The sequence below is a fragment of the Streptomyces sp. NPDC001100 genome (assembly GCF_053598575.1).
In genome coordinates, this window is sequence record NZ_JBSFKO010000023.1 from 1 (window position 1) to 54,916 (window position 54,916).

Consider the following 54,916-nt stretch of genomic DNA (forward strand, 5'->3'; position numbering starts at 1 on the left):
ACACCGACGTCCTCGGGCCCGGCGGACAGCGTGTTGTTCGGACCCTTGCGGAAGGCCGTTCCGATGGGGTGGATCGGCGGGAGATACACCACGTCGAAGCCCATCGCCGCGATCGCGTCGAGTCGCCGCGCGGCTGTGCGGAACGTGCCGTGGGGTTCGGCAGCCGTGCCCTCGGAGCGGGGGAAGAATTCGTACCAGGCGCCGTACAGCGCCCGTTCCCGCTCCACCAACAGCGCACGAGGCTCCGAAGCCGTCACCAACTCCCGCAGCGGATACCGCTCCAGCGCTCCCTCCACCTCCGGCGTCAACGCGGCAACGAACCGCGTCCCCACCGGCAGTGAGTCGTCGCGGAGCCTCTCCACCGCGGCGAGCACCGCGGCCCGTGCCGGTCCCTCGGGCACTCCGGTGGCGGCGCGCGCGTGCAGTTCCGCGCCCTCCTCCAGCATCAGGCCGACGTCGATGCCGGCCGGGATCTTGATGCGGGCGGCCCGGCGCCAGGTGGCGACCGGGTCGCCCCAGGCCTCGACGACGTAGGACCAGCGGCCCGGCGCGTCCGGGGTGACCTCGGCGCCCCAGCGGTCGCTGCCGGGGGCGAGTTCGCGCATCGGGGTCCAAGGGCCGGGGCGGCCTTCGGGGTCGTGGAGGACGACGTTCGCGCCGATCGTGTCGTGGCCCTCGCGGAACACGGTGGCGGTGACCTCGAACGTCTCGCCGACCACTGCCTTCGCCGGGCGCGCGCCGCTCTCCACGGCCGGGCGTACGTCACGTACCGGAATGCGGCCGATCGGTGCCTGGGTCGCGTTCATGGGTCTCACCTCCGCCGTGCTCGTGGGCCGGGCTGTTCACCCGGTGGGGGGCCAAGCTGCGCCGGAAGGGGGACTACCTTCCCGCCGGGGAACGCTGGTCGACGGCGACGACGACCGGTGGCCCGCGGTGTACGACAGCCGTCGTACGGGGGCGTCCGTTCTGCTCCTGGAGGTACGAGCCCACGCTGCTGCGCAGATAGCGTTCGGCGGCTTCCGCGGCCTCGCGCGCGCAGCGCTTCCCCATCAGCACGCACAGGGTGTAGCCCGAGTCCTCGAAGGTGGCCCGTACCGTCCGGTCGCCCGGCGACGCGAGCATCACGCGTTCCCACGCCCGGTAGCGCCGCAGTTGGCGGGCCACTTCGGCTTTGGCGGGTAGCAGCATGGCGCTGTTCACCTTCCGCCTCGGCGGACCGCGTTTCCCGACCATCGGGTGGCGGCCGTGCGCGGAGCGGCATGGCTCCGGCACGGCAGTCGAGGCTTTCACTCATGGTGCACAGGTGATGACCAAGCGTCTTGTTGGAACTTCAACTACCCCACCGGTCGCTCGTGTTGCACGAATGGCCTAGCGCTCGCACTCTGGAGCTGACTCAGAAGCGATCAGTGCTCACGCTTCGTGTTCGGGGCCTCGGCCCCGCAGGGCGAGGGGAAGCGCGAGCTTCGCCGGTAGGGAGCCAACGAAGATGAAGACCGCAGTGCCCTGCTACTACCACCTCGACGTGGAAGTCAGTCCGGAACGGGTCGGGCAGGTCGGACGCATCCTGGCCGCCCATCTCCGCCTCTGGGACCTGGAGGTTCTCGTGAATCCCGTCTGTCGCGGCGCCGAGCTGCTGCTGCGGGCCATCGACGAGCACGCCACGGACAAGGACACGTCGATCGAGCTCTGGTGGAACGGGCAGCACCTGATCACCGCCATCGGCGACAACGACCGCGATCTGCGGCCGCACCAGGATCTGCGCGCCTGTCTCGCCCGGATCGCCGCGATGAGCGACGGCTGGGGCTGCTGCGCCACCGACACCGGAAGCAAGGTCATCTGGTTCTCGCAGCGCGCCCCCAGCGGTGAACGCGTCCCGCGCGTGCCCACGACCCCCGCGCCGCGCCTGCGGGAGACGCTCCAGCTGCCCCGCGCGGTACCGCCCGCGCTGCCGGCCCGCCCGGCGCACGGCGTCCTGGAGGACGCCCGGTGACCGCGAGCCCGCGCCGGAAAGGGGTGTCCGTGTGGAGCGGGCACCCCTATCCATTGGGTGCCTCCTACGACGGGAAGGGCACCAACTTCGCGCTGTTCAGCGAGGTCGCCGAGCGCGTCGACCTCGTCCTCGTCGGGGACGACGGCAGCCACCGGAACGTCCGGCTGTCCGAGGCCGACGGCTTCGTGTGGCACTGCTATCTGCCGGGCGTCGAGCCGGGGCAGCGCTACGGCTACCGGGTGCACGGCCCGTGGGCCCCGGCCGCCGGACACCGCTGCAACCCGGCGAAGCTGCTCCTCGACCCGTACGCCCGCGCGGTGGACGGCCAGATCGACAACGACCCCTCGCTGTACGAGCGTTCGGCGGGCCCCGCTTCCGGCGACAGCGCCGGGCACGGCATGCTCGGTGTGGTCACCGACCCGTCCTTCGACTGGGGCGACGACCGCCCGCCGCGGCGCCCGTACGCCGACACGGTGATCTACGAGGCCCATGTGAAGGGGCTGACCCGCACCCACCCGGAGGTCCCGGAAGAACTCCGGGGCACCTACGCGGGACTCGCGCACCCGGCCGTCGTCGACCATCTCGTCTCGCTCGGGGTGACCGCCGTCGAGCTGATGCCGGTGCACCAGTTCGTACAGGACGGGGTGCTCCAGGACCGCGGGCTGTCCAACTACTGGGGCTACAACACGATCGGCTTCTTCGCGCCCCACAACGCCTACGCAGCGCACCGCGAACGCGGCGGACAGGTGACCGAGTTCAAGTCGATGGTGAAGGCGCTGCACGCCGCCGGACTCGAAGTGATCCTCGACGTCGTCTACAACCACACCGCCGAGGGCAACGAGAAGGGCCCCACCCTCTCCTTCCGGGGCATCGACAACGCCTCCTACTACCGCTTGGTGGACGGCGATTGGGGCCACTACTACGACACGACGGGCACCGGGAACAGCCTGCTGATGCGGCACCCGTACGTCCTCCAGCTCATCATGGACTCGCTGCGTCACTGGGTCACCGAGATGCACGTCGACGGCTTCCGCTTCGACCTCGCGGCCACGCTGGCCCGGCAGTTCCACGAGGTGGACCGGCTGTCTGCGTTCTTCGACCTGATCCAGCAGGACCCGGTGATCAGCCGCGTCAAGCTCATCGCCGAACCGTGGGACGTGGGGGAGGGCGGCTACCAGGTCGGCAACTTCCCGCCGCTGTGGTCGGAGTGGAACGGCAAGTACCGCGACGCCGTACGGGACTTCTGGCGCGGCGGTGAGCACACGCTCGGCGAGTTCGCGTCCCGGCTCACCGGCTCCTCCGACCTGTACCAGCACAGCCGGCGCCGACCGCGCGCCAGCGTCAACTTCGTCACCGCGCACGACGGGTTCACCCTGCGCGACCTGGTCTCGTACAACGACAAGCACAACGAGGCCAACGGGGAAGGGAACCGGGACGGCGAGTCCACCAACCGGTCCTGGAACTGCGGGGCCGAGGGGGAGACGGACAACCCTGCCGTACTGGAACTGCGCGCCCGTCAGCAGCGCAACTTCCTTGCCACGCTGCTCCTTTCGCAGGGCATCCCGATGCTGGGCCACGGCGACGAACTGGGGCGCAGTCAGCGCGGCAACAACAACGCCTACTGCCAGGACAACGAAGTCTCCTGGATCGACTGGGAGTTGACCGACGAGCAGCGCGAACTCGCCGCGTTCACCCGGTACGTCATCGGGCTGCGCGCCGCCCATCCCGTGCTGCGCCGACGTCGCTTCTTCCGCGGCGAGACCGTCGTGCATCCCGGGCAGCCGCTGCCGGACCTGGTGTGGCTGCTGCCCGACGCCCGCGAGATGACCGACCGGGACTGGCAGCGCTCCGACGCGCACTCGGTGGGTGTCTTCCTCAACGGTGACGCCATCGCCGAACGCGATCCGCACGGCGGGCCCGTCGTCGACGACTCCTTCCTGCTCCTGCTGAACAGCTACTGGGAGCCCGTCGACTTCCGTCTCCCGGATGCCACCTACGGCGAGCGCTGGACGACCCTGATCGACACCGCCGAGCCGCAGGGCACCCCGGACGAGACGGAGCACAAGGCCGACACGGAGATGGTGGTCGAGGCCCGGAGTCTCGTGCTGCTCTCGCGGCCCGCCCGGCGCTGAACGTCAGATGGCCCGGGTTGTGTCCGCGAAGTCCCTCCCCCGGAGGGAGTACCCCCAGCCCCGCGACGCTCGGCCCGGCACGGCAGGCTCCCCCATGGAGGTGCCCCCACTCGCCGCACCGGGCGACAACCCAAGCGCGTCCGGCGCGAGGGCTTCCGCCCGGCAACTCTCCGGCCTTCGGCCGGGAGAGCCCCGGAGCACGCACCGGACGCCTTGGGGTCCGCCCGGCGGGCCGCACCGGGCGACAACCCGAGCGCGTCTGGTGCGAGGGCTTTCGCCCGCCGATTCTTCGGCCTTCGGCCGGGAGAGCCCCGGAGCACGCACCGGACGTCGCGGGGCCCGCCCGGCGCCGAGCGTCAAGGGGTCTCGCGCGAGGTCACCGTGAACTGGGCGCCGTCCGGGTCGCGCAGCACGGCCTCGTGGTCGTTCTCGCGCAGCACGCTCCCGCCGTGCGAGGCCACGACCCGGGCGCACGAGCGGATGTCCGAGACCGCGAAGTGGACCTGCCAGTGCGGGCGGACGGTCGGGTCGGGAGCCGCCTCCAGCGCGCCCGACTCGATCCGCGCCACGACATTGCCGCCGCTGCGCAGGACGACCTCGCCGCCCTCGTAGCGGACCTCGCAGCTCGCCGGGTCCGCCGACGCCCAGTCGAGGACCTCGCCGTAGAAGATCGCCGCGTCGAAGGCGTCCCGGGTGTGCAGCCGGACGAAGGCCGGGGCCGAGCGGCGCCAGGTCTCCCAGCCGCCCATGAGGTCGCCCTCCCAGATGCCGAAGGTCGCGCCGTCCCGGTCGCCGAGCAGGGCCGCGCGGCCGGGCGGGAAGGAGAGCGGGCCCACGGCGACCGTCGCGCCGCGCTCGCGGACCCTGGCCGCGGCCACATCGGCGTCGGGTACCGCGAAGTACGGCGTCCAGGCCACCGCGACCTGCCACATGGAGGCCACCGCGGCCAGACCGGCCACCGGGATGTCGTTCGCCGTGGCGATCCGGAAGCGGTCGCCGAGCCGGGCCGAGCGCCACTTCCAGCCGAACACGGCCTCGTAGAACGCCTCGGTGGTATCCACGTCGCGGCTGGTGAGACTCACCCAGCAGGGGGCGCCGAACATCGAACGGGTGGAGACGGCGTCCGGCGCGCCGAGGGACGGATTTCTGTCGTGGCTCATGGCAGTCGCGTTCCCATCTCCTGGACCGGCGGCCACCGGTCTCCCTCCTCAGTGTCCGACCGGAATCGGTCCCGCTGCCTCCCGAGCGGGGGTCTTGACCATCCTTTTGGGTTAGTTACCTCTGCTAAAGAGGTAACCTCCGGGTGTGGAGACGGAGAAATTCCCGGAAGAGCTGGCCGACGCGCTCGTCGGGGTCCAGCGGCTGATCCGCAGGCGGCTGCGGAGCGAGATGACCATGCCGCGACTGCGCGGTGCCGAGGTGGAGCTGCTGCGCCTGGTCGAGGTCCGGCCCGGTATCGGCATCTCGGAGGCGGCCAAGGAGCTGTTCCTCGCGAGCAACTCGGTGTCGACGCTCGTCAACCAGCTCGCCCGGGACGGCTTCCTGATCCGCGAGACGGACCCCGCCGACCGGCGCGCCGCCCGCCTCCAGCTCACCGAGACGGCCAAGACCCGCCTCGGCGACTGGCACGCGCGGCGCGCGGCCCTCGTACGGGCGCAGGTCGACCGTCTCGACCGGGCGGACCGGGACGCGCTGCGCGCGGCGATCCCGGCTCTGCACCAGCTGGCCGTCAATCTGCACGAGGAGGCCGAGTACTCATGACGCAGGACACCGCCACCGAGCGGTCCGCAGCCGTCAGCTGCACCCGGCTCGCCTACTCCTTCGGCGAGACCACCGCGGTGGACGGGCTCGACCTGTCCGTGGAGGAGGGCGAGGTCTTCGGACTGCTCGGCCCCAACGGCGCCGGGAAGACCACGGCCATCCGCTGTATCACCACCCTCCTGCCGGTACCGGCGGGCATGGTGCACGTCTTCGGCCACGACACGGCCAAGGAACAGATGTCGGTGCGCCGCATGCTCGGCTACGTCCCGCAGCAGCTGTCCGCCGACAGCGGGCTCACGGGCCGAGAGAACGTCGCTCTCTTCGCCCGTGTCTTCGACGTCCCGCGCCGGGAACGCGCTGCCCGTGTCGCCCAGGCGCTGCGGGCCGTCGACCTCACCGACGCGGCCGACCGGCTCGCGAACACCTACTCCGGCGGCATGGTCCGCCGCCTCGAACTCGCGCAGGCCCTGGTCAGCGCGCCCCGGCTGCTCATCCTCGACGAGCCCACCATCGGCCTCGACCCGATCGCCCGCACGAGTGTGTGGGAGCACATCAACGCCGTGCGCGAGGCCACCGGCATGACCGTCCTGGTCACCACCCACTACATGGACGAGGCCGACCAGTACTGCGACCGCGTCGGCCTGATGCACCGCGGTCGCATCCGCGCCCTGGGCACCCCGGTCCAGCTCCGCGAAGGTCTGGGCGAACGCCGCCGCGCCGAGGGCGCTCCCGCCACCGATCCGCTGCCCACCCTTGAGGACGTCTTCCGGGACATCGCCGGCAGCGGTCTCGAAGACCAGTCAGGAGGTTTCCGCGATGTCCGAAGCACCCGCCGCACCGCGAACCGCGTCGGCTGACCAGACCCCCGAGTACGACCTGAACCTGCTGCTCACCCCGCCCCAACCCCGGTCCGGGTGGCGCCTGTTGCCCGCCCGCGTCATCGCCATGTGCGCGGTCGAACTCCAGAAACTCCGCCACGACCGCACCGAGTTGTACACCAGGGCCGTCCAACCGGCGCTCTGGCTGCTGATCTTCGGCCAGACCTTCACCCGCATCAAGGCGATCCCCACCGGCGGCATCCCCTACATCGACTACCTCGCCCCGGGCATCATCGCCCAGTCCGCGATGTTCATCGCCATCTTCTACGGGATCCAGATCATCTGGGAACGCGACGCCGGCATCCTCAACAAGCTCCTCGTCACTCCCACCCCGCGTTCGGCGCTGATCACCGGCAAGGCCTTCGCGGCCGGGGTGAAGTCGCTGATCCAGGCCGTCGTCGTGGTCGTCATCGCCGCGATCCTCGGAGTCGCGCTGACCTGGAACCCGCTGAAGCTGATCGGTGTCGGGGCGATCGTGATCCTCGGCTCGGCCTTCTTCTCCTGCCTCTCGATGACCATCGCCGGCATCGTGCTCAGCAGGGACCGGCTGATGGGTTTCGGACAGGCCATCACCATGCCGCTGTTCTTCGGTTCCAACGCCCTCTACCCCGTGGCGATCATGCCCGGCTGGCTGCAGGCGGTGAGCAAGGCGAACCCGCTCAGCTACGAAGTGGACGCCCTGCGCGGGCTGCTGCTCGGCACCCCGTCGCACGTGGGCACCGACTTCGCCGTCCTGCTGGTGGCCGCCGCGCTCGGCATCGCCGCCGCCTCCTCCCTGCTCGGACGGCTCGCCCGCTGATCTTGCCGGGGACGTGATGTGCGGCACGCCCCCGACCGCGGTTCGATGGCCGGAAACCGGATTCTTCCTGCGCACGGCTTGATCAGTGATCAAGCGGGCGAAAACGCTGGCCACAGCGCATTCTGCTCATTTGACAGTGCGCTGAGCACACAGATAGGAAGCAGCTCTCTGAGGTCGAGAGGGTGCATTGTGTACGAGCCGAACGTGGTCGGGGACTGGCACGAGTACGACGAACATGCCGGTCTGCGTGTCCGCGTCCACAGCCTGGCGGCAGCCGAGCCGCCGCGCGGACGCGACGACGCCGCCGAAGGGCTGACGTACTTCACTCTCCGTGTCACCGTCGAGAACCGCGGAGCCCGGCACCTCGGCATCCACCTGGAGGACGGCCAGATCGACATCAGGGTCGGCCCGGACGGTGAGAGCGCCTTCATCGACTGGCGCAGCTCGCAGTTCATCGAGGGCTTCGACGTCTATCCGCTGCGCCGTGCCACCGCCGTCCTCTACGCGGCGGGCCCGGAGGCCTCCCTGACGCAGGTGGACGTACAGGTGCAGCTGCGGGTCGAGGAGGAGTGGACCGAACGGCGCCTGTGGGCGGGCGGCATCGGGCTGTGCGAGGAGGCCGTCGCGGCCGGTGCCGGGCGGGACGGCCTGGCGCACCAGGTGAGCAACTTCCTTCGTGACCAGGCGGAGCCCGGCACCCCCTGAGACCTGCGGGGCCGGGCCCTTCCGGTCAGTGCGGGATGCCGTCGATGATCTCGCGGGCGCCCTGCCGCAGCAGCGCCACCGCCACCGAGGTGCCGAGCGTCGCCGGGTCCAGCCGCCCCGCCCACTCGTGGGCGTTCAGCCGGGTCTTGCCGTCCGGGGTGAACACACAGGCGCGCAGCGAGAGTTCACCGCTCCGGTCGACCTGGGCGTACCCGGCGATCGGGCTGTTGCAGTGCCCCTGGAGGACATGCAGGAACATGCGCTCCGCCGTCGCCTCACGATGCGTCTCGGGGTGACCGAGACCGCTGATCGCGTCGATGACGTCGGTGTCGCCCTCACGGCACTGCAGGGCGAGGATGCCCGCGCCGATCGGCGGCATCATCGCCTCGGCGGACAGCACCTCGGTGGCCACGTCCAGCCGGTCGATGCGCTCCAGGCCCGACATCGCGACCAGCAGCGCGTCCGCCTCGCCCGCCGCGAGCTTCTCCAGCCGCCGGTTGACGTTGCCGCGGAACGGCACGCACTCCAACTCCGGGTGCGTGGCGGCGAGTTGCGCGACCCGGCGGACCGAGGAGGTGCCGACGCGGGTACCGGCGGGCAGCTCGTCGAGGGTCAGCCCGCCCGGGTGGATCAGGGCGTCGCGGATGTCGTCCCGCTTCAGGAACGCGGCAAAGGTCGTACCGGCGGGCAGCGGCCGGTCGGCGGGCACGTCCTTCATGCAGTGCACCGCGAGATCCGCCTCGCCCGCGAGCAACGCGGCGTCCACCTCCTTGGTGAACGCCCCCTTGCCCTCAACGGCGGACAGGTCACCCATCCACTTGTCGCCGGTCGTCTTCACCGGTACGACCTCGGTGCGCACCTGCGGATGAAGGACGGCCAACTCGGCGCGGACACGCTCCACTTGGGCCAGCGCCATGGGCGAGTCGCGGGAGACGATTCGGATCAGTTCGGGCACGGACATGCGGACACGATAGACCTTCCGGAACCCCGCCGTGGACCGGACCCGGTCACCTGGCGACTGTGACGTACGCGTCACACCGTGTCGGTGAGGACCACATGCAGGGTGCGGTGACCGGTCCCGTCTGCGGCTACGACCGGTTCCCCCGGCTGCCCGTCGACCGTGCACGACCGCACCCGGCTCCCGCCGCCGCTCAGCGTCACGTCGAGGGTCGTGCCGCGGTACCGCAGCCCGCGCAGACCCACCGCGCCCCAGGCCGGGGGCAGACAGGGGCGCAGCCGCAGCGAGCCGTCCGTGAACGTCAGGCCGAACAGGCCGTCGTGGATCAGCCGCAGATACGCCGTCGCCGACCAGGTCTGGTCGGGCTGCGACACGAAGTGGTTCGCGTGGCCACTGGCACCGCCCTGCCAGCCGCCGTCCACGGCACCGGTCACCGAGTTGTACAGCTCGTAGAAGCCGCCGCTCGTGGCGGTCAGGCCGGCGAGGGTGTCGACGGCGAGGGCGAACGGCTCGGTGCGGCCCGCGTCGGCGGCGGCCTGGCCGTACAGCCCGTGGACCATCGGCCACACCATCACGTTGTGCCGCCCCGGACGCCGGTCGTCGAAGCGCGGGAAGTGCGGCCAGACGTTGACGATGCCGTACGGCTGCCAGTGCGTGGTGTCGAGGATCCGGCCGGCGCGTTCGCCGTCGGCGACGCCGAGGAGGACGGCGAGGGCCAGTCCCGCGCCCTCCTGCGAGGTGTCGAGATGTCCGGCGAGGGGGCCCTCGCCGTGGACGAGGTAGCCGTAGGTGCCGGCGTCCGGGCGCCACAGGTGCCGGTCGATCGCCGTGCGCAGCTGCTCGGCGTCCGAGCGCAGCGAGGCGGCCTGTACGGGGCGGCCGAGGGCCTCGGACATGGCGGCGAGGGCGAGATGGGCGCCGTAGTAGAGGCAGTTGGTCGACAGGCACATCAGCTTCTTGGCGTGCGGGTGGTCCAGGACGAAGGACGAGTGGACGGACGGCGAGGCGGGTGGGCTGGGGTAGCCGGAGATGCCGTCGTTCATGAAGCCCGGGCCCTCGAAGAGGCCGAGCGAGGGGTTGAGGTGCTGGGCGCGGCGGGCCGCGAGGGTGCGCGCGGACGTGTCGTGGGCCCGGGCGAGGAAGTCGCGGTCGCCGGTGACCAGGTAGTGGTGGTGGGCGGCCAGGACCCACACGATCTGGTCCCACCACTGGTTGTCCTGCTGGACGACGAGCCCGTCCCGCGCACGGTCGACCACGGACCACAGGGTGTTGCGGGCGACCTCGGGCGCCAGCAGGCTGACCCCGCTCCACGCGTTGACGGCCGCGTCCCGCGTCCAGCGCTGGGGTGCGGGATAGCCGCCGCCGGCCCGGACGACCGTGCCGGGCGGATAGCTGAGCAGACCGGCCTTGTCGTACACCGAGCGGTCCGCGCCGATGGTGTTGGCGCCGGACACGGACCTGAGCGCGGACGAGTACAGGGCGCCGAGCCGGCGCTGGGTGGCCGGGTCGTCGAAGGCTAGCGTGGGCATGGTGTATCCGTTCCCGGGGTCCGGGCCCTGCGCACCCGCGGGGATGGCCGTCGCTCCGGCGATGCCCAGCGCGATCAGGAGAGCCCGCCGCGAGACCCTGCGTTCAGCTGCCACGTTCCGTCCTCTCGGCCTCCCGGGGTCGAGATGGTCCCGGGAGCCCTGAGAACGATGGTGCCCTGTGGACGGTACCGTCAGGCGGCGGGGTCGAACGTGATTCCGGAAGGCTTCGCCGAGGTGAGGTGGGCCACGAAGGTGGCGTCCTTGAGCCCGAAGTTCGCGTTCATTCGTCTTCCGGCAGATCGGCGGCCGACTCCTCCGGTGCCAGGTCGGGGCGCAGCCGCAGCCAGGACGGTTGCCGCAGCATTCCGGCCCGGGTGCGGGTGCTGTAGCGGACCTCGCCGACCAGCCGGGGCACCACCCAGCGCGCCCCGGCCACCGCCGGCACCGGATCGAAGGGGCAGCTGTCGGTCCCGGCGGCCCGCAACAGCGCGGCCAGTTCGGCACGTTCGGTCTCGCTCCAGCCCGTACCCACATTGCCGACGTACCGCAGCCGCCCGGCCGCGCGCTGCCCCACCAGCACCGCGCCCGGCAACCCCGACAGCCGCCCCTTGCCCGGCACCCACCCGCCGACCAGCACGTCCTCGCTGCGCAGATTGCGGATCTTGATCCAGGCCCGGGAGCGCACCCCGGGCTCGTACAGCGAGTCCAGCCGTTTGCAGACCAGGCCCTCCAAGCCGTGTTCGCGGGTGGCTCGCAGCGCCTCGGCGCCATGTCCGGTGAGCGCGGCCGGAGTTGACCAGTACGGACCGTGCAGCCCCAGTCGCTCCAGCTCGGCGCGGCGGTCGGTGTAAGGGAGGCCGAGGAGCGGCCCGTTGAGGTGGGGGACGTCGAACAGGACCAGATGGACAGGGGTGTTCGCGGCTCGGTGCGCGGCCAGGGCGGGCGAGCCGGCCAGGCCCATCCGGTTCTGCAGCAACTGGAAGTCGGCGCGGCCCTGTTCGTCCAGGGCCAGCACCTCGCCGTCCAGGATCGCCGGCGTGCTGCCCAACGCGCTTCCCAGCGGCAGGAGTTCGGGATAGGCGCCGGTGATGTCCGTACCGGAGCGGGCGCGCAGGAGGACACTGCCGTCGCCGGGGAGGTACACCAGGACGCGCTGGCCGTCCTGCTTGGTCTCGTAGGCCCAGCCGGCGTCCTGCCCGGCGGGCGGGAGGGTGCCGGGGGTGGCGAGCATGGGTGCGATGCGGGGGAGGGGCACGCCACAGGTGTCGACGGCGAGCGGGGGCGGCACGCCTTTTCGGCGGGGGGTTCGCCTGAACGGGCGCTCCGTCAGAGTGCGGGGTCGGACGGCGGCGGTGCCTGCACGAGCCCCGACTGGTAGGCCATCACGACGAGTTGGGCCCGGTCGCGGGCGTTCAGCTTCGTCATGGCGCGGTGCACATGGGTGCGGACGGTCAGCGGGCTGACGTAGAGCCGCTCGGCGATCTCGTCGTTCGAGTGGCCCTCGGCCGCCATGGCCATGATCTCGCGTTCCCGTGCGGTGAGGACGCCGAGCCGGCCGGGTGTCGCCAGCCGGGCGCTCGGCGCGGGCGTGGCCAGGAAACGGCTGATCAGGGTGCGGGTGGCGAGCGGCGAGAGCAGGGATTCGCCGGACGCGACCGTGCGGATGCCCGCGAGCAGCGCCTCGGCGGTGACGTCCTTGCCGAGGAAACCGCTTGCGCCCGCCCGCAGCGCCTGGGCCACGTACTCGTCGACCTCGAAGGTGGTGAGGATGAGGACGCGGGTGCCGGACAGGGCCGGGTCGGCGCAGATGGCGGTGGTGGCGGTGAGGCCGTCGGTGCCGGGCATGCGGATGTCCATCAGGACGAGATCGGGGCGGTGTTCACCGGCCAGCGCGATCGCCTCCGCGCCGTCGGCGGCCTCGCCGACCACCTCCATGTCCTCGCAGGTGTCGATCAGGATCCGGAAGGTGGCCCGCAGCAGGGCCTGGTCGTCGGCGAGCAGCACGCGGATGGTCATGGGGTTCTTTCTTCCGGTTCCGGGGCGCTGGGATACAGCGGCAGTTCGGTGGTGACCTCGAAGCCGCCCCCGACCCGGTGCCCGGCCCGCACGGCACCGCCGACCGAGCGGGCGCGCTCCCGCATCCCGATCAGTCCGAAGCCCTGGCCCGCGGGCGGCGCCGGGTCGGTGCTCGCGCCCGCTCCGTCGTCGGACACGATGACGGTCAGGCGGTCGTGGGAGTAGCGCAGGCGCACCTGTGCCGCCCCGGTCGTGGCGTGCTTGCTGACGTTGGTGAGCGCCTCCTGCACGATCCGGTACGCCGTCAGGTCCACCCCGGCCGACAGCGGGCGCCGCTCGCCCTCCGTGGTGACGGTGACCGTGAGTCCCGCGGTGGCGAACGCGCCGGTCAGCTCGGCGAGTTGGGCCAGCCCCGGGCTCGGCGCCAGTGGCGCGCCGGGATCGTCGGCCCGGCGCAGCAGTCCCACCGTGCCCTTCATCTCGCGCAGCGCGGAGGACGTCGTACCGGCGAGCTCGGTCAGGATCTTCTGCACATGGTCGGGGTGGGTGCGCGCCAGGTGGGCGGCGGTACCGGCCTGGGCGTGGGCCAGGGCCAGATGGTGGGCGACGACGTCGTGCAACTCCCTCGCGATGCGCATCCGTTCCTCGGCCACCCGGTGCCGGGCCTCCTCCTCCCGGCTGCGCTCGGCGTACTCGGCGCGCGCCTGCACCGCCTCCAGATAGGCGTCCCGCAGCCGGAGCGCGTTCCCGGCGACCACCGGCAGCAGCAGCCAGGCGGCCGGGCCGACCGTCCTGAACGGCCAGGGGTGATGCACCGGGTCCACCAGCGTCGCCGCGGTCACCACCAGCACGACCGTCGCCAGGAAGTAGCGGCGGGCCGTCCCGCGACCGGTGAGGACGGCCAGCCGGTACAGGGCCAGCATCAGCGGCCCCAGCATCAGCGGGGTGAGGAGGCAGCCCAGCGCGGCGGCCCCGGCGGCGGCGACCGCCGTGACGGCGACGACCGCACGGGGCCGGCTGCGCTGCCAGAACAGGGCCGCGCAGGAGACCGTGGCCAGCGCGATCGTGGGGGCCACCGCGTCGGGCCCGGGACCGCGCGGCAGGTTCAGCTCGCTGCCGAAGAGGAACATGGCGAACAGCAGCACCGCCGACATGGTGTCGACGGTGCGGATGTGCTCGTCCGCGTAACGCTGCCAGGTGTGCTGCATCGGTGTCTCCGGTGGGTCTCCAGCGACCGTGGTCGGCGATGCCCGGTCCTGACCTGCGGCCGGGCGCCGCAGGTGGGGCCCGGGGACAGGGGCCGGGGCTGCTCGCGTCATGCGCTGCGGGCGGCCCGCCGGGGGAGGGGCGAAGTCAGGCACGGGGACCGGTACCGGTTCGGGACGGGCGGAGGCCGCGGGCTCCCTGCGGGGGAGTGCCTCGCCCTCGACGTCCACGTTCGGCAACAGCCGGTCCGGCGGGCGCGGCAGCCACCGGGCGGGCCGGCCCAGCGGTGCCGGTACGGCGGCCACGATCCCCGTCCGGACGGCGAGGGCGTCGAGCAGCACTGCCGCCGCGAGCCCGAAGCCGATCCCGGAACAGGGTGACCGACCAGCGCCGCCGGAAGGCGAGTCGGCCCGGTCGACGGAGAAGAATGGCCACGGGAGGGAGTGCTCCACATCTGCTTTCGGGGATCGGCCCAGACTCGCGGGTGGACCCCCGTCCCGTCGTCGTGCGGCTGCCGACAATCGCGGCTACTGAGAACGCAGTACGCGCCGCCGGCCGTGTCATCCCCTGGCACGACCGGCTGCGCGCATGTCACACGTTCTGCAGATAGGCCAGCACCGCCAGCACCCGTCGGTGCCCGCTGTCGCTCGGCGGCAGGCTCAGCTTCAGGAACACGTTGCCGATGTGCTTGCTGACCGCGCGTTCCGTGACGACCAGGGTCTTGGCGATCGTCGTGTTGTCGTGGCCCTCCGCCATCAGCTTCAGCACCTCGCGCTCGCGCGGGGTCAGCGAGTCCAGAGGTGAATTGCGGCGCCGGGTGAGCAGTTCGGTCACCACCTCGGGGTCGAGCGCAGTGCCGCCGGCCGCCACCCGGTCCAGCGCGTCGAGGAACTCGTCCACCCGGCCGATCCGGTCCTTGAGGAGATAGCCGACCCCGCTCGCGCCGACGCCCAACAGCTCGGCGGCGTACGACTCCTCGACGTACTGCGAGAGCACCAGCACCGGCAGCCCAGGGATCTTCTCCCGTGCCTCCAGCGCGGCCCGCAGCCCCTCGTCGCGGAAGCCGGGCGGCATCCGCACGTCCAGCACGGCCACGTCCGGCCGGTGTTCGAGCAGCGCGGGCAGCACCTCGGGCCCGCTGCCCGCGACGGCCACCACCTCGTGCCCCGCCGATGTCAGCAGGAGGACCAGGCCCTCCCTGAGCAGGGCGTTGTCCTCGGCGATCACGACTCTCATGACAGTCCCGCCCCAACCACGCTCACCAGACGCACGGCAGCTCCACTTCGATCACGGTAGGTCCCCCCACGGGGCTGGTCACAGTCGCACTGCCGTCGAGCGCGGCGACCCGGCGCTGCATACCCAGCAGCCCCGAACCCCCTGCCTCGTCGGCGCCGCCCCGGCCCTCGTCGCGCACCCGGACGCGCAGTCCGGTGCGGGCGCGGGCGAGACGGACCTCGGCGCGGTCGGCGCCGCTGTACTTGGCCGTGTTGGTCAGCGACTCGGCGATCACGAAGTACGCCGCCGCCTCCACCGCCGCCGGGGCGCGCGGCCCGTCGTGCCCGTCGGTCAGTCCGTCCACGGTCACGGTGACGGTGAGCGCGCTGCTGGCGGCCAGCGCGCGCACCGCGCCGACCAGGCCGCGGTCGGTGAGGATCGGCGGATGGATGGCGCGGACGACGTGCCGCAGATCCGTCAGCGCGTCCTCGGCCAGCGTCTGCGCCTCGTCGAGCATCCGGCGGGCCGCGGCCGGGTCCTGGTCGTAGGCCCGTTTGGCGAGTCCGATCCGCATCGACAGCGACACCAGCCGGGCCTGCGTCCCGTCGTGCAGGTCCCGCTCGATCCGGCGCAGTTCGGCCCCGTGCGCGGCGATCGCGCCCGCCCGGGTCTGCACCAACTCCTCGACCCGTACGGCCAGTTGGGCCTTCGGTGAGGGCTTCAGCAGGGCGGTCGACCACTCGGCGTCCAGGTCCGCGAGCCGGCTGACCAACGGCAGCACGACGGCCTCGCGGCGCAGCAGCCCGCACCACACCCCGTCGACGACCAGTCCCAGCGGCCACAACGGCAGCATCAGCACGGGCAGCGCGGCGCCGTAGGCGTAGTAGGCGACCATCCAGCGGAAGTCGGTCAGCGTGCTCGGATCGCGGACCGCCGTGCGCACCCGCTCCCGGACCGTGCCGTTCAGCGGCTGGTACGCCTCGGGGATCTTCCGCCCGGTCCAGGCGCCCGCCTGCTGCCGCTTGGCCCCGGCGATCCGCCGTATCAGCAGCACGGTCTCGGGCAGCATGAACGCGCCGACCACCGCGGCCGTGAGGATCGCGGTGATCAGGAGCACGGTCACGAAGATGTACGACCCGAAGGCCATCGCGGCGGAGACGACCAGCTGGAGTGTCGCCCGGCCCGCCTGCCGCAGGGTTGCCCGCATGGAGATCAGGTTAGGCGCAGCGGGCCGGGCACGCGGGCCGCGCGGCACGGGTGCAGCCCGCTCCACCACGGGTCCGGGAGACCGTTCCACCGAGGGTTCGGGAGATCGCTCCCTCGTGTCGGCGGGTGGACGACGGAATCGTTGAAGCACCACGTCAACCAAGATCCAAGTCTGCTCGATCCGGAGGAAACCATTCATGAAGCCGCTGCTCGCGTCGAGACCCGCGCTGTGGTTCCTGTTCCTGTTCAACCTGGCCATCGCCACCGCCGCGCCCTTCGTGACCGACGGCCCGCAGGCCGTACTGACCGGCGTCGGTATGGGCGCGGTCTCGCTGGGGGCGGGCATCAGCCTGTTCCGGACCCGCCGGAAGCCGGTCTGACGACCTGCCTGCCCACGCGTCGAACGCGACCTGGGTGTGTCCACGGACCCGGCGCCGATCTGGGGGAGTGGCCGGCGACCGGGTCCGGGACAGCGCCGACCCCCGTCCCCACGGGTTCGGCGCGGGAGCCGCCTTCCGCTCAAGGCGGCCCCGGCTCTGGTGAACGAGGGCTCAGTTGTGCTCCTGCTTTCCACGGCCCTTCCCTGCGGTCGGGCTTCCTTGAGTGAGGCAAACATACGTGACTTACTTGAGTCAAGCAATCGAATGGATATTGCTTGAGTCAGGCAAGCAGGACGGTAGGCTGAGTGCATGCCCACGTACGGCAGCATCAGTGAGACACGATCACTTGCCCGCGGCGGCGGGCAACACCTGCTCGTCGCCGTGGACGAACCGGACAACGCCGAACTCCTGTCCACGACACTGGAGTTGGCCGGCTATCGGATCGGAACGGCCGGCAGCGGCACCGAGGTGGTGTCGCGGCTGGCCGAGCAGCGGTTCGAACTGGTCGTCATCGACGCGGAGTTGCCCGAGATGGACGCCCTTGAACAGGGCGGCCGGCTCGTCGCGCACCGCCCACCCGTCCTGCTGCTCACCGCCTGGGACGCCCTGGACGGGCCGCTGCCCGAACTCGGCGCGGGGGAGCGGGACTACGTCGCCAAGCCCTTCCGGATCGCCGAAGTGCTGGCCCGTATCCAGGTGTTGCTCCGTGCCAGGGGTGGCGGCCGCGACGGCGCGCTGCACTACGCCGACCTGGTCCTGGACGACACCACCTGCCAGGCGCGACGCGGCCGGCGCACACTCGATCTCACACCGGCGGAGTACCGGCTGCTGCGACACCTCATGATCAACGCGCACAAAGTGCTGCCCAAGGAGCAGATCAGCCGGTACGTCTGGGGCGACTTCCGCGGCGACAACGCGATGGAGCAGCTGGTCTCCCGCCTCCGGCGCAAGGTGGACCAGGAGGGCGCGGCGCTGATCCATACGCGGCGGGGCTTCGGGTACTGGCTCGGGCGGGCGGCCGGTGAGCGGTGAGCACTCCCTGCCGGGGAGTCGCAAGGGATTCGCGAAGCGAATACGGCCCCTTTGTGAAGCGAGGCGTCGGGCGGTGTCACGGTGACGTGGCGCCGCCCGTTTCTCGTGGCGTTCGCGTGTCGGTGCCCTGATGTCCTCACCTGTTGAGTCGCCGCCAAATCAACGAAGTTCACCTTCTCCGGCATCTCTCTCCGGTTCATGGCAACCGTGCCGACAGGTGATCCGGGTCGCGTCAGATCGGTGTCAGGCAACTGGGGACCGGAACCCGTCAGCCCGCTCTGTTTGCATGTGGACCTTGCTGGAACCGGCGTCCGTCCCTCTGGCGCACGCGGTCGGCGAGCAGTTCGGCCAGGTGCTGGCCCAGGCCCACGTGGACCACGGCGTGAACCTGCGCACCGGGGTCTCCGTCACCGAGGTGACCGACGAGGGCGTACGACTCGGGGACGGCGAGGAGGTCGAGGCCGACGAGGTGCTCGTCGCGATCGGCTCGCTGCCCGACACCGCGTGGCTCGCCGACAGCGGCCTCCCGGTCGGTGACGGAGTGGTGTGCGACGAGTACTGCGAGGCCGCCCGGAACGTCTACGCGGCGGGCGATGTCGCCCGCTGGTACAACCCGCTGTTCGGCACGTCGATGCGGATCGAGCACCGCACCAACGCGGGCGAGCAGGGCATGGCGGCGGCTCGCAACCTGCTCAACTCCCGGGCGCGCAAGGCGTACGCGCCCGTTCCGCACTTCTGGTCCGACCAGTACGACATGAAGATCCAGGCCCACGGCCATCTGCGCGGCCACGACGAAGTCGCCGTGGTGGAAGGGGACTTGGGGGAGCGGCGGTTCGTGGCCGCCTACCGCACCGGCGACCGGCTGCGCGGCGCCCGCATCAACACCGTCAGCCCAGGCGTGATCTCCACCGCGATGTCGAAGGCGGAGGCCGAGTCGCCACACGGCGGACACATGCTGAGGATGCTGGACGACTGCGGAGCGGGACGCACCGGCACGCCCGGCGGGATCGCCGACGCGGTGGCCCTCCTCACCGGCCCGCAGGTCCAGTTCGTCACCGGCACCGATCTGCTGGTCGACGGCGGGCAGGCCGCGTGGGTGCGCAGGCGCATGCGGCACTGACGGCGGAAGGCGGGCCTCCGTCGGACTGAACCGGCGGAAGGGCGGGCCTCGGCCGGTTCAGTCCCGTGACGTGAGAATGCTCAGCGCGTTCGCCGCCACGACGGCGCCGATGCCCGCCCACTCCGCCCAGCCCAGCCGCTGACCGAGGCCGATCCACCCGACCACGGCGGCGAGCACCGGGTTGACGCTCATGAACAGCCCGAAGGCCGGAGCCGGCACCCGGCGGAGCGTGAACAGATCGGCCAGATACGGTACCGCCGACGAGAGCACCCCGGCCGCCACCGCACACCCGGCCGCCGTGAGCGTCGGCGGATGGTGGACCGCGACGACGATCCCGACCGGCAGGAACATCAGCGCGGAGACCCCGGCCGCGGCCGCCGAACCCTGCGCCCCGGGGATGCGGCTGCCGACGGTCCGGTTGAGCAGGATGTACGACGCCCAGCACGTGGCGGCGAGCAGTCCGAGCCCCATGCCCAGGTAGTCGGCCGAAGGGCGAGGGCGCATCAGCGTCACCACACCCGCCGCCGCGATGAGCGCCCAGCAGACGTCCACCCGCCGCCGGGTCGCCGCGAGCGCTATGGACAGCGGTCCCAGGAACTCCAACGTCACCGCCAGGCCGAGGCCGACCCGGTCGATCGCGGTGTACAGGGACAGGTTCATCGTTCCGAACACCACCGCCAGCAGCAGGACCGGCCACCACTGCCACCAGGCGAACTCCCGCAGCCGCGGCCTGCCCACGGCGAACAGCACGGCCGCGGCGACGTACTGGCGCACCGCGACGACCCCCACCGGCCCGATCACGGGGAAGGCGAGGGAGCCGAGCGCGGCACCGGTCTGGTTGGACAGCCCGCTGCCGGCCATGGTGGCCACCCCGGCGAGGCCCACCCGGGAAGACGGCCGCGGGATGCCATGTGACGTTCCGGTCAACGGAGTTGTCGCTGCGGAGGCTCCAGGCATGCTCCGATCGTGCGCCTCACCCACACTTGCGCAAAATGCAACAGCCGGCCGATCTATACGCTGAGGTCATGGATCTGGAGCTGAGGCAGTTGCGGTGTCTCGTCGCGATCGTCGACGAAGGCACCTTCACGGACGCGGCCTCCGCGCTCGGCGTCTCCCAGGCCGCCGTCTCCCGCACCCTCGCCTCCCTCGAACAAGCCCTGGGAGTAAGGCTGTTGAGACGCACCTCCCGATCGGTGACCCCGACGAGCACCGGACTGCGAGTGGTCGCGCACGCCCGGCGGGTCCTCGCCGAGATCGACGACCTGGTCCTGGACGCCACCTCGGGCCACGCCCATCTCCGCATCGGCTACGCCTGGTCGGCGCTCGGCCGGCACACGCTCCCGTTCCAGCGCCGCTGGAGCCGGGCGTATCCGGAGACCGACCTGCACCTGGTCCGCGTCAACTCGGCCACCTCGGGCCTCGGTGAAGGCGCCTGCGACCTGGCTGTGGTTCGCCGCCCCCTCGACGACCGGCGGTTCGAGTCGGTCATCGTCGGGCTGGAGCGGCGGCTGTGCGCCATGGCCTCCGACGACTCCCTCGCGCGGCGCCGCTCGGTCCGGCTGGCCGACCTCGCCGGGCGCACCCTCCTCGTCGACCGCCGTACCGGCACCACCACCGCCGACCTGTGGCCGCCCGACTCCCGCCCGGTCACCGAGGACATCCACGACGTGGACGACTGGCTCACGGTGATCGCCACCGGCCGCAGTGTCGGCACGACCGCGGAATCGACCGCCAACCAGTACCCGCGGCCCGGAGTGGTCTACCGCCCGGTGCGCGACGGTGAGCCCATCGCCGTACGCCTCGCCTGGTGGAAGGACGATCCGCATCCCGCCACCCAGGCCGTGCTGGAACTGCTCACCGCGCTCTACCGCGAGCCGTAGCGGAAGGCGGTTCACCGGCCGCCCACGGCCGGTCCGTGGGCGGGTGGGGGCATGTCTGGGGTAAGTATGGGCGGAAGCATGCCTGCAATACGGCGGACAAAATTGTTGACAATCTTGTTTGGCTAGATTTAGGTTCGACAGGCACTCACTCAGGGAGGGCAGCGATGCCGAAAGAAGCCCGTCCGAGCACCGGGGAGCAGGCCAAGCAGCATGCGCTCACGCAGTTGCGGCAGGCGATCCTGCACGGCGACATGGCACCGGCACAGCGGCTGGTGGAGAACGAGCTCGCCGAGCAACTCGATGTGACACGGGCCAGCATCCGCGCGGCGTTGATCGATCTGGCGGCCGAAGGACTGGTCGAGCGGATCCGCAACCGGGGCTCCCGGGTGCGGGTGGTGACCGTGGAGGAAGCGGTCGCCATCACGGAGTGCCGCATGGTCCTGGAGGGACTGTGCGCGGCCAAGGCGGCCGTCGCGGCCAGCGACGAGCAGCTGACCGAACTGGCGGACCTGGGCCGGGCCATGACCAAGGCCGTGGCCGACGGCGAGCCGGTGACGTACTCCGAGCTCAACCACGAACTGCACGACAAGGTCCGGGAGTTCTCCGGCCAGCAGACGGCCTTGGCCCTGCTGGAGCGGCTCAATGCCCAACTGGTGCGTCACCGCTTCCAGTTGGCGCTGCGGCCAGGGCGTCCGCAGCAGTCCCTGAACGAGCATCTGGCCATGATCGAGGCGATCACGGCCAGGGACCCGCAGGCGGCCGAGGCGGCCGTCCGCGCCCATCTCACCAGTGTGATCGAGGCGTTGCGCGACTGAGGCGCGGCGGCTCGGCACGCCTGGGGCGGGCGCACACCTGTCCACCAAGGAGATTGACGCAATGACGCACGGCAACGCGCCCGCCTCCCCCACGCCCGACGACGCTCGCGCGGGGGGACCCCCATCACGATCGACACTCGTCGTCACGGCGCACGCCGGGGACTTCGTGTGGCGGGCGGGCGGAGCCATCGCCCTGGCTGCCGCCCGTGGCGAGAAGGTCACCATTGCCTGTCTGACCTTCGGCGAGCGCGGCGAGTCCGCCAAGGCATGGCGCGAGGGCAAGCAGCTGGACGAGATCAAGGCGATACGGAGGGACGAGGCCGAGCGAGCGGCGGCCACCCTCGGCGCCGAGGTCCGTTTCTTCGACGCCGGCGACTACCCCCTGGTCGCCACCGCCGAGCTGACCGACGAACTCGTCGCCGTCTACCGCGCCACGCAGCCGGACGTCGTGCTCACCCACCCCTCCGAGGACCCGTACAACGGCGACCACCCGGCCGCCAACCGGATGGCGCTGGAGGCCCGCGTCCTGGCGCAGGCCATCGGCTACCCCGGCGAGGGCGAGATCATCGGCGCCCCGCCGGTCTTCTACTTCGAGCCGCACCAGCCCGAGATGAGCGGCTTCAGGCCCCAGGTCCTCCTCGACATCACCGAGGTCTGGGACACCAAGCGCAAGGCGATGGAGTGCCTCGGCGCGCAGCAGCACCTGTGGGACTACTACACCGACCTCGCCGTCCGCCGCGGGGTCCAGCTCAAGCGGAACGCCGGCCCGAACCTGGGCCTGGCCCACAAGACGATGGCCGAGGCGTACATGCGTCCGTACCCGCAGATCGCGAAGGAGCTGGCATAGCCATGGGCGGTGTGATCGTCACCAACCCGCCGAAGGCGGACGCGAAGGACGTCGAGGCGCTGGCCGCCTTCGGTGTGGCCACCGTCAGCGAGGCCATGGGTCGTACGGGCCTGCTCGGCCCCTCAATTCGCCCTGTCCAGCAGGGAGTTCGGGTCGCCGGCACCGCCGTCACCGTGCTCAGCTGGCCGGGCGACAACCTCATGATCCATGCGGCTGTGGAGCAGTGCGGCGAGGGGGACATCCTCGTCGTCACCACCACCTCCCCGTGCACCGACGGCCTGTTCGGTGAACTGTTCGCCACCGCGCTGCAGCAGCGCGGGGTGCGCGGAGTCGTCCTCAACACCGGCATCCGCGACACCCAGGAACTGCGCGACATGGGCTTCGCCGCCTGGTCCCGCGCCGTCTCCTCGCAGGGCACCGTCAAGGCCACCGGCGGCTCGGTCAACGTGCCCGTCGCCATCGACGGCCAGGTCGTCCGCCCCGGCGACGTGATCGTCGCCGACGACGACGGCGTGGTGGTCGTCCCGCGCGAGAAGGCCCGCGAGACCGCCGAGAGGTCCGCGGCACGCGAGGCCAAGGAAGCGGCCACCCGCGCCGCGTTCCTGGAGGGCCAACTCGGCCTGGACCGCTACGGGCTGCGCGACACCCTCAAGCAACTCGGCGTCGAGTACCGGTCGTACGAGGAGTACACCGGAGCCGGGTCGTGACCGGGCCCGCGGAGGTGCGCTGCATGCTGATGCGCGGCGGCACCTCCAAGGGCGCCTACTTCCTGGCCGAGGACCTCCCCGCCGACCCCGCCGTGCGCGACGACCTGCTGCTGCGCGTCATGGGCAGCCCCGACCCGCGCCAGATCGACGGCCTGGGCGGCGCCCACCCGCTCACCAGCAAGGTCGGCGTGGTCTCCGTCTCGGCCGCCCCCGAGGCCGACGTCGACTACCTGTTCCTCCAGGTCGCCGTCGACCGCCCCGAGGTCACCGACCGGCAGAACTGCGGCAACATCCTCGCCGGAATAGGGCCGTTCGCCGTGGAGCGGGGGCTCGTGGCCCCCGGTGACGGCGAGACGTCCGTCCGTATCCGCATGCTCAACACCGGGGAACTGGCCATTGCCACCTTCTCCACTCCCGGCGGGCGGGTGGACTACACCGGCACCGCCGAGATCTCCGGCGTGCCCGGCACCGCGGCCCCAGTGGTGATCGAATTCCCGCAGGGCACAAGCCCGTTGCTGCCGACGGGACGGATCCGGGACGTCATCGCCGGCACCGAGGTGACGTGCGTCGACAACGGCATGCCGGTCGTCCTGATCGAGGCCGCCGCACTGGACGTCACCGGCTACGAGAGCCCCAAGGACCTGGAGGAGAACCTCACTCTCGCCGACCGCCTCCGGGAGATCCGTCTGGAGGCGGGCAAGCTGATGGGCCTCGGCGACGTCGAGAACACGACGGTTCCCAAGCTCAGCCTGCTGGCGCCGCCCCGGGACGGCGGAGCCGTCATGACCCGCACCTTCATCCCCGTGCGCTGCCACACCTCGATCGGCGTCCTCGGCGCCGCGAGCGTGGCGGCGGGACTGCTCCTGCCCGGCGGGGTGGGGGAGGGCATCGCGGACGTCACGGAACAAAGTGACCGAATTCGCATCGAGCATCCCAGCGGATTCCTGGACATCGAAACTGGCGTCGAGCTCGGATCCGCAGGGTCCGCTCCCGTGGTCCGCAGAACCGCGGTCGTACGCACCGCCCGAAAGATCTTCGACGGCACGGTCTTCCCCCGGCCCGCCGCTCCGACTCCCGCACCCGCACACCCCCTTGGAGGCAACGATGGCTCCGCCGCTCGGTGACATCGCCCATATCGGCCACGCCCAGCTCTTCACCCCGGACCTGGACGCGAGTGTCGCCTTCTTCACCGACTACCTCGGGCTGACCGTCAACGGGCAGGACGGCGACACCGTCTACCTCCGGACCTACGACGACTACGAGCACCACAGCCTGGTCCTCACCGCCCGCGCACAGCCCGGCCTCGGCCGCCTCGCCCTGCGCACCTCCAGCGAGGAGGCCCTCCAGCGCCGTGTCACGGCGATCGAGGACGCGGGCGGCACCGGGCGATGGGTCGAGGACGAACCCGGCCTCGGCAAGCTCTACGTCACCACCGACCCGGACGGCCACGAGCACGCCCTGTACTGGGAGAGCGAGCACTACCGGGCCCCCGACGAGCTGAAACCGGCCCTGAAGAACCAGCCGCAGGCCAAACCCAACCGGGGCGTCGGGGTCCGCCGCCTCGACCACATCAACTTCCTTGCCGCGGACGTGCTTTCGAGTGCCGAGTTCCAGCAACACGTGCTGGGCGCAAGGCCGACGGAGCAGATCCGGCTCAACAGCGGGCGGATCGCGGCGCGTTGGCTGACGTACACCAACAAGTCCTACGACGTCGTCTACACCGAGGACTGGACCGGTTCGACCGGGCGGCTGCACCACATCGCCTTCGCGACCGACACCCGTGAGGACATCCTGCGCGCGGCCGATCTCGCCATCGACACAGGCGTGTTCATCGAGACGGGGCCGCACAAGCACGCCATCCAGCAGACGTTCTTCCTCTACGTCTACGAACCCGGCGGCAACCGCATCGAGTTGTGCAACCCGCTGACCCGACTCGTCCTGGCGCCCGACTGGCCGCTGATCACCTGGACCGAGGACGAGCGGAAGAAGGGGCAGGCCTGGGGCCTGAAGACCATCGAGTCCTTCCACACGCACGGGACTCCGCCGGTCGGCTGAGCGACGCGCGGAAGCCGCCCGGAGCCACCCCACACGATTGTCGATGAGATTGTTGACAAAAACGTTGACTATCGCGGGGGTGACTCCTTAGCGTCTGGCGCACCAAGCACGAGAGGTAACCAACGATGTCTTCCTCCCCCTCCCCGTCCCCCGCTCTGTCCGCCCGCGGCAGCCGACTGGCCCTCCTGGTCATCGGCCTGTGCTGGCTGGCCGTCCTCTTCGACGGCCTCGACATGTTCATCTACGGCTCGGTGCTCCCGCACCTGCTGGAGACGAAGACCTTCGGTCTCACCGCGGACCAGGCCGGCGACCTCGGCAGCTACGCCACCTTCGGCATGCTGGTGGGCGCCCTGACCGCGGGCACGGTCGCGGACCGGATCGGCCGCAAGCAGCTGATGATCGCCTGCGTGACGCTGTTCTCGCTGGCCTCCGGCATCTGCGCGGTCTCCGGCAGCGTCGAGGTCTTCGGCCTCGGCCGCACCCTCGCCGGCGTCGGCCTCGGCGGACTGCTGCCCACCGCGATCAGCATGGTCTCCGACTACGCCCCGCGCGGCCGGACCGCCCTCACCATCGGCATGCTGATGACCGCCCACCACGCCGGCGGCATCCTCTCCGCCTACGTGGCCAAGTGGCTGGTGGACCCGGTCGGCTGGCGCGCCGCCTTCTGGGTCTGCGTCCTCCCGCTGCTCTTCGTCCCGGTCCTGCTGAAGTTCCTGCCCGAGTCGCTGAGCTTCCTGGTCGCCAAGGGCCGTACCGGCGAGGCCACCGCCCTCGCCGAGCGCTTCGAGGTCGAACTCCCCGCCGCCACCGGCAAGAAGACCGCGGCCGACCGCTGGGACGCCCTGCTCAACCTCTTCCGCGGCGGCGAATGGCTCCAGACCCTGCTGTACTGGTTCGCCTCCTTCGGTGGCCTGCTCCTCGTCTACGGCGTCGCCACCTGGCTGCCCACCCTGATGCGCTCCGAGGGCTACGCGCTCGCCGACGCCCTCACCTTCGTCGTCGTCTTCAACCTCGGCGGCATCGTGGGCATGCTCGCGGCGGGTCGCGCGGCCGACCGCTTCGGTGCCCCGCGCATCTCGTCGATCTGGTTCGCGCTCACCGCAGTGGGTGTCTTCCTGCTCGGTGTCCACATGGACCAGGCCGTCACGATGCTGGTCGTCTTCCTCACCGGCGTCTTCCTCAACAGCGCCCAGACGATGATCTACGCGACGGTCTCCATCCGCTCCGCCCCCGACAACCGCGCCACCGCCGTCGGCTGGACCTCCGGCATGGGCCGCTTCGGCGCCGTCTTCGGCCCGTGGCTCGGCGGCCAGCTGCTCGCCTCCGGCAACGGCGACTGGGGCTTCACGTCCTTCGCCATCGCCGGTCTGTCGTCCATGGTGTTCATCGGTATCGCGGCCCTGCGCAGCTCCAAGCAGGCGGAACGAACCGGCGTGGAGCAGGAGTTGGTCTCCGCCCACTGAGGTGAAACACGGAGGCGCCCGCGTCGAAGGACGCGGGCGCCTCCGTGTGCGGCGGGTCAGTCCTTGCCCATCTGGTCCTCCGCGGACAGGTGTTCCACCGTCTTGCCGGTCTCCGTGAACGTCCGGGTCACGTACCCCGACGAGTACACCCACAGGATGCGCAGCGGGGTGTCGCCCACGTTCCGGAACAGATGCGGGATGGGTGAGGGGACGTACGTCGTGTCGTACTGCTCCAGGCGCGTCACCTCGCCGTCGACCCACACCTCCGCCTCGCCCTCCAGGACCGTCACGTGCTCGTCGCAGTTGTGCGAGTGCAATGGCGCGCCGGAGCCGACCGGATAGACGCTCATGCCACTGGTGATCAGGTTCTCCCCGCCCGCCGACGGCGTCGTGATGAGGGGGGTCGAGGCGACGGCTCCGCCCCGGTCGAGCACGGGCACGGACGCGACCTTGATGATCGTGGTCATCCGGAGTTCCTTTCCGCTTACACACTTCTGCGTCGAACGACGTTAGGCCTCGCGCGGGGGAATGGGTGCCCTCTGGCGTGCAGCTTTACCTTGCATTTCCAGGGGGGTGAGCTTTCCGGACCCGGCTGTAGCGTCGGCTCGCATCGCACGGCTCCACGAACCGTGCACGTAACGCGCCGGAATGAAAAGGCAGGTATCGGCCCATGAGGCTCCCCGTTCTCACCGAAGAGGAAATGGACCCGCGCCAGCAGGAACTGGCCGCCCGCATCGCCGGCCGGCGCGGCGCGGTCCGCGGACCCTTCCGGGTCTGGCTGCACAGCCCGGAGATGTGCGAACGGGCCGAATCCCTCGGTGCGTTCGCCCGCTTCGACAGCAGCCTCCCCAAGCACCTCAGCGAACTCACCCTGCTGATGGCCGCCCGCAACTGGGACGCGCAGTACTCCTGGAACGCCCATGTGCACCAGGCGATCGAGGCCGGCATCCCGGAGGCCGCCGTCAAGGCGATCGCCGAGAAGCGCGAGGCGGTCTTCGACAACGAAGCGGACCAGGCCTTCTACCAGTTCTGCCGCGAGATCCTCGACGACCACTTCGTCACCGACGACACCTTCGCCGCCGCACTGGAGCACTTCGGCTCCAAGGGCCTCGTCGACACCATCGGCGCGCTCGGCAACTTCACCATGCTCGGTATGTGCCTCAACACCTTCCAGGTGGACCTCCAGGCCGACAAGGAACCCCCGTTCCCGGACATCCGTGGCTACGCCCGTGTTGCCCCGGACGGCCCCGACGGCACCGAGCCACGCCCGTGACAACCCCGGGGGGAGACGCGGTACTTCGCGGTGGCCCGCGAGGTCCGCCGCGGGGGCCGCATCCTGATCCTCGACGAACCGACCGCCTGTCTCAGCGCCGAAGCAGCCCACCAGATACGGGAGTTGGCCCGCACCCTGCGCGACGAGGGCGTGGCCGTCGTCTACATCCCGCACTACATCGACGAGGTGCTGGCCGTCGCCGACCTGGGGAAGCTCGGCGCCCTGGACGCCGGCTGGATCGCGCAGGACGCGGGCGGCAAGAACGTCCGGGTCGGCGTGATCGCGGGGGCGCCCGGCGCGGCCTCCGACCTGATGGTGGGCGGCTTCACGAAGGCGCTGCCGAGCACCGCGAAGGTGGTCGCGAACCAGCCGGGTATGTTCAATCCGGTGAAGGCGCAGGACATGGCCGAGAACATGATCCAGGCACACCCCGGCCTGCAGTACGCGTTCGTCGCCTCGGAGGACATGGCGCTGGCCGCCCGGAAGGCGTTCGACGCGGCAGGCAAGAAGGACGTGAAGATCGTGATCGCCAACGGCACGGACGAGGACCTGGCCGCCGTCAAGGACGGACGGCTCTCCGCCACCGTCGCGAACCATGTCGATCGGGCAGACCGCGGTCAAGAACGCCGTCGGACTCCTGGCCAAGAAGAAGGTTGACAAGATTGCCAACATTCCTCTTTTGTTGGTCACCAAGGACAACCTGAACAAGGCACCCCAGTACTGCCCCAAGTAGCGCAGCCGCGTGGGCAGCGATGCCTGTCCCCGCCCTGTCCCGAGCCGCCCGTCCGGCACGCCGCCGGAATGTCCTGACAGAGCCGCTGCAAGGACGTTCCGGATCCCGCCGGACCCCTACGTACGACCGGCACCGCCGCCGGGGCCCACCCCTGGCACACCTGGGCCTCCGGAGGAATCATGGACCGGCTGCTCCTCATGCACAGCTTCGTCACCGTCGCACAGACCGGCAGCTTCAGCGGCGCCGCCAAGAAGCTCGGCTCGTCGGGCTCCCTCGTCTCGCGCCATGTCGCCGAGCTGGAGCGACAGGTGGGCGTCCGCCTCGTCAACCGCACCGCCCGCTCGGTGAGCCTCACCGAGCCGGGGCTCCGGTACGCCGAGTTCGCCTCCCGCATCCTCGACGAGATCGAGGCCGAGGACGCCGTCATCTCACACCTCCACGACCGCGCCGAGGGCACCCTGAGCATCATCTGCCCCAAGTGGATAGGCAGCCTGGACCTCGGAGACGCGATCGCCGCGTTCTCCGCCGCCCACCCCAAGATCCACGTCCGCTTCGAACTGGGCGGCATGTCGGACCGCACGTACGACTTCCTGGACAGCGGCTTCGACGTCGCCTTCCACACCAGGGATCTACGGGACTCCAGCGTCCGGCTGAAGAAGATCGCCTCCCTGCCCTTCGTGCTCTGCGCCTCCGAGAAGTACCTGGAGCGCTGCGGCCCGCTCACCGAGCCCAACGGCCTCGCCCACCACGAGTGCCTCGTCCACGTCAACGACCCGGTCTGGCGCATCGGCCACGGACACACCAGCACCCTGCACAAGATCCGCAACGTGGCGTTCTCCTCCAACTCCTACCTCGCGCTCCAGAAGGCCGCCGTACACGGCCGCGGCATCGCCCTGCTCCCACAGCGCCCGGCCTACGACGACCTCCTCTCCGGCGCCCTCAAGGTCCTGCTGCCGGAGCTCGCCGTACCCGACCGCCCGCTCTTCGCGATCTACGGCCCCGGCCAGGCCACCCCGCGCAAGGTCAGCGTCTTCCTGGACTTCCTCGCCGAATGGTTCTCGCAGAACCCCATTCCGGCCATCCGCGCGTAGCCGCAAGAAACGATTGCGAATTCAGTCGAGCTCGGACCATTGAGGCCTTCACGCCCTGAAATCTAGGCTCGCCGGGCGACCCGCGAAACGAGGCATCCATGGGAATCCAGAGAATCGAATCGGTCACCTACGGCATCGACGACGTAGACGAATGTGTCCGTTTCTTCGGCGACTTCGGGCTGTTCCTGCTGGAGCGCACCGAGGAGCACGCGGTGTTCGAGACCCTCGCCGGACAGACCCTCCACCTGGACACCGTGCCGGGCCCGCTGCTGCCGCCGCCGGTGGAGGCCGGGCCGACGATCCGTGAGGTCGTCTGGGGCGTCGACACCTCCGAGGAACTGGCCCGGCTGGTCGCCGCGGCCGGCCGGGACCGCAAGGTCCACGAGAGCGCCGACGGGGTCTTCCACACCGTGGACGAGAGCGGCTTCGGCGTCGGACTCACCCTGGCCCGCCCGAAGAACGCGGACGTCACGCCCCGCCCCGCCAACGCGCTGGGCAGCGTCGACCGCTGGAACACCGCGCTGGAACCGCTCACCCGGGCCTTCCCGCTGCGCATGTGCCATGTCGCGCTGAACATCGTCAAGGAGGGACGCGAGGAGGCCGTCGCGTTCTACACCGAGCGGCTCGGCTTCCGGCCCACCGACGTCGTCGATCCGATGGGCGTCTTCATGCAGGCACCGGGCGACGACGACCAGCACACCATGCTGCTGTGCCACCGCCCCGACCGCGCCGGCGTCAACCACATCGCCTACGAGGTCCCCGGCTTCGACGACGTCATCGAGGGCGGCAACCACATGATCGAGCGCGGCTGGCGGGAGGCCCGCAGACTCGGCCGACACACCGTCGGCTCGAACGTGTTCCGGTTCATCCACGCCCCGTGCGGAGGCCGCGTCGAGTACGCGGCGGACATGGACCGCGTCGACGACACCTACGAGACCCGCGTCCACGAGACCACCCCGCCGCACCACATCTGGGCACTGCGCTCCAACCGCGACCAGGACGCCCCCGCCACCTGACTCTCCTCCCGCCTTTCCAGCCTGAGAGGGCACCCACTCATGACCTCCGACCACGGCTACCCCGCCGTCCGCATGTACATCGCGGGCGAGTGGTGCCAGGGCGGCACCGGACGGACCGCCCCGATCGTGAACCCGGCCACCGAGAAGGTGATCGGCGACGTACCCCTCGCCACCACCGCCGACCTCGACCGCGCCCTCGACGCGGCCACCGAGGGCTTCCGCATCTGGCGCGCCACCCCGATAGCCAAGCGCTCCGCGATCCTGCACGCCGCCGCCGACCTGATCACCGAACGCGCCCCCGAGATCGGCCGGATCATGGCCCAGGAGCAGGGCAAGCCGCTCCGCGAGGGCACCACCGAGGCCCTGCGCACCGCCGACACCCTGCGCTGGCACATCGAGGACGCCCGCCGCGCCTACGGCCGGATCATCCCGTCCGCCCCCGGCACCGTCCTCACCGTCCGCCGCGAACCCGTCGGCCCCGTGGCCGCGTTCGTGCCGTGGAACTTCCCCGTCGGCGGCCCCAACCGCAAGCTCTCCTCCGCCCTCTCCGCCGGCTGCTCGATGATCATCAAGGCCTCCGAAGAGACCCCGGGCACGGCCGCCGCCCTGGTCGCCTGCTACGCCGACGCCGGACTCCCGGCCGGTGTCCTCAACCTCGTCTTCGGTGAACCGGCCGAGGTCTCCGCCCACTTGATCCCCTCGCCGCGGATCCGCCTGGTCGCCTTCACCGGCTCGGTCCCGGTCGGCAAGCTCCTCGCGGCGCAGGCGGGCGAGGCCATGAAGCCCACCCTGATGGAACTCGGCGGCCACGCCCCGGTCATCGTCTGCGCCGACGCCGACCCGGTGAAGTCCGCCCGCAAGGCGGCCCGGGCGAAGTTCTTCAACGCGGGCCAGGTGTGCACCTCGCCGAGCCGCTTCTTCGTCCACGCGAGCATCGTCGACTCGTTCACCGCCGAGTTCGTGAAGGCCGCCCAATCGGTCACTGTAGGAGACGGTCTCGACGCGGACACCACCATGGGCCCGCTGGCCAACGAGCGCCGACTGCAGGCCATGGAGAGCCTGGTCACGGATGCCGTGGAGCGAGGCGCAAAGGTACTGACCGGCGGCCAACGCCTCGCGCGCGACGGCTACTTCTACGCCCCGACCGTCCTCACCGACGTACCGGCCGACGCGAGGCTGATGCACGAGGAGCCCTTCGGCCCGCTCGCGCCGATCGTCCCGTTCACCGACCTGGACGAGACGCTGGCCCTTGCCAACGCCCTGCCTTACGGCCTTGCCGCCTACGGGTTCACCGAGTCCGCCGCCACCGCCGAGAAGCTCTCGGACACGCTGGAGGCCGGCATCCTCTCCATCAACCACTGCGGCGGTTCCGTCGCCGAGGCCCCCTCCGGCGGCGTGAAGGAGAGCGGCTACGGCAGGGAGGGTGGCCCGGAGGCCCTCGACGCCTATCTGATCACCAAGCGCGTCTCCCACCTGCTGGCGGGCTGAACGGCCATGAGGTACACGCGAGTTGCGGTCGGCGGCCGGGCGGTCTGGGGCCGCGTGGGGGAGGAGGACATCGAGCTGCTGTCCGAGTCTCCTCTCGACGGCGACCCGACCGTCATCGGTACGGTGTCGGTCGCCGACGCCCAGTGGCTGCCGGTCGTGGTTCCGCCCGTGTTCTACGCGGTCGGCATGAACTACCCGCGCCACATCGCGCACGCCGGCGCCGAGACCCCGACCCGCCCCGAGGTCGGTTACCGCGCCAACAACGCGCTCACCGGCCACCGTTCACCCATCGTCAAGCCGGCCGGGGTCGAGGGCCGCTTCGAGGCCGAGCCCGAACTCGTCGCCGTCATCGGTCGCACGCTCCGGCACGCCACTTACGACGAGGCCCGCAAGTCGGTCTTCGGCTGGACCATCGGCAACGACGTCAGCGCCCGCACCTGGCAGCACCAGGACCGCTCCTTCTGGCGCAGCAAGAACAGCGACACGTTCAAGCCCATGGGGCCGTGGATGGAGACCGACGTCGACGCGCTCGCGCAGACCACGACACTCCGTGTGAACGGGGAGGTCCGCGCCTCGTTCGCCACCGGAGACATGGTCTTCGACCCGTTCGACCACATCGTCGAACTCACCAAGCACATCACCATGCATCCGGGGGACGTGCTGTGGATGGGCGCCGAGTCCACCTGCCAACTCGAACCCGGGGACACCGTGGACATCGAGATCAGCGGCATCGGTGTCCTGTCCAACCCCGTACACAGTGAAGGGAACCCGTCATGAGCAGCGCACCCCGCTACATCCACCACGTCAACTTCCCCACCACCGATCCCGACCGGACCGCCGAGTGGTACACGAAGGTCTTCGGGATGAAGCGCATCATGCCCAAGTCCAACTCCCGCGTGGTGCTGATGACCCGCGGCAACTTCGACCTCCACTTCACCCCGGTCGAGGAGATGGAGCGCATGGCGCCCTATCACTTCGCCGTCGAGGTCGACGACTGGGACGAGTTCCTCGCCCACATCACGGACCTCGGTATCCGGCACACCCGACCGATCGAACGGCCCGAGAACCAGTCGAAGTTCTGCTACATCCACGACCCCGACCACACCATGATCGAGCTCGTCTTCCACGGCCGCCGCCCCAACTGATCCCGCGCGTACAGGAGTTCACCCCATGCCCATCGCCGACTCCGACGGCACCTCCATCTACTACGAGCGCCATGGCAGCGGTCCGGCGATCCTGTTCGTGCACGGCAGCGGCGGCCACCACGCCGCCTGGTGGCAGCAAGTGGCCGCGCTGCGCGAGGAGTTCACGGTCGTCACCGTGGACCTGCGCGGCTTCGGCAAGTCCGACTCCTCCATGCCCGAGTTCGACGGCCAGGACTTCCCCGGTGACGTCGTCGCCGTCCTCGACCAGGAGGACCTGACCGACGCCATGCTGGTCGGCCAGTCCATCGGCTCCGTCGCCGCCCTGCGCGCCGGACTGCTGCGGCCCGAGCGGGTCGGCTCCGTCGTGCTCGGCCACTCGCTGGGCGGCATCAGCCACCCCGAGCTGAAGGAACTGGCCGCCGCCGACCGCGCCGAGGCCGTCAAACTCCCGGTCATCGACCGCCTGTTGACGAAGCGCTTCCAGCAGGAACGGGCCGACCTCACCTTCCTCTTCCAGCAGATGGGCACGTTCAACGTGGCCAAGATGCAGGACCTGCGGAACCTCGACACCAACGGCCCGGCCCTGGACGACATCCAGGCCTCGGGCGTCAAGGTCGCCTTCCTCGCCGGCGAGAAGGACGCGGTGCTCAGCGTGAAGACCGTGACCCGCGCCCACGAACTGCTGCCCGGCTCGCACCTGGAGATCGTCCCGGACGCCCCGCACTCCATGTACTGGGAGACGCCCGCCGAGTACAACGCCGCCGTCGCCCACCTGCGCCGCACCCTCACCGCACCGAAGGAAGCAGCATGAGCAGCCTCACCCTGGACGCCGCCGAGGAGATCATCGACGCCGCCCACAAACGCGCCCAGGCCCTCGGGAAGGCGGTGAGCGTCGCCGTCGTGGACGCCGGCGGCTTCCCGATCGCCATCCGCCGCCCGGACGGCGCCCGCCCGCTCACCCCGGACATCGCCCGCGCCAAGGCGTACACGGCGGCCATCATGCAGCGGCCCGGCAAGATGCTGAAGAAGTGGCAGGAGAGCCAGCCGGTCTTCTTCTCCCAGCTCTCCCAACTCCCCGGCGCCTCAATGCCGATCATGGCCACCGAGGGCAGCCTCACCATCAAGAAGGACGGCGAGATCATCGGCGGCCTCGGTATCGCCGGCGGCACCGCCGACGAGGACCAGCAGATCGCCGAGGAGGTCCTCGCCTCGCTCGGCTACGAACTGGAGTTCGCCGCCTGGGGAGTCGTGGGCAGGCCCGCCCCGTCCTCGCCCGGAAAGGACGCATGAGTCATGGCGGATACGTTCAACTACCGCATCGACCACCAGGGCAGTCTGGTCCGCCCCGCCGAGCTGACCGCCGCACGCGCGGCCGGTGACCCCGAAGCGCTGAAGGAGGCGGAACTTCAGGCGGTCAAGGAGGCCGTCGTCTTCCAGCGCAAGCTGCGCTCCACCGTCGTCACCGACGGTGACTTCCCCCGAGAGGACTTCCGCAGCGCGGTCTTTGACGGAGTGTCAGGCTTCCGGCGTACGGACGAGACCGACGCCGACGGCCTGGTGCGCTGGGTCGCGGAGTCGCTCCCGAAGGCCAACGGCCCGCTGCTCGCGGACTGGGCGACGCGGCTCGCCGAACTGACGGTGATCGCCCCGAAGGCCTCGCTGCCCTCGCCCGCGTACCTCGCCGCCACCACCTTCCAGCCCGGTCTCGGCCCGTCCTCCGCAAGGGAGTTGGGGGAGGCGCTCGCGGAGATCGTCCTCGCCGAGATAGAGCTGCTGGTCTCCAAAGGCGTGCGCCTGATCCAGCTCAACAATCCCCTTCTGCTGGGGCAGTTGGCCACGGAACAGGCCGACCCCGGCGTGCTCTCCTTCGAGGACGCACTCGCCGTCGACGCTCTGGCGGTACGCCTGGACGAGCCCCCCGAGGGCGTACGGATCGGCGTGGCCCCCGGCCCGGTCGCCCCGGCAGCGGTCGACCTGTCCCGCGCCGAGAAGCTCTACGGCACGATCGGCGCGGACCGCTGGATCCTGCCCTTCGACCAGGGCACCCCGGCCGAACTCGCCCTGGTCGAGGCCCTGCCCGAGGACCGTGACTTCTGCCTGGGTGTCGTCGACGCTACCGTGCCCGCGCTGGAGGACATCGACACGGTGATGGCGAGGATCGACGCGGTCGGCGAGTTCAAGGACCTGGAGGACGGGGCCGTAGCGCCGTCCCGGGGCTTCGCCGACGTGGCGAGCCGGCCGCTGCTGAGCATCGAGGAACAGCGCCGGAAGATCGAGCTGGTGGAGACGATCGCCCGGTATGTCTGGGGCAACGAGTTCTGACGGGGACGGGCGAGCCGGGAAGCGCTGCGACGCGCTTCCCGGCGGGATCCGTCAGAGAACCTCGGCGAAGGTCACCCTGCGGTCGGTGAGCAGCGGCCAGATCGTCCGCACGATCAGCTCGTCGAAGTGGCCGGCCGCCTTGTGCGCCTCGAAACCGGCCCGGTCGGCGTACTGCTCGTACAGCACGAAACTCCCGGGCACCTCCGCCTCGGCGTGCACCTCGTACGCCAGGTTCCCCGGCTCGGCACGGGTCTGCTCGCGCACCTTCAGCAACGCGGCGCGCACCGTGGCCTCGTCGGCGGGCTCGCAGAAGTAGCGGGCGATGACTGCGTAGGCCATGTCGTGTCTCTCCTCATCGAATCCTCGGTCGATCCGCGGCGGATCCTCGGCTCCCGGCGGCGTGGCACATGCCGTCCGGCCTGCCGATTCCAGCACGGATCAACCCTCCGCCGACCTGCGCGCGGCGCAAGCAATGCCTGCCTCCGCGGGACTGGTGGCACCGCCCTGACATGGTGTGTTGTCGCATTCGGCCCACTGCGGCCGCCGACTGTGCAGACCGCGGACCCGCACCGCGGCGGACGAAGGAAGTGATCTTCATGCGAAGCCTGGAAACCCTCTCCGGTGGAGAGTGGGTGACGACCGGCGAGTGGATCGAGGTACAGAACCCCGCCGATGTCCGCACTCCCCTCGCGCGCATCCCCGCCCTCGCCGCCAAGGACGTCACCCGCGCCTACGACCAGGCCGAGCGCGGCTTCGCCGTATGGAAGCGCACCAGCCCCTTCGAGCGGGCCAGGATCTTCACGGATGCGGCCAGGCTGATCCGTGAGCGGGTCGACGAGATCGCGGCCGACGTCACCGCCGAGAACGGCAAGACCGGCGCCGAGGCCCGCGGCGAGACCCTCAAGGCCGCCGACTTCCTCGACTACTACGCGGGCCTGGCCCGCCAGGGCTACGGCACCCTCCTGCACGACTCCCGCCCCGACACCCGCGTGCACACCCAGCGCGAGCCGATCGGGGTGATCCTCGTGATCAGCCCCTGGAACGACCCGCTGATCACCCCGGCCCGCAAGCTCGCCCCGCTGCTCGCCACCGGCAACGCGGCCGTGTTCAAGCCGGCCACCGAGACACCGTTGTCGGGACTGCACTTCGCCCGCGCCCTGCACGACGCCGGACTGCCGGCCGGAGTTCTGAACGTGGTCACAGGCCGTACGGCCGAGATCGAGGAGGCACTCCTCGACGACCCGCGCATCGTCGGCATCACCTTCACCGGCTCGAACGAGGTCGGAGGCCGCATCCGCCGCCGCCTCGCCGACCGCAACGTCCGCTTCCAGGGCGAACTCGGCGGCAAGAACGCCTCGGTGGTCCTGGCGGACGCCGACCTGCCGTTCGCCGCGAAGACCGTCGTGGCCGCCTCCTTCGGCCAGGCCGGGCAGCGCTGCACCGCCACCAGCCGCGTGATCGTCGAGCGGCCGGTGTACGAGGAGTTCACCCGGCTGCTGGTCGCCGAGGTCGAGGCGCTGAAGGTCGGCCCGGGGAGCGACCCGGCGACCACGTTGTGCCCGCTGTCCAGCCCGAAGCAGCGCGACAGTGTCCTCGCCCATCTCAAGGGGGCCGTCGAGCAGGGCGCCACCGTCCTCACCGGAGGCGCGGCGGACACCGAGGGCGAGCACGCGCACGGCTGCTTCGTGCAGCCGACCGTGCTCGCCGATGTCACCGCGGAGACGGCGATCTGGCGCGAGGAGGTCTTCGGCCCGGTCCTCGCCGTCCGTGCCGTGGACGACTTCGCGCAGGCCGTGGACGCGGTGAACGACTCCCCATTCGGCCTGGCCGCCGCCGTGTTCACCCGTGACCTCGCCTCCGCGTACCGCTTCGCCGACGACGCCGAGTGCGGGCAGGTCGCAGTCAACGCGACGACCCCTGGCTGGGACGTGCACCTGCCCTTCGGCGGCTTCCACGACTCCGGCACCGGCTACAAGGAGCAGGGCGACGAGGTCCTGCGCTTTTCCACCCGGGTCAAGACCGTCGCCGTCCACATCGGCGCATGAGCGGGCGAGCAGCACGGAGAGAGGAGGATGCCGATGGCTGACGAGACGATCGGCATCGTCGGCGCGGGCATCGTGGGCCTGGCCACCGCCCGCGAGATCGCCCTGCGCCGCCCCGGCACCCGGGTCGTGGTACTGGAGAAGGAACACGAGGTCGCCGTCCACCAGACCGGCCACAACTCCGGTGTCGTGCACGCCGGCATCTACTACGCGCCGGGCAGCCTCAAGGCCGACCTGTGCGTCCGGGGCGTGTCGATCCTGCGCGAGTACTGCCAGGACCGGGGGCTGCCGTACGAGGAGATCGGCAAGCTCGTCGTGGCCGTACGGCCGGACGAACTGGGCCGGATGGAGAACCTGTACGAGCGGGCCCGCAACAACCACGTGCCCGAGCTCCGCAAGATCTCCCGGGCGGAGATCAAGGAGCTGGAGCCGCATGTGGGAGGTATCGCGGCCCTGCACTCCCCGCGCACCGCGACCACCGACTACCCGGCGATCGCGCGGGAGTTCGCCAAGGACATCGAGGCCTCCGGGGGAGAGGTGCGGCTCGGTTTCCCGGTCACGTCCATCGCCACTGTGCCGGGCGGTGTCGAGGTCGCGTCGGGCGAGGAGCACGTGCGGGTCGACCGGCTGATCCTCTGCGCGGGGCTGCACTCCGACGCCGTGGCGAAGCTCGCGCAGGACAAGAAGGCGCCGAAGATCATCCCGTTCCGGGGCGAGTACATGCTCCTCAAGCCGGACCGCACCCACCTGGTGCGCGGGCTCGTCTACCCGGTGCCGGACCCCCGTTACCCCTTCCTGGGCGTGCACTTCACCCCGCGGGTCGACGGCAGCGTCGAGGTCGGCCCGAACGCCGTCCTCGCCCTGGCCAGGGAGGGCTACAAGCTCGGCCGCATCTCCCTGAAGGACCTCGCCGGACTCGCCGCCTACCCCGGCTCCTGGCGGATGGCCGCCCAGCACTGGCGGACCGGCATCAAGGAGTACCGCGGTTCGCTGTCCGCGGCGGCCTTCATGAAGGACGCGAAGCTCTACGTCCCCGGTGTCGGCGTCTCCGACGTCGTACGCGGCGGGGCGGGCGTCCGGGCTCAGGCACTGGATCCCGACGGCACGCTCGTGGACGACTTCCGCATCCATCGGGTCGGCCGGATCACCGCCGTCCGCAACGCGCCCTCGCCGGCCGCCACGGCCTCCATGGCGATCGCCGAGCACATCGTCGGGGCCGTGTTCGACACCACGTCCGCAAACTGAGAATGCCCTGCGTACAGCGGTGTTTCGCGCAACTACTGCTTGCACTCCCAGAGCTCGGCAAGGGTCCGTCGCCCGCCTAGCGTTCCTTCCGTAAAGACCTTCGAGAGAAAGAGTTCCGGACATGTTCGTTGTCGACACGCAGATCCACATCTGGAAGGAAGAGAGCCCGGACCGCCCCTGGGTCCCGGGAGCGCGGGAGCGCATCCGCCTCAACGGACACCGCGAGGATCCCTTCTCCTACGAGGAGGCCCTGGAGCTGATGGACGAGGCCGGCGTCAACCGGGCCCTGATCCTGCCGCCGTCCTGGGAGGGCGACCGTATCGACTACGCCCTGGAGGCCTGCGGGGCACACCCCGACCGCTTCGGCATCATGGCGCGCATCCCGCAGAACAAGCCCGAAGAGGGCAAGGCGATGCTGAAGGACTTCGCGCAGAACCCGCACGTGAAGGGCACCCGCCTCACCTTCCACCGGCCACAGGACCGCAACTGGATGATCGACGGCACCAACGACTGGTACTGGCCGATCGCCGAGGAGCTGCGTATCCCCACGATGGTCCACGCGCCCATCTGGAAGCGGGAGTTGGGCGAGATCGCCGCCAAGCACCCCGAGCTGAAGATCATCATCGACCACATGGGCATCATGGCCCGCTGCGTCGACGACGCGATCGGATACTGGGTCTCGGAGACCGCCGACCTGGCCGCGCACCCGAACATCTACGTGAAGGTCTCGGCGCTCCCCGGCTACTCCACGCAGCCCTTCCCGAACAACAACATCCAGAAGTACGTGCGCGAGATGGTCGACAAGATGGGCCCGCAGCGCTGCTTCTACGGCACCGACATCACGAGGCTGCTCGGGCACGGCATCACCTACACCGACACGATCGAGCAGTTCACCAAGCACTGGGACTTCACGCCCGAGGAGCTTGAATGGATCATGGGCCGCGGTATCTCCGAGGTCCTGAACTGGCCGATCGAGGGCTGAGGAAGCACGAGAGATGACCGACACCACCAACACTCCGGGTGCCGACGGCGGCGATGCTCTCGTTACCGCCTTCAACGCCGTCGGCGCCGACTACATCTTCTGTTCGTCGGGCTCCGAGTGGGCCCCGGTCTGGGAGTCCCTGGCCCGCCGCCACCGTGACGGACTGCCCTGCCCGCAGTACCTGGACCTGACCCACGAGACCGTCGCCGTCGGCATGGCCACCGGCTACGGCCTCATCAGGCGCCGGCCGCAGGGCGTGCTCCTGCACGCGGCCCCCGGTCTGCTCCAGGGCTCGATGGCCGTGCACGGGGCGCTGCTCGCGGGCGTCCCGATGGTGGTCAGCTCCTCGGAGTCCACCACGTACGGCGACGGCCCCGGCCAGGACCCGGGCGGCCAGTGGTACCGCAACCTGTCCGTCGTGGGCGGCCCGCACCAGATCGCCCAGCCCTTCACCAAGTGGTCCAACGAGGCCGCCAGCGTCCACACCCTTCCTACGATGGTGACGCGCGCGGCGGAACTGGCCTGGCGTGCCCCGGCGGGACCGGCGTACCTCAACGTCCCGCTGGAGATCCTCCTGGAGGAGTGGGACGGCCGTGAGGCCAAGCCGATCGTGCCGCCCGGCTCCACGCACAGTTCGCCCGAAGAGGTCGACCCGGTAGCCCAGTTGATCCGTGAGGCTTCGAATCCCGTCATCGTCACGGAGACGGCGGGGCGCGAGGCGGGCGGCTTCGAGGCGCTCCTCGCCTTCGCCGAGGCGTGGAACATCCCCGTCGTCGAGCCCGACTCGGCGGTGTGCGGCAACTTCCCGCGCACCCACCCGCTGCACGCCGGCAGCGACATCGGCCCGTGGATGGACGAGGCGGACCTGATCCTTCTCGTCAACTGCCGCGCCCCCTTCTATCCGCCCTCGCGCCGTCCCTCGAAGGCGACGATCGTCGTCATCGACGAGGTGCCCCAGCGCCCGCACGTCGTCTACCAAGTCCTTTTCGCCGACAAGTACTTGGAAGGCAACGTCGCCAACACCCTGCGCCAGTTGGCCAAGCGGGCGAAGGATCTCGACGAGGCCGCCGTGGCGGAGCGCAGGGCCGCACAGGAGGCCCGCTTCGCGGCCGAGCAGACGGCGATCACCCAGGCCGAGACGGAGGCCGCCGGCGCCGAGGGCATCGACCCGGTGCTCGTCGCCGCGACCCTGCGCAAGCTGTTGGAGGGCAGGGACGGGATCGTCGTCGACGAGACCATCACCCACAGCCGCGTGGTCAAGCGCCATGTCCAAACCGCCGACCCCGACGCGTACTTCTACGTCCAGGGCGGCCTCGGCCAGGGCATCGCGGTCGCGCTGGGCGTCAAACTCGCCGCCCAGGAACGCCCGGTGGTGCTCACCATCGGCGACGGCGCGTTCACCTACAACCCGGTCATCCAGTCGTACGACGCCTCGAACGCCTACGAACTCCCGCTGCTGATCGTGGTGTTCAACAACCGCGTCTACAAGTCGATGAACCTCAACCACCGCAGGTTCTACCCCAAGGGCGCCGCCGCCGACACCGGCGAGTGGCTCGGCACCGATCTGCACCGGCTGCCCCGGCTCGCCGCGTTCGCCGAGCCGTTCGGGATGCACACCGAGACGGTCGACGCGCCCGAGGCCCTCGCGCCAGCGCTGGAGCGTGCGCTCAAGGCCGTGGCGGAGGGCACCACCGCCGTCGTCGACGTACTCGTCACCCGCTGAACCAGGAAGGCACCCGCCACCATGTCCGACACCGCAACGCCCAAGCCGGGCAAGGTCCTTGTCGCCGCCGACGACCTGAGCACCTTCTCCGCCGCCCTCCTGGAGAAGGGCGGCCTGAACGCCGAGCAGGCGCGCACCACCGCCGCCGTGTTCGTGTGGGCCGCGCTGCGCGGCGTCGACTCCCACGGCATCGCCCGCGTCCCCGCCTACCTGGAACTGCTCGCCAAGGGCGTGGCCAACGCCGACGCCGACCTCAAGCTCGAGTCCACCGCCCCGGCCGCCGCCGTCCTGGACGCCGACCGCGCCCCCGGCCCGGTCGCCCTCAGCGCCGCCGCCGACGAGGCGGTGACCCGGGCCCGAATCAGCGGCGTCGCCGCTGTCGGGGTCCGCCGCACCGTGCACACCGGCGCCATCGGCTACTACGTGTCGAAGATCGCCGAGCAGGGGCTCGTCGGCATCGGCTACGTCGCCGGCATGCCCAACATGGGCTACACCGGCGTCAAGGGCGCAGCCGTGGCCACCAGCCCGCTCGCCATCGCCGTACCGGCCTCGGCGCATGCTCCGCTGCTGCTCGACATGGCGACCGCCACCATCGCCCTGGGCAAGATCCGCCAGGCGAAGGCGAGCGGCACCCCGCTGCCCGAGGGCGCGGCGGCCACCGCCGACGGCACCCCGACCACCGATCCCGAACTGGCCGTCATGCCACTGCCGTTGGGCGGTGCCAAGGGCTCCGGGATGTCCCTGGCCTTCGAGCTGCTCACCAGTGTGCTGGTCGGCGCACCGATCTTCGCCGCGTTCCACTCGGACGACCCGCAGGGCCGCAAGCACCGCCAGAACGCGCTGCTCATCGCCCTGGACCCGGCGGCCTTCGGTGACCCGGCCGCCTTCACCGAGGCGGTCGACGCGACGCTGGCCACCCTCAAGCAACTGCCGCCCGCGGACGGTGCCGAGGGAGTCTTCTATCCCGGCGAGCGCAGTGCTGCGGTCGCCGAGGGGCGCCGGGCGAAGGGCATCCCCGTCGCGCCCAAGGTGTGGCGTGAACTGACCGAGGCCGCAGGGAAGTTCGGCCTCACCCCGCCGGAGCCGGTGCCTTCGGCGTGACCCAGCGGCACTTCGCCGACCGTCCTGGAGAGTGACGGTCGGCGAAGTGCGTTGTTTTTGAGGGGAGTTCAGCTGGTTCCCACGACTTGCCGTACCTGGCGGGCGATCAGCGAGTAGGTCTCCAGCGCGCGTTCGTCGTCCGTGCCGTCGTAGCCGTGGTCGGCTCCGGTGACGTCGACGTGATCCACCAGGGCGCCCGCCGTGCGCAACCGGTCGGCATAGCGCACGCCTTCGGCCTTCAGCAGGTCGTACTCCGCCGTGACGACCAGCGCCGGGGCGATGCCCTTGAGGTCCGCAGTGTCCGACGGATGGGCGGGCGACACCAACCGGTCGGCGCGCACCTTGGGATCCGGGACGTAGGAGGTGTCGAAGACCTCGGCCATCCAGGGGCGCAGCATCGGCTTGGCGATGGCGGCCCGCTTGTCCTTCGCACTGGTCGCCAGGTCCAGCGGCGGATAGTGCAGCACCTGGAGCGCGATCGAGGGGCCGCCCTCCTCCAGCGCCTGCCGGGCCACCGCCGCCGCGAGTCCACCCCCGGCGCTCTGCCCGCCGATGGTGAGCCGATCGCCGTCCCAGCCCTGTTCGGCGCCGTGCTCCACGATCCACCGGACCACCTCGAAGGCCTGCCGGGGAGGCGCGGGGAACGGGTGCTGCGGCGCGACGACGTAGTCGACGTTGATCACTACGACACCTGCCTCCGCCGCGAGGAAACGGCACAGCGGGTCGTCGAGTTCGGTCAGCGGCACGACGTACCCACCGCCGTGGAAGTTCACGTGCACCGGCGGAGGCGGGCCCTCGCCGGCCGGCAGATACACCGTGGCGCGCGCCGGGGCGACCGAGGTCGGGATGGTCAACTCCCTTGTGTTGCGCGGGAATTGCGGGAACCGCTGGTGCGAGGCGGCGGCGGAGCCGCGCCCGCTCGGGCGGCGGTCCGCCATCAGGGAGAGGCGCTGCAGGGACTTGGCGGCGAAGGCGGCCACCGTCGGCCGGGCCAGAACAGACATACCGCTCCATTCATGGAGTGCGCGCGACGGGGGAGTGCGCTCCGACCGCCCGGGATCGATCGACAGGATTCCTGGCGATGGTTGGGGCGACGATAACACGGGTGCATTCCGGGCGGATGTTGTGATCGACGCTGTTGACGGGGCGGCTGGGGGTGGGGTGGGTGTCTGGGAAAAGTGTGTCACTGCTCGTGTCACTGTCACACTTTCCCGCCCTTACCCCCGGGGTGGGGCGCCCGTCGGTCAGTGGTGTCGCGCGGGCCCGTCCAGGCGCCTGTGTTCACAGCAGGGCCCGTGCGGCGGGACCGCGGCAGCCGCCGCCGTGGCCGCCGCCCGAGCCGTCTCGCACGCCGCGTGCTGTGCCGTCTCGATCATCTGCTCGCTGTCGGTCGCGGCATCGGCCAGGCTCCCGCAGCACATCACCAGCAGCGCCGCGCCCGCGACGAACGGCAGCGCCCGGCGCCGGGGAGGAGGCGCAAGCAGCGCCCGCACCCGCTGCGGCACCGCCCCGCCGGTCGCGGCCAGCGCCGGGCGCGAACGGTTCGCCGAGGTGGCGAGCGCCGCCCGGCCCACGGCACGGGCGACGACCGCACGATCGCCCACCCGCACAGCGGCCTCCTCGTCGGCCCAGCGCTCCAGTACGAAGCCGCCGGCCGCCGACAGCGGCCGTAGCAGCGGATTCACGGCGGCCGAGAGCCGCCAGAGAGTCTGGAAGAGATGGTGCCGACCGTGCAGATGGGCCCGCTCGTGCGCGAGCAGCGCCTCGCGCTCGCGATCGCCCAGACAGCGCAGCATCCCGCGGGACACCACGATCCGCCCCGGCTTCCCCGGCAGCGCGAAGGCCTCCGGCGACGGCATGTCGAGGACGGCCAACTCCGTGTCGCCGGGCAGCTGTTGGCACTCGCGGCGGGCCCAGCGCAGATGCCGCAGCTGACGTGTGGCGGCGACGGCGAGACCCGCGACCGACGCGAGGAGGGCGAGCGCGGCGGCGCCGGCGACCGTGAGGTAGACGGGATCGGAGGCGCGTACGGCGGCGACCGACCACTGCCCCTCCTGGGCGACCTCGGGGATCTGCGCAAGGCCCGCGAACGCCAGCAGTCCCAGGGAGCCGAGCCAGCCGAGCGACGCCACCAGTGCGGCGGAGGCCAGTGACCAGGCGGCCGTGCGCGGGGCCAGTAGAGGGGCCGCGCGAGGCGCGAACACAGCGATCACCGTGGTGATCAGAAGGGGGACGTAGACACTGATCAGCACCGGCTCACGGTCCTTCGTCGGCGCGGCCGGAGTGCTGCGGCCCGTCGTGCCCGGAGAGCAGTCGCTGCAGCAACTGCTCGTCCTCCTCGGAGAGTTCGGAGACGAAGCGGGTGAGGACCGCCTCGCGGTCGGCGCCGTGCTCCAGCAGGGAACGCATTCGCTCCGCCGTGTGCGTCGCCTCGTCCCGGGCGGGTGCGTACGCGTACCCGCGGCCCGCGCGGTGCCGGACGAGCATTCCCTTGTCGTACAGGCGCGACAGGATCGTCAGCACGGTGGTGTAGGCCAGCTCTCCCGGCAGTCCGTCCCTGACCTGGCGGGCGGTCAGCGGCTCGGAGGCCCCGTAGAGCGCGGCGAGAACACCGCTCTCCAGTTCGCCGCGCGCCCGCCTGCCGGACGTCGCGCCGGGTTCGTCGCTCTTCCGGTCGTGCACTGTTCACCCCACCGCCTTCCACCGCTCGACGTCCCAGCCTACCCGCCGACCTACTACGGCCTGTAGGAAGTGCGTCAGGGGCTCGAAGTGCTGGTCGGGAGGCAGGCGGGGTTTTGCGATCGCGATCTACTACATCTTGTACGACCTTACCTACTACATGTTGTAGAGTTTCGCCGCTCCACTCCACCTGCGGAGGAAGAAGCCCATGCCCCACCTCGGAAGTACGGTGCATCTGCGTGCCCTCGCGGTCGCCACCCTGCGCCCCCGGCGGACGACCCCGCCCAGCCGTCCGTCGGCGGCCGAGCGGATCGTGATCGTCTCGGCGAGCGTCGGAGCCGGTCACGACGGCGCCGCCGCCGAGCTGGAACGGCGCCTGGCCGCGGCCGGACTCGCGGTCGACCGGCTCGACCTGCTGGACGTGCTGCCCGCCCGGCTCGGCCGGCTCGTCCGGGACGGCTACCACCGCATGCTCGTCCGGACTCCCTGGCTCTACCAGCGGATCTACAGCAGCACCGAACGCGCCGGAGGCGGCGGCCCTGTCGCACGCGCGTTGCTGCGCTCCGCCGAGGGGAGACTGCTGCGCGCCCTGCCCGCCGACACAGGCGCCGTCGTCTCGACCTACCCGGGCGCGAGCCGGGTCCTGGGCAGCCTCCGGCTCGCCGGCCGACTGACCGTGCCCGTCCTCACCTACCTCACCGACTTCTCCGTCCACCCGCTGTGGGTGGCCGACGGCGTCGACGTCCACCTCGCGCTGCACGCCGTGCCCGCCGCCCAGGCCAGAGCCGCCGGCGCACACGACGTCCGGGTGTGCGGCCCGGTCGCCGACCCGCGCTTCCACCCCGTCAACGCCGCGGAACGCACCGCGGCCCGCACCCGCTTCGGCCTGCCCGCGAACGCCCCGCTAGCCCTGCTGGTCGCCGGTTCCTGGGGCGTGGGCCCGGTACGGCAGGTCGCCCGCGAACTGCGCGACTGCGGCGCGGCCGTACCGGTCGTGGTCTGCGGCCGCAACGAGGAGCTGGCCGAACAGCTCCGTGCGGACGGCATCGAGCACGTCCACGGCTGGGTCGACGACATGCCCGGCCTGATGCACGCCGCCGACGTCCTGGTCCAGAACGCCGGCGGACTGACATCCCTGGAGGCCTTCGCCGCGGGCCTGCCCGTCGCCAGCTACGGCTGCATACCCGGCCACGGACTCACCAACGCGTCCGCCCTGGACCAGGCGGGCGTCGCCGCGTGGATCCGGGACCCGGCCCAACTCAAGCACGTACTGGCCGAGTTGATCGACGGCCCGCGCGGGCTGCTGCAACGGGAGGCCGGGCTCGCGCTGTTCGCGGGCGGGGGACCGGATCGGGGTCCCGGGAAGGACGCCGCACACGACGAGCAGGCGACGGGCGCCGACCGGGGCCCCGCCGCCGAGACCGTACGGGTCTGCCGCGCCGGCGCCGGACCCGTCACCCCGACCACCGTCCGCCGGACCCGGCCGGTCCGTCCGACAGCCCTGCGGCTCGCGACCACCACCGCCCTGGCCTGCGCGGTCTGGGCGGGCGCGGTCGGCACGGCGGTCGCCACGACCGACGGCGGCTCGGGCCTGATACACGCCATAGGCAAGAGTCTCGACTTCGACGACCCGGGCGACGGACACCACGAACTCCACACGGCTCACGAGGGCCATGCGAAGGGAGACCGCTCGTGACAGTCGTACGCCTTCTTTCCGCGACCGCTCGTCTCGCGCCGCCCGACCTCGACCCCGCCACCGCGCGCAGGGCGTCCGCAACGGGCCACGCGACAAGCCCCGCCACGGGACGCCACACATGACCGCCGCCCGCCTCCTCCGCACCACGCTCCCCGCACTGCCCCTGCTCGCCGCCGCCGCGTACGCAGCCCCCGTCCTGTCCACCTACGGTCCCCTCCGCAACCGCGTCATGCCCCGCCTCTCCGGCCGCGGCCGACCCGACCACGTGGCGCTCACCTTCGACGACGGACCGGACCCGCTCTCCACCCCCCTGTTCCTGCGCCTGCTCGACGACCGCCGGGTCCGCGCCACCTTCTTCCTCCTCGGCGACCAGGCGGTACGAGCCCCCGGCCTGGTCCGCGAGATCGCCGCCGCAGGACACGAGATCGCCGTCCACGGCTGGCTCCACCGCCCCCTCCTGCTGCGCGGCCCGCGTGCCACGCTCGACGACCTGGCCCGCGCCCGCGACACGGTCGGCGACCTCACCGGCCGCACACCACGGCTCTTCCGCCCGCCCTACGGCGTGATGTCGACCGCCGCCCACCTCGCGGCCCACCGCCTCGACCTCACCCCGGTGCTGTGGACGGCCTGGGGCGAGGACTGGCGGGCGCGTGCCACACCGGAGTCGGTCCACCGGACGGTCACCGCGGACCTGCGCGGCGGCGGCACGATCCTCCTGCACGACTCCGACTGCACCTCAGCTCCCGGCTCCTGGCGCGCCACCCTCGGCGCGGTGCCCCGCATTCTCGACACCTGCGCGATGCGCGGGCTGTCCGTGGGCCCCCTCCGGGAGCACGCTGTGGATCCGCGCTGAAGTTGACAATATTGTTGGCGTTCCCGGTCGGCGGAATTTACGTTCGCAAGTACCTAGACCAAGGGCCCCCGGTGCTTTCGAACGCCATGAACCGCCGGACCTTCCTCAACGGGACGCTGACCGCAGCCGCGACGGCCGCCCTCGCCGGCACCGCGACCGACGCCCACACGGCGGACGGCGACAGCTCCGCGACCCCGTTGACCGGCCCGCTCCGGATCGACACCGGCCGGGTGTCCGGCGTGGCGTCCCTCGTCTCGGGCGTCACCGTGTCCGCCAAGGGCCTGTTCCAGGGCGCGATCTCCGAGAGCGCCGGCGCCCGCTCCACCGGCGACCCCGAAATCGCGGCGCTGGCAGCGTCGTACCGCACTCTGGAGACGGCCGAGAGCCAGGGCGCCGCGTACGCCGCCGCACTCGGCGCCACCTTGCTCGACGCTCTCCGGGCCGTGGCGAGCGACAAGTTGATGGTGGGTCAGAACGCCAACGACACCATGGGTCAGCGGGCCGGTGAACGGCAACCCGCCGGAGTTCCGCCCGGTCCTCGACGGCTGGGTCAAGCCGTGGACGTACGAACAGGCCCTGGCGGGCGGCCACTTGAACGACGTACCGGTACTTGCCGGCGGCAACAAGGACGAGAACGGCGCCTCCCCGAGCCCCACCGTGAATCTCGCCGACTACCTCGCCACCGCGGAGAAGGAATACGGCACCCTCGCCGACGAGTTCCTGACGCTCTACCCCGCCACCACCGACACGGAGGCGGCCCAGGATCGCAACGCCTCCGCCCGCGAGGGCTCGCGCGTCTCCGCGAACCTGTGGGCGGCCGAGTGGGCGAAGACCGCCAAGAGCCCGGTGTTCACGTACTACTGGGAGCACGTCCCGCCGACGGCGACTGGTCCCAACTCCCGTGGCGCCTACCACGGTTCGGAGATCAACTACGTCTTCGACAACCTCTACGCCACGAACCTGCCCTGGACCGACGCGGACCGTACGGTCGCCGACACCCTGTCCGACTACGTGGTGAACTTCGCGACTCACGGCGACCCCAACGGCCATGGCCTCACCCACTGGCCCGAGGTGAACCTCCGCTTTCCGATCACTATGGAACTCGGTGACCGCTTCGGCTCGCTCGCCCTGGCGGACGCGGCCAAGGTGGACTTCTTCGGGCGATTCTTCGCGAGCCAGAAGCGCTGGTGACGTCGGTGTCGATGGCGGTCGGCGGGTGACGTACTCTCTCCGCCGTATACGGGGTAAACGCACGCCGTAACTTACTTGAGTTACGCAACAATATGGTAAAGTGGGTCTCATGTCCACACCACCGGTCCCTACCGCCCCCGCCTCTCCGGAGGTGACCGAGATCGAGCGAGCTCTCACTCGGATCACCTACCTGAGTACGCGCGCCCGTCAGCACGACCGGCTCATGGCCCTCGCCGGTGTGCCACTGGACCGTGCGGCGGTGGCGTTGCTGCGGCAGGTCGCCGACTCCGAGCCGCTGCGCCCCGGGGAGCTGGCGAACCGCCTCGGCGTCGAGGCCTCGCATGTGACCCGTACGGTGCAGCAGCTGCAGAAGTCCGGCTACGTCACCCGCGTGCCCGACCCCGACGACCGCCGCGCCCAGCGGATCGAGCTGACCGAGGCCGGCGAGAAGGCCGTCGCCAGTGTCCGGGACGCCGGTGCGCGCGGAATGCAGATGGCCCTCTCCGGGTGGTCGACGGACGAGCTCCAGCAACTGGCCACGCTGTTCCATCGCATGGTCGACGACTTCCTGAACCACGCGATCGACGAGGAGAGCGAGCCGGAGGCCGCCGCACCGGCGACCACCGCCTGAGTGGCTTGACCACGGGCGGGGATCGCGCCGGCCTCAACCGAGGTCGGCCACGATCTGCGGCAGGTCGGCCGTGGTGCGGATTCCGGGGGCCGCCGCACAGACGAAGGGCACGGCGTTGACCGCGCGGTTCGCGGTGTAGGAGGGGGACATCGCGGCCATCCGGTCGAGGGAAACAGAGAAGCGCAGGTCGATGTCGAGCGGCGCATCTCCGTCGACCGTCACATGCCAGCCGGTATCGCGCAGGTCCCAGGCGGGGGCGAGGTCGGTGGTGCAGTACCAGTTGGCGCGGAACCGAAGCAGGGGGCGGTCTTCGCGCAGACCGGAAACCGTGATCCGCTGCGCGGCCACCGTCCCTTGAGCCAGGGTGCCCGCCGCGATCGCGGTCGTGCGCCGGGCGAGCGCGACCTAGCCTGTCGCCTCCACCGAATCCAGCGGTGTCCCGAGCGTCTCGGCCAGCAGGCGCAGCGACGGGCCGAAGCTGTCGCGCAGCCCGGTCAGCCGCTGTTCGCCGAATGCGGCGGGGGGCTGCCCGAAGCTCATCACCTCGAACAGCAGCCCGGGGGAGTCCCGTTGCGAGAGATCCGCGAACTCGTCGATCGTCAGCGCGTCGAGGCGCCGCTGGATCGAGGTGAGGACGATCGGCAGCGCCTCGGTGATGAACCCGGGGCTGCTGCCTGTGCTGTGCACGGAGGTCCCGCCCTCCGCGCACGCGTCCTCGATCCGCTTCCGCACGACCGGGTCGAGGCTGGGCGCGTGATGGAACTCGCCCCGCGTCGACACGACGTTCACGCCTGAGGAGAGCAGCGTGCACACCTCGTCGAAGTCGCAGGCGTGCGGGGTGTAGAGGACGCAGTCGGCGTCGAGCGCCAGGATCTCGTCGATGTCGTGCGTGGCGAGGATCCCGGTCGTGCCGAACTCCCCGCCGCTCAACTCACCCGCGTCCAGGCCCGACTTGGCCGGCGTGTGGACATACACGCCGGCCAGGGTCAGCTTCGGATGCTCCAGTACGGCACGCATCGTGCGGGCACCGATGTTCCCCGTGGCCCACTGCACGACCCGGTAGCGCTGTACTCCATGCCGTAGCGGCTCGGTCATCGCCCACCTCCCGTTCCGGTGGGCGAGAACTGTACTCTCTGCTACGGAGAGCGTAGATTACGAATCAACTCTGCATGCACAACCGTCAGTTGCGTCCGAAGGGCCGTCAATTGCGTACGGGGACGCCCGAGAGGCCGCCGAGGCAGAACTGCCAGACCTCCTCGGCGCTGACCGCCGCGGCATGGCTGCCGGCCGGAACGCCGTTGCCCTGTGCGACGAACATGACCGTCTGCATCAGGATCGAGGCCTGACGGCGGGGTTTCCCGGCGGGAATCGCGCCGGCGTCCTCCGCCTGTTCCACCAGCTCCGTGAACACCGTGAGCAGGGGGAGATGAGCGGTCGCCACCTGCGAGGGGTGCTTCACGAGGAGTTGCAGCGCGAAGTCGCTGAACAGCGGACGCTCCGCACCGGGGTTGGAGAGCGACTGCTCGAAGAGCATCTCCACCGCGAGCCGCAGCGCCTGGAGCGGATCCGACTGGGCGCCGGCGGTCTCACGGATCTCGGCGGCGGACTTGGACAACGCGTCCTCGAACAGGGCGAGCAGCAGCTCGTGCTTGCCGTCGAAGTGCTGGTAGAAGCTGCGCAGTGACTGTTTGGAGCGGTCCACGACCTCCTGGACGGTGAAGTCCGTCGTCCGCTTCTCCGCGATCAGTTCCTGCGCCGCGTCCAGGAAGCGCTGCACACGTTGTTCGGCGCGGAGCTTGGCGGCACGAGTGGAACGCTCAACGGCACGCTGGCGCCAGGCTGGTTGTTCTTCGGGGACAGCTGTCACATGAAGAACGATACTCCACTTCAGCGGTAACACTCCGGCTTCCCCTACCGAAGACCGCACTGCAAGTTTCGAGACTCTTAATCGCGCGAGATGAGAATGATATTCTCACCAGCATTCGTCCGGGTTGGCAGGAGGTTCGTCTGACATGGCATGGGACTTTTCCACCGAGCCGGAGTTCGAGGAGAAGCTGGAGTGGATCAGGCGGTTCCGCGCCGAGCGCGTGGAACTCCTGGACCTGCTGTATCCGGACCGGGCCTACCACCCGCTCGACGACGAACTCGGCCCCGTCGTACGGACGTTGAAGCAACAGGTGAGAGACGAGGGCCTGTGGGCACCGCACCTCGGCCCCGAGCTCGGCGGGCGCGGCTTCGGCCAGGTCAAGCTGGCGCTCATCAACGAGATCCTGGGCCAGTCCAGTTGGGCCCCCGTCATCTTCGGCACGGCAGCCCCCGACACCGGGAACGCCGAGATCATCGCCCGCTACGGCACCGACGAACAGAAGGAGCGCTACCTCCAGCCACTGCTGGAGGGCGAGTGCTTCTCCTGCTTCTCCATGACCGAACCCCAGGCCGGCGCGGACCCCACGATGTTCACCACCCGCGCCGTGCGCGACGGTGGGGGCACCTCCCGCTCGAGCGGAGCCGAGAGTGGGGGAGACTGGGTCATCACCGGCCGCAAGTTCTTCTCCTCCAACGCCCGCACCTCGAAGTTCGTCATCGTCATGGCCGTGACGAACCCCGACGTCAGCCCCTACAAGGGCATGTCGATGTTCCTCGTGCCCAGCGATACCCCCGGCGTCCGCATCGAGCGCCACCTCGGCATCATGGGCGAGGCCACCGACGAGGGCATGCACGCGCTCATCGCCTACGACGGTGTCCGCGTCCCCGCCGACGCGCTGCTCGGCGGCGAGGGCCAGGCCTTCGCGATCGCCCAGACCCGCCTCGGCGGTGGCCGCGTCCACCACGCGATGCGGGTCGTCGGCCAGAGCCAGAAGGCGCTCGACATGATGGCCGAGCGGGCCCTGTCCCGCGAGACCCAGGGCAGTCTGCTGGCGGACAAGCAACTCGTCCGCGCAGACCTCGCCGACTCCTACGCCCAACTCGCCCAGTTCCGGCTGTTCGTGCTCTACACCGCCTGGCAGATCGACCGCTACCAGGACTACAGACGGGTCCGGAAGGACATCGCCGCCATCAAGTTCCTCACCCCGAAAGTGCTGCACGACATCGTGTACCGCTCGATGCATCTGCACGGCGCCCTCGGTGTGTCGAACGAGATGCCGTTCTCGGACATGTGGAACGGCGCCGCCGTCATGGCCGTCGTCGACGGCCCCACCGAGGTCCACAAGATCACGGTCGCCCGTGACGTCCTGCGCGGCTATGAAGCCGCCCCCGGCCTGTGGCCCACCCAGCACCTGCCCACCCGCCGCGAATGGGCCCGGAAGCAGTTGGAGGACCTGCTGTGACGCTTGCCAACACGGAATCCCTCGCCCGCTGGCTGGACGATCAGGGCATCGCCCCAGGCGAACCCGTCGAGACGTCGTACATCTCCGGAGGCACCTCCAACGACATCTACGGCATCCGGCGCGGCGAGCAGAGCATGGTGCTGCGCAAGCCTCCGGAGAAGGTCCCGCCGGGGCGCAACGAGACCATGCTCCGCGAATACCGCGTTCTCAAGGCACTCGACGGCACGGACGTCCCGCACCCCGAGGCGATCGCCGTGTGCGACGACACCAGCGTGCTCGGCTCCTGCTTCTACCTCATGGCCACGTCGACGGCTGGTCCCCGATGAACTCCGGCGGCTGGCCCGAGCCGTTCCTCAGTGACCTGTCCCTGCGCCCCGGCCTCGCGTACCAACTCGTCGAGGGCATAGCCAAGTTGGGCAACGTGGACTGGCGGGCCCAGGGGCTTGAGGGCTTCGGTCGGCCCGACGGTTTCCACGACCGGCAGGTCGACCGCTGGCTGGCCCACCTCGCCAAGTTCAAGTTCCGCGAGATACCCGGCCTGGAGAAGGCCGCCGCCTGGCTGCGGGAACACCGCCCCGCCCCCTGGGCACCGGGCATCATCCACGGCGACTACCAGTTCGCCAACGTCATGTTCCGGCACGGCGCACCCGCCGAACTCGCGGCCCTGGTCGACTTCGAAATGGCCACCGTGGGCGACCCGTTGCTCGACCTCGGCTGGGTGATCATGGGCTGGCCGGACGCCGACGAGGACCGCACCCAGAAGGGCTACGTCGACTACACCGGCATGCCCGACCGCGCCGACCTGCTGGAGCACTACGCAAAGGTCAGCGGACGCGATGTCAGCGAGATCGACTATCCACCGGCTGGGGCTGACCTACGACGTGCTGCGGAAGTGGAACGAGCGGATCGTGTGCGTCGCGCTCACCGGGTACGGGCTGGCGGCGGGCGACGAACCCGCCTTCGACTACGTGGTCCAGGCGGCCACCGGAGTCGCCGCCCTGACCGGCGACCCGGACGGTCCGCCGACCCTGCCCGGCTACTCCTCCGCCGACAACTCCTCCGGCCTGACAGCCGCGTTGGGACTCCTCGCCCACCTCGTCTCCGGGCGCGGCGGCCAAGTGGAGGTGTGCCTACGGGATGTGATGCTGTCTCAGCTCAACTACAGCGCCTCGGCCTACCTCAACGAGGGTGTCGAACCGCGCCGACTGCCGCTCGGCGCGCACTCGTTCTACGTGCCGGCCCAGCTCTTCCCCACGGCCGAGGGCTACCTGGCGCTCTTCATCACCCACGACGGCTTCTGGAAGTCCTTCGCGGCCGAGGCCGGCCTCCAGGGATTCCCGACGATGGTCGAGCGGGCGGAGCGCCGGGAGGAAGTGCTGGCCGCCGTCACGGACGCCCTGGCCGGCGACACGGCCACGTCCTGGGAGGCGCGGCTGCGTCCCCTCGGGGTGCCGGCCGCCGCTGTACGGACGTTGCCCCAGGCGCTTGCCGCCACCCCGGAGGCCGTGGTCACGGCCGGGGACTTCCGACTGGTCCGAAGCCCCGTCCGGGTCGCCGGATACGACCCCGATTACGGGCCGCCGCCCCGCCTCGGCGAGCATGACGTCTCCGGGGCGGTGACGGAGTCATGAGGGCCGAGGACCAGTTCCATCTCGGGCTCGTCGTCGAGGACTTCGAAGCGA

Annotated in this window: 57 protein-coding genes and 3 pseudogenes (1 of these 60 cut by a window edge); 41 read left to right on the forward strand and 19 right to left on the reverse strand. The window is 70.7% G+C overall.

The window, feature by feature from the left end; translation table 11 throughout:
- A partial coding sequence (locus ACWDEW_RS29420; RefSeq protein ID WP_450516503.1) for a maltotransferase domain-containing protein occupies window positions 1–806 on the reverse strand: 806 nt, incomplete at its 3' end.
- 73 nt (window positions 807–879) lie between these two features.
- Entirely contained in the window at window positions 880–1,188 is a 309-nt protein-coding gene (locus ACWDEW_RS29425; protein WP_450516505.1) for a DUF5133 domain-containing protein, read from the reverse strand.
- 298 nt (window positions 1,189–1,486) lie between these two features.
- Between ACWDEW_RS29425 and ACWDEW_RS29430 the strand changes: the two genes are divergently transcribed.
- Together ACWDEW_RS29430 and glgX are read left to right on the forward strand one after the other, a co-directional pair.
- On the forward strand, window positions 1,487–1,990 hold the full coding sequence (locus ACWDEW_RS29430; protein WP_450516507.1) for a pep a2: 504 nt from the start codon (window positions 1,487–1,489) through the stop codon (window positions 1,988–1,990).
- The gene (glgX, locus tag ACWDEW_RS29435) at window positions 1,987–4,122 is read left to right on the forward strand and encodes a glycogen debranching protein GlgX (protein WP_450516509.1); all 2,136 of its coding nucleotides are present in this window, start codon (window positions 1,987–1,989) and stop codon (window positions 4,120–4,122) included. Before ACWDEW_RS29430 ends, glgX begins: the two co-directional genes overlap by 4 nt.
- Before the next feature lie 356 nt (window positions 4,123–4,478).
- On the opposite strand, the gene ACWDEW_RS29440 is transcribed toward glgX, so the two are convergent.
- The gene (locus ACWDEW_RS29440) at window positions 4,479–5,282 is read right to left on the reverse strand and encodes a VOC family protein (RefSeq protein WP_450516511.1); all 804 of its coding nucleotides are present in this window, start codon (window positions 5,280–5,282) and stop codon (window positions 4,479–4,481) included.
- 145 nt (window positions 5,283–5,427) lie between these two features.
- On the opposite strand from ACWDEW_RS29440, the gene ACWDEW_RS29445 reads away from it, so the two are divergent.
- From ACWDEW_RS29445 to ACWDEW_RS29460, 4 genes are all read left to right on the forward strand, one after another.
- Window positions 5,428–5,883 (forward strand): MarR family winged helix-turn-helix transcriptional regulator, encoded by a 456-nt coding sequence (locus ACWDEW_RS29445; RefSeq protein ID WP_450516513.1) that lies wholly within the window; start codon window positions 5,428–5,430, stop codon window positions 5,881–5,883.
- Window positions 5,880–6,740, forward strand: coding sequence for an ABC transporter ATP-binding protein (locus ACWDEW_RS29450; RefSeq protein WP_450516515.1), 861 nt, complete (start codon window positions 5,880–5,882; stop codon window positions 6,738–6,740). The genes ACWDEW_RS29445 and ACWDEW_RS29450 overlap by 4 nt, the downstream gene beginning before the upstream one ends.
- The gene (locus tag ACWDEW_RS29455) at window positions 6,700–7,560 is read left to right on the forward strand and encodes an ABC transporter permease (RefSeq protein ID WP_450516517.1); all 861 of its coding nucleotides are present in this window, start codon (window positions 6,700–6,702) and stop codon (window positions 7,558–7,560) included. Before ACWDEW_RS29450 ends, ACWDEW_RS29455 begins: the two co-directional genes overlap by 41 nt.
- 189 nt (window positions 7,561–7,749) lie before the next feature.
- Window positions 7,750–8,265, forward strand: a complete 516-nt coding sequence (locus tag ACWDEW_RS29460) for a hypothetical protein (protein WP_431255000.1) — start codon at window positions 7,750–7,752, stop codon at window positions 8,263–8,265.
- 25 nt (window positions 8,266–8,290) lie between these two features.
- Here the strand turns inward: ACWDEW_RS29460 and hemC are convergent, their stop codons facing one another.
- The 7 genes from hemC to ACWDEW_RS29495 form a co-directional block, all read right to left on the reverse strand.
- Window positions 8,291–9,226, reverse strand: coding sequence for a hydroxymethylbilane synthase (gene hemC, locus ACWDEW_RS29465; protein WP_450516519.1), 936 nt, complete (start codon window positions 9,224–9,226; stop codon window positions 8,291–8,293).
- Window positions 9,227–9,297: 71 nt separating this feature from the next.
- Window positions 9,298–10,866: an MGH1-like glycoside hydrolase domain-containing protein gene (locus ACWDEW_RS29470; protein ID WP_450516521.1), complete on the reverse strand. Its 1,569-nt coding sequence runs from the start codon at window positions 10,864–10,866 to the stop codon at window positions 9,298–9,300.
- A 166-nt stretch (window positions 10,867–11,032) separates the two neighbouring features.
- On the reverse strand, window positions 11,033–12,007 hold the full coding sequence (locus tag ACWDEW_RS29475) for an ATP-dependent DNA ligase (protein WP_450516523.1): 975 nt from the start codon (window positions 12,005–12,007) through the stop codon (window positions 11,033–11,035).
- Between the two features lie 71 nt (window positions 12,008–12,078).
- Entirely contained in the window at window positions 12,079–12,768 is a 690-nt protein-coding gene (locus tag ACWDEW_RS29480; protein ID WP_450516525.1) for a response regulator, read from the reverse strand.
- On the reverse strand, window positions 12,765–13,976 hold the full coding sequence (locus ACWDEW_RS29485) for a sensor histidine kinase (protein ID WP_450516527.1): 1,212 nt from the start codon (window positions 13,974–13,976) through the stop codon (window positions 12,765–12,767). The genes ACWDEW_RS29480 and ACWDEW_RS29485 overlap by 4 nt, the downstream gene beginning before the upstream one ends.
- Window positions 13,977–14,565: 589 nt before the next feature.
- Window positions 14,566–15,210, reverse strand: coding sequence for a response regulator (locus tag ACWDEW_RS29490; protein ID WP_262062155.1), 645 nt, complete (start codon window positions 15,208–15,210; stop codon window positions 14,566–14,568).
- A gap of 22 nt (window positions 15,211–15,232) precedes the next feature.
- Window positions 15,233–16,396 carry a histidine kinase gene (locus ACWDEW_RS29495; protein ID WP_450516529.1) on the reverse strand — a complete coding sequence of 388 codons (1,164 nt, stop codon included), beginning with the start codon at window positions 16,394–16,396 and terminating at the stop codon, window positions 15,233–15,235.
- 196 nt (window positions 16,397–16,592) lie between these two features.
- Between ACWDEW_RS29495 and ACWDEW_RS29500 the strand changes: the two genes are divergently transcribed.
- The 4 genes and pseudogenes from ACWDEW_RS29500 to ACWDEW_RS29515 form a co-directional block, all read left to right on the forward strand.
- Window positions 16,593–16,775, forward strand: coding sequence for a hypothetical protein (locus tag ACWDEW_RS29500; protein ID WP_450516531.1), 183 nt, complete (start codon window positions 16,593–16,595; stop codon window positions 16,773–16,775).
- A gap of 309 nt (window positions 16,776–17,084) precedes the next feature.
- Entirely contained in the window at window positions 17,085–17,807 is a 723-nt protein-coding gene (locus ACWDEW_RS29505) for a response regulator transcription factor (RefSeq protein WP_450516533.1), read from the forward strand.
- Window positions 17,808–18,099: 292 nt separating this feature from the next.
- Window positions 18,100–18,711: pseudogene (locus ACWDEW_RS29510) on the forward strand (FAD-dependent oxidoreductase); the annotation flags it as partial.
- A 21-nt stretch (window positions 18,712–18,732) separates the two neighbouring features.
- Window positions 18,733–18,927: pseudogene (locus ACWDEW_RS29515) on the forward strand (SDR family oxidoreductase); the annotation flags it as partial.
- Window positions 18,928–18,984: 57 nt separating this feature from the next.
- Here ACWDEW_RS29515 and ACWDEW_RS29520 read toward each other — a convergent pair.
- Window positions 18,985–19,884, reverse strand: a complete 900-nt coding sequence (locus tag ACWDEW_RS29520) for an EamA family transporter (RefSeq protein ID WP_450516535.1) — start codon at window positions 19,882–19,884, stop codon at window positions 18,985–18,987.
- A gap of 68 nt (window positions 19,885–19,952) precedes the next feature.
- On the opposite strand from ACWDEW_RS29520, the gene ACWDEW_RS29525 reads away from it, so the two are divergent.
- The 7 genes from ACWDEW_RS29525 to ACWDEW_RS29555 all read left to right on the forward strand — a co-directional run bounded on the left by ACWDEW_RS29525 (window position 19,953) and on the right by ACWDEW_RS29555 (window position 26,694).
- Window positions 19,953–20,807, forward strand: coding sequence for a LysR family transcriptional regulator (locus ACWDEW_RS29525; protein ID WP_450516537.1), 855 nt, complete (start codon window positions 19,953–19,955; stop codon window positions 20,805–20,807).
- A 164-nt stretch (window positions 20,808–20,971) separates the two neighbouring features.
- Window positions 20,972–21,622, forward strand: coding sequence for a GntR family transcriptional regulator (locus ACWDEW_RS29530; protein WP_262062166.1), 651 nt, complete (start codon window positions 20,972–20,974; stop codon window positions 21,620–21,622).
- A gap of 61 nt (window positions 21,623–21,683) precedes the next feature.
- Window positions 21,684–22,469 (forward strand): PIG-L deacetylase family protein, encoded by a 786-nt coding sequence (locus ACWDEW_RS29535; protein ID WP_450516539.1) that lies wholly within the window; start codon window positions 21,684–21,686, stop codon window positions 22,467–22,469.
- Window positions 22,470–22,471: 2 nt separating this feature from the next.
- The gene (locus ACWDEW_RS29540; RefSeq protein ID WP_450516541.1) at window positions 22,472–23,176 is read left to right on the forward strand and encodes a 4-carboxy-4-hydroxy-2-oxoadipate aldolase/oxaloacetate decarboxylase; all 705 of its coding nucleotides are present in this window, start codon (window positions 22,472–22,474) and stop codon (window positions 23,174–23,176) included.
- On the forward strand, window positions 23,173–24,300 hold the full coding sequence (locus ACWDEW_RS29545) for a 4-oxalomesaconate tautomerase (protein WP_450516543.1): 1,128 nt from the start codon (window positions 23,173–23,175) through the stop codon (window positions 24,298–24,300). Before ACWDEW_RS29540 ends, ACWDEW_RS29545 begins: the two co-directional genes overlap by 4 nt.
- Window positions 24,281–25,231, forward strand: coding sequence for a catechol 2,3-dioxygenase (locus ACWDEW_RS29550; RefSeq protein WP_450516545.1), 951 nt, complete (start codon window positions 24,281–24,283; stop codon window positions 25,229–25,231). The genes ACWDEW_RS29545 and ACWDEW_RS29550 overlap by 20 nt, the downstream gene beginning before the upstream one ends.
- Window positions 25,232–25,356: 125 nt before the next feature.
- Window positions 25,357–26,694 (forward strand): MFS transporter, encoded by a 1,338-nt coding sequence (locus tag ACWDEW_RS29555; protein ID WP_450516547.1) that lies wholly within the window; start codon window positions 25,357–25,359, stop codon window positions 26,692–26,694.
- Window positions 26,695–26,750: 56 nt separating this feature from the next.
- Here ACWDEW_RS29555 and ACWDEW_RS29560 read toward each other — a convergent pair whose 3' ends face one another.
- Window positions 26,751–27,161, reverse strand: a complete 411-nt coding sequence (locus ACWDEW_RS29560) for a cupin domain-containing protein (protein ID WP_450516549.1) — start codon at window positions 27,159–27,161, stop codon at window positions 26,751–26,753.
- A 233-nt stretch (window positions 27,162–27,394) separates the two neighbouring features.
- On the opposite strand from ACWDEW_RS29560, the gene ACWDEW_RS29565 reads away from it, so the two are divergent.
- The 10 genes from ACWDEW_RS29565 to ACWDEW_RS29610 all read left to right on the forward strand — a co-directional run bounded on the left by ACWDEW_RS29565 (window position 27,395) and on the right by ACWDEW_RS29610 (window position 35,762).
- On the forward strand, window positions 27,395–27,967 hold the full coding sequence (locus tag ACWDEW_RS29565; RefSeq protein ID WP_450516755.1) for a carboxymuconolactone decarboxylase family protein: 573 nt from the start codon (window positions 27,395–27,397) through the stop codon (window positions 27,965–27,967).
- 30 nt (window positions 27,968–27,997) lie between these two features.
- Window positions 27,998–28,624 (forward strand): substrate-binding domain-containing protein, encoded by a 627-nt coding sequence (locus ACWDEW_RS29570; protein WP_450516551.1) that lies wholly within the window; start codon window positions 27,998–28,000, stop codon window positions 28,622–28,624.
- A gap of 255 nt (window positions 28,625–28,879) precedes the next feature.
- The gene (locus ACWDEW_RS29575; RefSeq protein ID WP_450516553.1) at window positions 28,880–29,791 is read left to right on the forward strand and encodes a LysR family transcriptional regulator; all 912 of its coding nucleotides are present in this window, start codon (window positions 28,880–28,882) and stop codon (window positions 29,789–29,791) included.
- 98 nt (window positions 29,792–29,889) lie between these two features.
- Window positions 29,890–30,807 carry a VOC family protein gene (locus ACWDEW_RS29580; protein ID WP_450516555.1) on the forward strand — a complete coding sequence of 306 codons (918 nt, stop codon included), beginning with the start codon at window positions 29,890–29,892 and terminating at the stop codon, window positions 30,805–30,807.
- A gap of 39 nt (window positions 30,808–30,846) precedes the next feature.
- Window positions 30,847–32,295, forward strand: coding sequence for an NAD-dependent succinate-semialdehyde dehydrogenase (locus ACWDEW_RS29585; protein WP_450516557.1), 1,449 nt, complete (start codon window positions 30,847–30,849; stop codon window positions 32,293–32,295).
- 6 nt (window positions 32,296–32,301) lie between these two features.
- The gene (locus tag ACWDEW_RS29590) at window positions 32,302–33,072 is read left to right on the forward strand and encodes a fumarylacetoacetate hydrolase family protein (RefSeq protein WP_450516559.1); all 771 of its coding nucleotides are present in this window, start codon (window positions 32,302–32,304) and stop codon (window positions 33,070–33,072) included.
- Window positions 33,069–33,440, forward strand: a complete 372-nt coding sequence (locus ACWDEW_RS29595; protein ID WP_043663869.1) for a VOC family protein — start codon at window positions 33,069–33,071, stop codon at window positions 33,438–33,440. The genes ACWDEW_RS29590 and ACWDEW_RS29595 overlap by 4 nt, the downstream gene beginning before the upstream one ends.
- A gap of 25 nt (window positions 33,441–33,465) precedes the next feature.
- On the forward strand, window positions 33,466–34,251 hold the full coding sequence (locus ACWDEW_RS29600) for an alpha/beta fold hydrolase (RefSeq protein ID WP_450516562.1): 786 nt from the start codon (window positions 33,466–33,468) through the stop codon (window positions 34,249–34,251).
- Window positions 34,248–34,730 (forward strand): GlcG/HbpS family heme-binding protein, encoded by a 483-nt coding sequence (locus ACWDEW_RS29605; RefSeq protein WP_450516564.1) that lies wholly within the window; start codon window positions 34,248–34,250, stop codon window positions 34,728–34,730. Before ACWDEW_RS29600 ends, ACWDEW_RS29605 begins: the two co-directional genes overlap by 4 nt.
- A 3-nt stretch (window positions 34,731–34,733) precedes the next feature.
- Entirely contained in the window at window positions 34,734–35,762 is a 1,029-nt protein-coding gene (locus ACWDEW_RS29610) for a methionine synthase II (cobalamin-independent)-like protein (protein ID WP_450516566.1), read from the forward strand.
- A gap of 51 nt (window positions 35,763–35,813) precedes the next feature.
- Here ACWDEW_RS29610 and ACWDEW_RS29615 read toward each other — a convergent pair whose 3' ends face one another.
- The gene (locus ACWDEW_RS29615) at window positions 35,814–36,101 is read right to left on the reverse strand and encodes a putative quinol monooxygenase (RefSeq protein ID WP_450516568.1); all 288 of its coding nucleotides are present in this window, start codon (window positions 36,099–36,101) and stop codon (window positions 35,814–35,816) included.
- A 257-nt stretch (window positions 36,102–36,358) separates the two neighbouring features.
- On the opposite strand from ACWDEW_RS29615, the gene ACWDEW_RS29620 reads away from it, so the two are divergent.
- The 5 genes from ACWDEW_RS29620 (at window position 36,359) to ACWDEW_RS29640 (ending at window position 42,855) form a co-directional block, all read left to right on the forward strand.
- Window positions 36,359–37,807 carry an aldehyde dehydrogenase family protein gene (locus tag ACWDEW_RS29620; protein ID WP_450516570.1) on the forward strand — a complete coding sequence of 483 codons (1,449 nt, stop codon included), beginning with the start codon at window positions 36,359–36,361 and terminating at the stop codon, window positions 37,805–37,807.
- A 33-nt stretch (window positions 37,808–37,840) separates the two neighbouring features.
- Window positions 37,841–39,049, forward strand: coding sequence for an L-2-hydroxyglutarate oxidase (gene lhgO / locus ACWDEW_RS29625; RefSeq protein WP_450516572.1), 1,209 nt, complete (start codon window positions 37,841–37,843; stop codon window positions 39,047–39,049).
- Window positions 39,050–39,170: 121 nt separating this feature from the next.
- Window positions 39,171–40,031 carry an amidohydrolase family protein gene (locus ACWDEW_RS29630; RefSeq protein WP_450516574.1) on the forward strand — a complete coding sequence of 287 codons (861 nt, stop codon included), beginning with the start codon at window positions 39,171–39,173 and terminating at the stop codon, window positions 40,029–40,031.
- Window positions 40,032–40,044: 13 nt separating this feature from the next.
- Complete coding sequence (locus ACWDEW_RS29635) at window positions 40,045–41,754, forward strand: thiamine pyrophosphate-dependent enzyme (RefSeq protein WP_450516576.1); 1,710 nt, start codon at window positions 40,045–40,047, stop codon at window positions 41,752–41,754.
- A gap of 21 nt (window positions 41,755–41,775) precedes the next feature.
- Window positions 41,776–42,855, forward strand: a complete 1,080-nt coding sequence (locus ACWDEW_RS29640; protein WP_450516578.1) for an Ldh family oxidoreductase — start codon at window positions 41,776–41,778, stop codon at window positions 42,853–42,855.
- A gap of 68 nt (window positions 42,856–42,923) precedes the next feature.
- On the opposite strand, the gene ACWDEW_RS29645 is transcribed toward ACWDEW_RS29640, so the two are convergent.
- The 3 genes from ACWDEW_RS29645 to ACWDEW_RS29655 form a co-directional block, all read right to left on the reverse strand.
- Window positions 42,924–43,859, reverse strand: coding sequence for an alpha/beta hydrolase fold domain-containing protein (locus tag ACWDEW_RS29645; protein WP_450516580.1), 936 nt, complete (start codon window positions 43,857–43,859; stop codon window positions 42,924–42,926).
- 240 nt (window positions 43,860–44,099) lie between these two features.
- Complete coding sequence (locus tag ACWDEW_RS29650) at window positions 44,100–45,107, reverse strand: M56 family metallopeptidase (RefSeq protein ID WP_450516582.1); 1,008 nt, start codon at window positions 45,105–45,107, stop codon at window positions 44,100–44,102.
- A gap of 4 nt (window positions 45,108–45,111) precedes the next feature.
- Window positions 45,112–45,537 carry a BlaI/MecI/CopY family transcriptional regulator gene (locus tag ACWDEW_RS29655; protein ID WP_450516584.1) on the reverse strand — a complete coding sequence of 142 codons (426 nt, stop codon included), beginning with the start codon at window positions 45,535–45,537 and terminating at the stop codon, window positions 45,112–45,114.
- A 205-nt stretch (window positions 45,538–45,742) separates the two neighbouring features.
- On the opposite strand from ACWDEW_RS29655, the gene ACWDEW_RS29660 reads away from it, so the two are divergent.
- The 4 genes from ACWDEW_RS29660 (at window position 45,743) to ACWDEW_RS29675 (ending at window position 49,905) form a co-directional block, all read left to right on the forward strand.
- Complete coding sequence (locus ACWDEW_RS29660) at window positions 45,743–47,230, forward strand: glycosyltransferase (protein WP_450516586.1); 1,488 nt, start codon at window positions 45,743–45,745, stop codon at window positions 47,228–47,230.
- Window positions 47,231–47,348: 118 nt separating this feature from the next.
- Complete coding sequence (locus ACWDEW_RS29665; protein ID WP_450516588.1) at window positions 47,349–48,083, forward strand: polysaccharide deacetylase family protein; 735 nt, start codon at window positions 47,349–47,351, stop codon at window positions 48,081–48,083.
- Window positions 48,084–48,587: 504 nt separating this feature from the next.
- Entirely contained in the window at window positions 48,588–49,274 is a 687-nt protein-coding gene (locus ACWDEW_RS29670) for a carboxylesterase family protein (RefSeq protein ID WP_450516590.1), read from the forward strand.
- Window positions 49,275–49,383: 109 nt separating this feature from the next.
- Window positions 49,384–49,905: a MarR family winged helix-turn-helix transcriptional regulator gene (locus ACWDEW_RS29675; protein WP_450516592.1), complete on the forward strand. Its 522-nt coding sequence runs from the start codon at window positions 49,384–49,386 to the stop codon at window positions 49,903–49,905.
- A gap of 33 nt (window positions 49,906–49,938) precedes the next feature.
- Here ACWDEW_RS29675 and ACWDEW_RS29680 read toward each other — a convergent pair whose 3' ends face one another.
- The 3 genes from ACWDEW_RS29680 to ACWDEW_RS29690 form a co-directional block, all read right to left on the reverse strand.
- Window positions 49,939–50,283, reverse strand: coding sequence for a hypothetical protein (locus tag ACWDEW_RS29680; protein ID WP_450516757.1), 345 nt, complete (start codon window positions 50,281–50,283; stop codon window positions 49,939–49,941).
- A gap of 27 nt (window positions 50,284–50,310) precedes the next feature.
- Window positions 50,311–51,000 (reverse strand): hypothetical protein, encoded by a 690-nt coding sequence (locus tag ACWDEW_RS29685; protein WP_450516594.1) that lies wholly within the window; start codon window positions 50,998–51,000, stop codon window positions 50,311–50,313.
- Between the two features lie 106 nt (window positions 51,001–51,106).
- Complete coding sequence (locus tag ACWDEW_RS29690; protein WP_450516596.1) at window positions 51,107–51,772, reverse strand: TetR/AcrR family transcriptional regulator; 666 nt, start codon at window positions 51,770–51,772, stop codon at window positions 51,107–51,109.
- 145 nt (window positions 51,773–51,917) lie between these two features.
- Between ACWDEW_RS29690 and ACWDEW_RS29695 the strand changes: the two genes are divergently transcribed.
- The 5 genes and pseudogenes from ACWDEW_RS29695 to ACWDEW_RS29715 form a co-directional block, all read left to right on the forward strand.
- Window positions 51,918–53,234, forward strand: coding sequence for an acyl-CoA dehydrogenase family protein (locus tag ACWDEW_RS29695; RefSeq protein ID WP_450516598.1), 1,317 nt, complete (start codon window positions 51,918–51,920; stop codon window positions 53,232–53,234).
- Window positions 53,231–53,560: a phosphotransferase gene (locus tag ACWDEW_RS29700; protein WP_450516600.1), complete on the forward strand. Its 330-nt coding sequence runs from the start codon at window positions 53,231–53,233 to the stop codon at window positions 53,558–53,560. The genes ACWDEW_RS29695 and ACWDEW_RS29700 overlap by 4 nt, the downstream gene beginning before the upstream one ends.
- Window positions 53,557–53,976 (forward strand): annotated as a pseudogene (locus tag ACWDEW_RS29705) (phosphotransferase family protein); the annotation flags it as partial. The gene ACWDEW_RS29700 and the pseudogene ACWDEW_RS29705, both read left to right, overlap by 4 nt.
- 94 nt (window positions 53,977–54,070) lie before the next feature.
- Window positions 54,071–54,865 carry a CoA transferase gene (locus tag ACWDEW_RS29710; RefSeq protein WP_450516602.1) on the forward strand — a complete coding sequence of 265 codons (795 nt, stop codon included), beginning with the start codon at window positions 54,071–54,073 and terminating at the stop codon, window positions 54,863–54,865.
- On the forward strand, window positions 54,862–54,916 hold the 5' end (the start) of the coding sequence (locus tag ACWDEW_RS29715) for a VOC family protein (protein WP_450516604.1). Its footprint extends 401 nt past the window's final position; 55 of the gene's 456 nt are visible here — the first part of the coding sequence; the start codon lies at window positions 54,862–54,864; the stop codon falls past the right edge of the window. Before ACWDEW_RS29710 ends, ACWDEW_RS29715 begins: the two co-directional genes overlap by 4 nt.

What these genes read in the sequence shown, in the direction of transcription:
- ACWDEW_RS29425 (WP_450516505.1), bottom strand. Translation starts at nt 1,188, where the DNA reads ATGCTGCTACCCGCCAAAGCCGAAGTGGCCCGCCAACTGCGGCGCTAC.
- ACWDEW_RS29430 (WP_450516507.1), top strand. Translation starts at nt 1,487, where the DNA reads ATGAAGACCGCAGTGCCCTGCTACTACCACCTCGACGTGGAAGTCAGT.
- ACWDEW_RS29440 (WP_450516511.1), bottom strand. Translation starts at nt 5,282, where the DNA reads ATGAGCCACGACAGAAATCCGTCCCTCGGCGCGCCGGACGCCGTCTCC.
- ACWDEW_RS29450 (WP_450516515.1), top strand. Translation starts at nt 5,880, where the DNA reads ATGACGCAGGACACCGCCACCGAGCGGTCCGCAGCCGTCAGCTGCACC.
- ACWDEW_RS29455 (WP_450516517.1), top strand. Translation starts at nt 6,700, where the DNA reads ATGTCCGAAGCACCCGCCGCACCGCGAACCGCGTCGGCTGACCAGACC.
- hemC (WP_450516519.1), bottom strand. Translation starts at nt 9,226, where the DNA reads ATGTCCGTGCCCGAACTGATCCGAATCGTCTCCCGCGACTCGCCCATG.
- ACWDEW_RS29480 (WP_450516525.1), bottom strand. Translation starts at nt 12,768, where the DNA reads ATGACCATCCGCGTGCTGCTCGCCGACGACCAGGCCCTGCTGCGGGCC.
- ACWDEW_RS29485 (WP_450516527.1), bottom strand. Translation starts at nt 13,976, where the DNA reads ATGCAGCACACCTGGCAGCGTTACGCGGACGAGCACATCCGCACCGTC.
- ACWDEW_RS29490 (WP_262062155.1), bottom strand. Translation starts at nt 15,210, where the DNA reads ATGAGAGTCGTGATCGCCGAGGACAACGCCCTGCTCAGGGAGGGCCTG.
- ACWDEW_RS29495 (WP_450516529.1), bottom strand. Translation starts at nt 16,396, where the DNA reads ATGCGGGCAACCCTGCGGCAGGCGGGCCGGGCGACACTCCAGCTGGTC.
- ACWDEW_RS29500 (WP_450516531.1), top strand. Translation starts at nt 16,593, where the DNA reads ATGAAGCCGCTGCTCGCGTCGAGACCCGCGCTGTGGTTCCTGTTCCTG.
- ACWDEW_RS29505 (WP_450516533.1), top strand. Translation starts at nt 17,085, where the DNA reads ATGCCCACGTACGGCAGCATCAGTGAGACACGATCACTTGCCCGCGGC.
- ACWDEW_RS29520 (WP_450516535.1), bottom strand. Translation starts at nt 19,884, where the DNA reads ATGCCTGGAGCCTCCGCAGCGACAACTCCGTTGACCGGAACGTCACAT.
- ACWDEW_RS29525 (WP_450516537.1), top strand. Translation starts at nt 19,953, where the DNA reads ATGGATCTGGAGCTGAGGCAGTTGCGGTGTCTCGTCGCGATCGTCGAC.
- ACWDEW_RS29530 (WP_262062166.1), top strand. Translation starts at nt 20,972, where the DNA reads ATGCCGAAAGAAGCCCGTCCGAGCACCGGGGAGCAGGCCAAGCAGCAT.
- ACWDEW_RS29535 (WP_450516539.1), top strand. Translation starts at nt 21,684, where the DNA reads ATGACGCACGGCAACGCGCCCGCCTCCCCCACGCCCGACGACGCTCGC.
- ACWDEW_RS29540 (WP_450516541.1), top strand. Translation starts at nt 22,472, where the DNA reads ATGGGCGGTGTGATCGTCACCAACCCGCCGAAGGCGGACGCGAAGGAC.
- ACWDEW_RS29550 (WP_450516545.1), top strand. Translation starts at nt 24,281, where the DNA reads ATGGCTCCGCCGCTCGGTGACATCGCCCATATCGGCCACGCCCAGCTC.
- ACWDEW_RS29555 (WP_450516547.1), top strand. Translation starts at nt 25,357, where the DNA reads ATGTCTTCCTCCCCCTCCCCGTCCCCCGCTCTGTCCGCCCGCGGCAGC.
- ACWDEW_RS29560 (WP_450516549.1), bottom strand. Translation starts at nt 27,161, where the DNA reads ATGACCACGATCATCAAGGTCGCGTCCGTGCCCGTGCTCGACCGGGGC.
- ACWDEW_RS29565 (WP_450516755.1), top strand. Translation starts at nt 27,395, where the DNA reads ATGGACCCGCGCCAGCAGGAACTGGCCGCCCGCATCGCCGGCCGGCGC.
- ACWDEW_RS29575 (WP_450516553.1), top strand. Translation starts at nt 28,880, where the DNA reads ATGGACCGGCTGCTCCTCATGCACAGCTTCGTCACCGTCGCACAGACC.
- ACWDEW_RS29580 (WP_450516555.1), top strand. Translation starts at nt 29,890, where the DNA reads ATGGGAATCCAGAGAATCGAATCGGTCACCTACGGCATCGACGACGTA.
- ACWDEW_RS29585 (WP_450516557.1), top strand. Translation starts at nt 30,847, where the DNA reads ATGACCTCCGACCACGGCTACCCCGCCGTCCGCATGTACATCGCGGGC.
- ACWDEW_RS29590 (WP_450516559.1), top strand. Translation starts at nt 32,302, where the DNA reads ATGAGGTACACGCGAGTTGCGGTCGGCGGCCGGGCGGTCTGGGGCCGC.
- ACWDEW_RS29595 (WP_043663869.1), top strand. Translation starts at nt 33,069, where the DNA reads ATGAGCAGCGCACCCCGCTACATCCACCACGTCAACTTCCCCACCACC.
- ACWDEW_RS29600 (WP_450516562.1), top strand. Translation starts at nt 33,466, where the DNA reads ATGCCCATCGCCGACTCCGACGGCACCTCCATCTACTACGAGCGCCAT.
- ACWDEW_RS29605 (WP_450516564.1), top strand. Translation starts at nt 34,248, where the DNA reads ATGAGCAGCCTCACCCTGGACGCCGCCGAGGAGATCATCGACGCCGCC.
- ACWDEW_RS29610 (WP_450516566.1), top strand. Translation starts at nt 34,734, where the DNA reads ATGGCGGATACGTTCAACTACCGCATCGACCACCAGGGCAGTCTGGTC.
- ACWDEW_RS29615 (WP_450516568.1), bottom strand. Translation starts at nt 36,101, where the DNA reads ATGGCCTACGCAGTCATCGCCCGCTACTTCTGCGAGCCCGCCGACGAG.
- ACWDEW_RS29620 (WP_450516570.1), top strand. Translation starts at nt 36,359, where the DNA reads ATGCGAAGCCTGGAAACCCTCTCCGGTGGAGAGTGGGTGACGACCGGC.
- lhgO (WP_450516572.1), top strand. Translation starts at nt 37,841, where the DNA reads ATGGCTGACGAGACGATCGGCATCGTCGGCGCGGGCATCGTGGGCCTG.
- ACWDEW_RS29630 (WP_450516574.1), top strand. Translation starts at nt 39,171, where the DNA reads ATGTTCGTTGTCGACACGCAGATCCACATCTGGAAGGAAGAGAGCCCG.
- ACWDEW_RS29635 (WP_450516576.1), top strand. Translation starts at nt 40,045, where the DNA reads ATGACCGACACCACCAACACTCCGGGTGCCGACGGCGGCGATGCTCTC.
- ACWDEW_RS29640 (WP_450516578.1), top strand. Translation starts at nt 41,776, where the DNA reads ATGTCCGACACCGCAACGCCCAAGCCGGGCAAGGTCCTTGTCGCCGCC.
- ACWDEW_RS29645 (WP_450516580.1), bottom strand. Translation starts at nt 43,859, where the DNA reads ATGTCTGTTCTGGCCCGGCCGACGGTGGCCGCCTTCGCCGCCAAGTCC.
- ACWDEW_RS29660 (WP_450516586.1), top strand. Translation starts at nt 45,743, where the DNA reads ATGCCCCACCTCGGAAGTACGGTGCATCTGCGTGCCCTCGCGGTCGCC.
- ACWDEW_RS29665 (WP_450516588.1), top strand. Translation starts at nt 47,349, where the DNA reads ATGACCGCCGCCCGCCTCCTCCGCACCACGCTCCCCGCACTGCCCCTG.
- ACWDEW_RS29675 (WP_450516592.1), top strand. Translation starts at nt 49,384, where the DNA reads ATGTCCACACCACCGGTCCCTACCGCCCCCGCCTCTCCGGAGGTGACC.
- ACWDEW_RS29685 (WP_450516594.1), bottom strand. Translation starts at nt 51,000, where the DNA reads ATGACCGAGCCGCTACGGCATGGAGTACAGCGCTACCGGGTCGTGCAG.
- ACWDEW_RS29695 (WP_450516598.1), top strand. Translation starts at nt 51,918, where the DNA reads ATGGCATGGGACTTTTCCACCGAGCCGGAGTTCGAGGAGAAGCTGGAG.
- ACWDEW_RS29710 (WP_450516602.1), top strand. Translation starts at nt 54,071, where the DNA reads ATGTCAGCGAGATCGACTATCCACCGGCTGGGGCTGACCTACGACGTG.